At 73.5% G+C, this 56,596-nt stretch carries 52 protein-coding genes and 2 pseudogenes (1 of these 54 cut by a window edge); 37 read left to right on the forward strand and 17 right to left on the reverse strand.

The features are described from left to right. From ABZ386_RS36070 to ABZ386_RS36090, 5 genes are all read left to right on the forward strand, one after another. Positions 1-435 (forward strand): alpha-glucosidase C-terminal domain-containing protein (locus tag ABZ386_RS36070; RefSeq protein ID WP_358967814.1); only part of this gene is annotated, 435 nt, incomplete at its 5' end. Further along, complete coding sequence (gene treS, locus ABZ386_RS36075; RefSeq protein WP_114250040.1) at positions 432-2,150, forward strand: maltose alpha-D-glucosyltransferase; 1,719 nt, start codon at positions 432-434, stop codon at positions 2,148-2,150. The genes ABZ386_RS36070 and treS, both read left to right, overlap by 4 nt. A 28-nt stretch (positions 2,151-2,178) precedes the next feature. Then, positions 2,179-3,549, forward strand: coding sequence for a maltokinase (locus ABZ386_RS36080; protein ID WP_351348355.1), 1,371 nt, complete (start codon positions 2,179-2,181; stop codon positions 3,547-3,549). A gap of 3 nt (positions 3,550-3,552) precedes the next feature. Next, complete coding sequence (gene glgB / locus ABZ386_RS36085; protein WP_358967818.1) at positions 3,553-5,760, forward strand: 1,4-alpha-glucan branching enzyme; 2,208 nt, start codon at positions 3,553-3,555, stop codon at positions 5,758-5,760. Positions 5,761-5,869: 109 nt separating this feature from the next. Then, entirely contained in the window at positions 5,870-6,958 is a 1,089-nt protein-coding gene (locus tag ABZ386_RS36090) for a glutamate--cysteine ligase (RefSeq protein WP_355721449.1), read from the forward strand. A gap of 27 nt (positions 6,959-6,985) precedes the next feature. On the opposite strand, the gene ABZ386_RS36095 is transcribed toward ABZ386_RS36090, so the two are convergent. After that, a complete protein-coding gene (locus tag ABZ386_RS36095) occupies positions 6,986-7,219 on the reverse strand; it encodes a DUF6480 family protein (RefSeq protein WP_351348361.1) in 234 nt (77 codons plus the stop codon). A 153-nt stretch (positions 7,220-7,372) separates the two neighbouring features. Between ABZ386_RS36095 and ABZ386_RS36100 the strand changes: the two genes are divergently transcribed. Beyond that, complete coding sequence (locus ABZ386_RS36100; protein WP_351348363.1) at positions 7,373-9,271, forward strand: AMP-dependent synthetase/ligase; 1,899 nt, start codon at positions 7,373-7,375, stop codon at positions 9,269-9,271. A gap of 116 nt (positions 9,272-9,387) precedes the next feature. Next, positions 9,388-9,822, forward strand: coding sequence for an ATP-binding protein (locus ABZ386_RS36105; protein ID WP_031118746.1), 435 nt, complete (start codon positions 9,388-9,390; stop codon positions 9,820-9,822). 38 nt (positions 9,823-9,860) lie between these two features. Here the strand turns inward: ABZ386_RS36105 and ABZ386_RS36110 are convergent, their stop codons facing one another. Next, on the reverse strand, positions 9,861-10,232 hold the full coding sequence (locus ABZ386_RS36110; protein WP_114250045.1) for a PRC-barrel domain containing protein: 372 nt from the start codon (positions 10,230-10,232) through the stop codon (positions 9,861-9,863). A gap of 345 nt (positions 10,233-10,577) precedes the next feature. Between ABZ386_RS36110 and ABZ386_RS36115 the strand changes: the two genes are divergently transcribed. From ABZ386_RS36115 to ABZ386_RS36155, 9 genes and pseudogenes are all read left to right on the forward strand, one after another. Further along, positions 10,578-10,979, forward strand: coding sequence for an STAS domain-containing protein (locus ABZ386_RS36115; RefSeq protein ID WP_351348366.1), 402 nt, complete (start codon positions 10,578-10,580; stop codon positions 10,977-10,979). Between the two features lie 263 nt (positions 10,980-11,242). Continuing rightward, entirely contained in the window at positions 11,243-12,130 is an 888-nt protein-coding gene (locus tag ABZ386_RS36120) for an STAS domain-containing protein (RefSeq protein WP_351348368.1), read from the forward strand. Next, complete coding sequence (locus tag ABZ386_RS36125; RefSeq protein ID WP_351348370.1) at positions 12,127-12,546, forward strand: STAS domain-containing protein; 420 nt, start codon at positions 12,127-12,129, stop codon at positions 12,544-12,546. The genes ABZ386_RS36120 and ABZ386_RS36125 overlap by 4 nt, the downstream gene beginning before the upstream one ends. Then, positions 12,546-12,986 (forward strand): anti-sigma regulatory factor, encoded by a 441-nt coding sequence (locus ABZ386_RS36130; RefSeq protein ID WP_114250049.1) that lies wholly within the window; start codon positions 12,546-12,548, stop codon positions 12,984-12,986. The genes ABZ386_RS36125 and ABZ386_RS36130 overlap by 1 nt, the downstream gene beginning before the upstream one ends. Then, a pseudogene (locus tag ABZ386_RS36135) lies at positions 12,986-13,399 on the forward strand (anti-sigma regulatory factor); the annotation flags it as partial. The gene ABZ386_RS36130 and the pseudogene ABZ386_RS36135, both read left to right, overlap by 1 nt. 567 nt (positions 13,400-13,966) lie before the next feature. Next, positions 13,967-14,572, forward strand: a pseudogene (locus ABZ386_RS36140) (SpoIIE family protein phosphatase); the annotation flags it as partial. Further along, positions 14,569-16,296, forward strand: coding sequence for a SpoIIE family protein phosphatase (locus ABZ386_RS36145; protein WP_351348374.1), 1,728 nt, complete (start codon positions 14,569-14,571; stop codon positions 16,294-16,296). The pseudogene ABZ386_RS36140 and the gene ABZ386_RS36145, both read left to right, overlap by 4 nt. Before the next feature lie 208 nt (positions 16,297-16,504). Continuing rightward, positions 16,505-17,878, forward strand: coding sequence for an NAD(P)/FAD-dependent oxidoreductase (locus tag ABZ386_RS36150; RefSeq protein ID WP_351348376.1), 1,374 nt, complete (start codon positions 16,505-16,507; stop codon positions 17,876-17,878). Between the two features lie 91 nt (positions 17,879-17,969). Next, positions 17,970-20,213: an FUSC family protein gene (locus tag ABZ386_RS36155; RefSeq protein ID WP_351348378.1), complete on the forward strand. Its 2,244-nt coding sequence runs from the start codon at positions 17,970-17,972 to the stop codon at positions 20,211-20,213. A gap of 19 nt (positions 20,214-20,232) precedes the next feature. Here ABZ386_RS36155 and ABZ386_RS36160 read toward each other — a convergent pair whose 3' ends face one another. From ABZ386_RS36160 to ABZ386_RS36185, 6 genes are all read right to left on the reverse strand, one after another. Beyond that, on the reverse strand, positions 20,233-20,667 hold the full coding sequence (locus ABZ386_RS36160) for a hypothetical protein (protein ID WP_114250052.1): 435 nt from the start codon (positions 20,665-20,667) through the stop codon (positions 20,233-20,235). 28 nt (positions 20,668-20,695) lie between these two features. Next, a complete protein-coding gene (locus tag ABZ386_RS36165; protein ID WP_114257227.1) occupies positions 20,696-21,532 on the reverse strand; it encodes a DUF1206 domain-containing protein in 837 nt (278 codons plus the stop codon). A gap of 121 nt (positions 21,533-21,653) precedes the next feature. Further along, positions 21,654-22,508 carry an ANTAR domain-containing protein gene (locus ABZ386_RS36170; RefSeq protein ID WP_358967821.1) on the reverse strand — a complete coding sequence of 285 codons (855 nt, stop codon included), beginning with the start codon at positions 22,506-22,508 and terminating at the stop codon, positions 21,654-21,656. A 113-nt stretch (positions 22,509-22,621) separates the two neighbouring features. Continuing rightward, the gene (locus ABZ386_RS36175) at positions 22,622-22,885 is read right to left on the reverse strand and encodes a DUF5133 domain-containing protein (protein ID WP_351348383.1); all 264 of its coding nucleotides are present in this window, start codon (positions 22,883-22,885) and stop codon (positions 22,622-22,624) included. Positions 22,886-22,913: 28 nt separating this feature from the next. Next, the gene (locus ABZ386_RS36180) at positions 22,914-23,777 is read right to left on the reverse strand and encodes an RNA polymerase sigma factor SigF (protein ID WP_351348385.1); all 864 of its coding nucleotides are present in this window, start codon (positions 23,775-23,777) and stop codon (positions 22,914-22,916) included. 199 nt (positions 23,778-23,976) lie between these two features. Then, positions 23,977-24,411 (reverse strand): ATP-binding protein, encoded by a 435-nt coding sequence (locus ABZ386_RS36185; protein ID WP_351348387.1) that lies wholly within the window; start codon positions 24,409-24,411, stop codon positions 23,977-23,979. A gap of 267 nt (positions 24,412-24,678) precedes the next feature. Here ABZ386_RS36185 and ABZ386_RS36190 point away from each other — a divergent pair, with 267 nt between their 5' ends. The 3 genes from ABZ386_RS36190 (at position 24,679) to ABZ386_RS36200 (ending at position 27,174) form a co-directional block, all read left to right on the forward strand. Beyond that, the gene (locus ABZ386_RS36190) at positions 24,679-24,900 is read left to right on the forward strand and encodes a hypothetical protein (RefSeq protein WP_114250057.1); all 222 of its coding nucleotides are present in this window, start codon (positions 24,679-24,681) and stop codon (positions 24,898-24,900) included. Between the two features lie 71 nt (positions 24,901-24,971). Continuing rightward, complete coding sequence (locus tag ABZ386_RS36195; RefSeq protein ID WP_358967824.1) at positions 24,972-26,450, forward strand: ornithine decarboxylase; 1,479 nt, start codon at positions 24,972-24,974, stop codon at positions 26,448-26,450. A gap of 268 nt (positions 26,451-26,718) precedes the next feature. Continuing rightward, positions 26,719-27,174 carry a cyclic nucleotide-binding domain-containing protein gene (locus ABZ386_RS36200; protein ID WP_358967827.1) on the forward strand — a complete coding sequence of 152 codons (456 nt, stop codon included), beginning with the start codon at positions 26,719-26,721 and terminating at the stop codon, positions 27,172-27,174. A 12-nt stretch (positions 27,175-27,186) separates the two neighbouring features. Here ABZ386_RS36200 and ABZ386_RS36205 read toward each other — a convergent pair whose 3' ends face one another. Continuing rightward, the gene (locus ABZ386_RS36205; protein ID WP_355717575.1) at positions 27,187-28,479 is read right to left on the reverse strand and encodes an MFS transporter; all 1,293 of its coding nucleotides are present in this window, start codon (positions 28,477-28,479) and stop codon (positions 27,187-27,189) included. Between the two features lie 83 nt (positions 28,480-28,562). Then, positions 28,563-29,180 (reverse strand): LysE/ArgO family amino acid transporter, encoded by a 618-nt coding sequence (locus tag ABZ386_RS36210; RefSeq protein ID WP_114250061.1) that lies wholly within the window; start codon positions 29,178-29,180, stop codon positions 28,563-28,565. 69 nt (positions 29,181-29,249) lie between these two features. Between ABZ386_RS36210 and ABZ386_RS36215 the strand changes: the two genes are divergently transcribed. Beyond that, positions 29,250-30,149 carry a LysR family transcriptional regulator ArgP gene (locus tag ABZ386_RS36215; protein ID WP_355717607.1) on the forward strand — a complete coding sequence of 300 codons (900 nt, stop codon included), beginning with the start codon at positions 29,250-29,252 and terminating at the stop codon, positions 30,147-30,149. Here ABZ386_RS36215 and ABZ386_RS36220 read toward each other — a convergent pair. Then, positions 30,138-30,857, reverse strand: a complete 720-nt coding sequence (locus tag ABZ386_RS36220) for a TetR/AcrR family transcriptional regulator (RefSeq protein ID WP_351348396.1) — start codon at positions 30,855-30,857, stop codon at positions 30,138-30,140. The two genes, ABZ386_RS36215 and ABZ386_RS36220, sit on opposite strands and share 12 nt — an antisense overlap. Before the next feature lie 104 nt (positions 30,858-30,961). On the opposite strand from ABZ386_RS36220, the gene ABZ386_RS36225 reads away from it, so the two are divergent. Together ABZ386_RS36225 and ABZ386_RS36230 are read left to right on the forward strand one after the other, a co-directional pair. After that, a complete protein-coding gene (locus ABZ386_RS36225) occupies positions 30,962-32,179 on the forward strand; it encodes a saccharopine dehydrogenase C-terminal domain-containing protein (protein WP_351348398.1) in 1,218 nt (405 codons plus the stop codon). Positions 32,180-32,280: 101 nt separating this feature from the next. Beyond that, positions 32,281-32,532, forward strand: a complete 252-nt coding sequence (locus tag ABZ386_RS36230) for a WhiB family transcriptional regulator (RefSeq protein WP_114257228.1) — start codon at positions 32,281-32,283, stop codon at positions 32,530-32,532. Positions 32,533-32,622: 90 nt separating this feature from the next. Here the strand turns inward: ABZ386_RS36230 and ABZ386_RS36235 are convergent, their stop codons facing one another. After that, the gene (locus ABZ386_RS36235; protein WP_351348402.1) at positions 32,623-33,066 is read right to left on the reverse strand and encodes a DUF6098 family protein; all 444 of its coding nucleotides are present in this window, start codon (positions 33,064-33,066) and stop codon (positions 32,623-32,625) included. Positions 33,067-33,215: 149 nt separating this feature from the next. On the opposite strand from ABZ386_RS36235, the gene ABZ386_RS36240 reads away from it, so the two are divergent. After that, positions 33,216-33,566: a DUF488 family protein gene (locus ABZ386_RS36240; RefSeq protein ID WP_355717582.1), complete on the forward strand. Its 351-nt coding sequence runs from the start codon at positions 33,216-33,218 to the stop codon at positions 33,564-33,566. A gap of 22 nt (positions 33,567-33,588) precedes the next feature. Here the strand turns inward: ABZ386_RS36240 and ABZ386_RS36245 are convergent, their stop codons facing one another. Beyond that, positions 33,589-35,262, reverse strand: a complete 1,674-nt coding sequence (locus ABZ386_RS36245) for an FAD-binding dehydrogenase (RefSeq protein ID WP_358967830.1) — start codon at positions 35,260-35,262, stop codon at positions 33,589-33,591. A 30-nt stretch (positions 35,263-35,292) separates the two neighbouring features. Continuing rightward, entirely contained in the window at positions 35,293-35,904 is a 612-nt protein-coding gene (locus ABZ386_RS36250; RefSeq protein WP_356619057.1) for a TetR/AcrR family transcriptional regulator, read from the reverse strand. 137 nt (positions 35,905-36,041) lie between these two features. Here ABZ386_RS36250 and ABZ386_RS36255 point away from each other — a divergent pair, with 137 nt between their 5' ends. The 3 genes from ABZ386_RS36255 to ABZ386_RS36265 all read left to right on the forward strand — a co-directional run bounded on the left by ABZ386_RS36255 (position 36,042) and on the right by ABZ386_RS36265 (position 38,817). After that, complete coding sequence (locus tag ABZ386_RS36255) at positions 36,042-36,674, forward strand: alpha-ketoglutarate-dependent dioxygenase AlkB (RefSeq protein ID WP_351348414.1); 633 nt, start codon at positions 36,042-36,044, stop codon at positions 36,672-36,674. A gap of 122 nt (positions 36,675-36,796) precedes the next feature. Continuing rightward, the gene (locus ABZ386_RS36260; protein ID WP_358967833.1) at positions 36,797-37,543 is read left to right on the forward strand and encodes an MBL fold metallo-hydrolase; all 747 of its coding nucleotides are present in this window, start codon (positions 36,797-36,799) and stop codon (positions 37,541-37,543) included. A gap of 41 nt (positions 37,544-37,584) precedes the next feature. Beyond that, positions 37,585-38,817 (forward strand): DUF4032 domain-containing protein, encoded by a 1,233-nt coding sequence (locus ABZ386_RS36265; protein WP_351348420.1) that lies wholly within the window; start codon positions 37,585-37,587, stop codon positions 38,815-38,817. 1 nt (position 38,818) lies between these two features. Here the strand turns inward: ABZ386_RS36265 and ABZ386_RS36270 are convergent, their stop codons facing one another. Continuing rightward, a complete protein-coding gene (locus ABZ386_RS36270) occupies positions 38,819-39,712 on the reverse strand; it encodes a universal stress protein (protein ID WP_358967836.1) in 894 nt (297 codons plus the stop codon). Between the two features lie 60 nt (positions 39,713-39,772). Here ABZ386_RS36270 and ABZ386_RS36275 point away from each other — a divergent pair, with 60 nt between their 5' ends. The 5 genes from ABZ386_RS36275 to ABZ386_RS36295 all read left to right on the forward strand — a co-directional run bounded on the left by ABZ386_RS36275 (position 39,773) and on the right by ABZ386_RS36295 (position 46,728). Next, a complete protein-coding gene (locus tag ABZ386_RS36275; protein WP_351348426.1) occupies positions 39,773-40,126 on the forward strand; it encodes a VOC family protein in 354 nt (117 codons plus the stop codon). A gap of 106 nt (positions 40,127-40,232) precedes the next feature. Continuing rightward, positions 40,233-41,909 carry an FAD-dependent oxidoreductase gene (locus ABZ386_RS36280; RefSeq protein WP_358967839.1) on the forward strand — a complete coding sequence of 559 codons (1,677 nt, stop codon included), beginning with the start codon at positions 40,233-40,235 and terminating at the stop codon, positions 41,907-41,909. Continuing rightward, a complete protein-coding gene (locus tag ABZ386_RS36285) occupies positions 41,906-43,351 on the forward strand; it encodes an ATP-binding protein (RefSeq protein ID WP_358967841.1) in 1,446 nt (481 codons plus the stop codon). The genes ABZ386_RS36280 and ABZ386_RS36285 overlap by 4 nt, the downstream gene beginning before the upstream one ends. Then, positions 43,348-43,701, forward strand: a complete 354-nt coding sequence (locus ABZ386_RS36290; protein ID WP_351348435.1) for a UBP-type zinc finger domain-containing protein — start codon at positions 43,348-43,350, stop codon at positions 43,699-43,701. Before ABZ386_RS36285 ends, ABZ386_RS36290 begins: the two co-directional genes overlap by 4 nt. A 93-nt stretch (positions 43,702-43,794) precedes the next feature. Continuing rightward, a complete protein-coding gene (locus ABZ386_RS36295; protein ID WP_358967844.1) occupies positions 43,795-46,728 on the forward strand; it encodes an AAA family ATPase in 2,934 nt (977 codons plus the stop codon). A gap of 39 nt (positions 46,729-46,767) precedes the next feature. Here the strand turns inward: ABZ386_RS36295 and ABZ386_RS36300 are convergent, their stop codons facing one another. After that, positions 46,768-48,012 (reverse strand): SGNH/GDSL hydrolase family protein, encoded by a 1,245-nt coding sequence (locus tag ABZ386_RS36300; protein WP_358967847.1) that lies wholly within the window; start codon positions 48,010-48,012, stop codon positions 46,768-46,770. Between the two features lie 422 nt (positions 48,013-48,434). Between ABZ386_RS36300 and ABZ386_RS36305 the strand changes: the two genes are divergently transcribed. The 6 genes from ABZ386_RS36305 (at position 48,435) to ABZ386_RS36330 (ending at position 56,416) form a co-directional block, all read left to right on the forward strand. Next, a complete protein-coding gene (locus tag ABZ386_RS36305; protein ID WP_356504595.1) occupies positions 48,435-49,715 on the forward strand; it encodes a CAP domain-containing protein in 1,281 nt (426 codons plus the stop codon). Positions 49,716-49,804: 89 nt separating this feature from the next. Next, complete coding sequence (locus tag ABZ386_RS36310; RefSeq protein ID WP_351348447.1) at positions 49,805-50,482, forward strand: AIM24 family protein; 678 nt, start codon at positions 49,805-49,807, stop codon at positions 50,480-50,482. A gap of 194 nt (positions 50,483-50,676) precedes the next feature. Continuing rightward, positions 50,677-51,732, forward strand: a complete 1,056-nt coding sequence (locus ABZ386_RS36315; protein WP_351348450.1) for a tetratricopeptide repeat protein — start codon at positions 50,677-50,679, stop codon at positions 51,730-51,732. A 503-nt stretch (positions 51,733-52,235) separates the two neighbouring features. Beyond that, a complete protein-coding gene (locus ABZ386_RS36320; protein ID WP_358967850.1) occupies positions 52,236-53,162 on the forward strand; it encodes a polyprenyl synthetase family protein in 927 nt (308 codons plus the stop codon). 294 nt (positions 53,163-53,456) lie between these two features. Further along, positions 53,457-54,416: a threonine/serine dehydratase gene (locus ABZ386_RS36325; protein ID WP_351348456.1), complete on the forward strand. Its 960-nt coding sequence runs from the start codon at positions 53,457-53,459 to the stop codon at positions 54,414-54,416. Positions 54,417-54,760: 344 nt separating this feature from the next. Beyond that, positions 54,761-56,416 carry a serine/threonine-protein kinase gene (locus tag ABZ386_RS36330; RefSeq protein ID WP_358967852.1) on the forward strand — a complete coding sequence of 552 codons (1,656 nt, stop codon included), beginning with the start codon at positions 54,761-54,763 and terminating at the stop codon, positions 56,414-56,416. Here the strand turns inward: ABZ386_RS36330 and ABZ386_RS36335 are convergent. Next, positions 56,408-56,596: the 3' end of a serine hydrolase gene (locus ABZ386_RS36335; protein WP_356504599.1), read on the reverse strand. Its footprint extends 1,251 nt past the window's final position; 189 of the gene's 1,440 nt are visible here — the last part of the coding sequence; its start codon lies off the right edge, out of view; its stop codon occupies positions 56,408-56,410. The genes ABZ386_RS36330 and ABZ386_RS36335 overlap by 9 nt on opposite strands.

Genomic DNA, 56,596 nt, shown 5'->3' on the forward strand with positions numbered 1-56,596 from the left:
GAGAAGTACCAGCTCAGGCCCCGCGACTGGGCGGCCGCCGCACGCGAGGGCCGCACCATCGCCCCGCTGCTGACCCGGCTCAACACCATCCGGCGGGAACACCCCGCGCTGCGCCGGCTCCGGAACCTCCGCTTCCACCACACCGACAACGACGCCCTCATCGCGTACAGCAAGCGCACCGGGTCCGACGTGGTCCTGGTGGTCGCCAACCTCGACCCGCACCACGCCCAGGAGGCCACGGTCTCGCTCGACATGCCACGACTCGGCCTGGACTGGCACGCGTCGGTGCCGGTGCGCGACGAACTCACCGGCGAGACCTACCACTGGGGTCGCCGCAACTACGTGCGCCTGGAGCCGGGGCGGGCTCCGGCGCACGTGTTCCACGTCCAGTCGCCGCCCGCCGCGCAAGGGAACGGAGGGGCAGGAACGTCATGACCGTGAACGAGCCCGTGCTGGACACTTTCGAGGACACTCCCGTCAGGGACCGCGACCCGGAGTGGTTCAAACGCGCCGTCTTCTACGAGGTGCTCGTCCGCTCGTTCCAGGACAGCAACGGCGACGGCGTCGGTGACCTGAAGGGCCTGACCGCCAAGCTCGACTACCTCCAGTGGCTGGGCGTCGACTGCCTGTGGCTGCCGCCCTTCTTCAAGTCGCCCCTGCGCGACGGCGGCTACGACGTCTCCGACTACACCGCCGTACTGCCGGAGTTCGGCGACCTCGCCGACTTCGTGGAGTTCGTCGACGCCGCCCACCAGCGCGGCATGCGCGTGATCATCGACTTCGTCATGAACCACACCAGCGACCAGCACCCGTGGTTCCAGGAATCACGCAAGGACCCCGACGGGCCCTACGGCGACTACTACATGTGGGCCGACGACGACAAGGGCTATCCGGACGCCCGGATCATCTTCGTCGACACCGAGACGTCCAACTGGACCTTCGACCCCGTGCGCGGCCAGTACTTCTTCCACCGCTTCTTCTCGCACCAGCCCGACCTCAACTACGAGAACCCGCGCGTCCAGGAGGAGATCCTGGCCGCGCTGAAGTTCTGGCTGGACCTCGGCATCGACGGCTTCCGGCTGGACGCTGTGCCGTATCTCTACGCCGCCGAGGACACCAACTGCGAGAACCTGCCCGCCACGCACGCCTTCCTCAAGCGGGTCCGCCGCGAGATCGACGCGCAGTACCCGGACACCGTGCTGCTCGCCGAGGCCAACCAGTGGCCCGAGGACGTCGTCGACTACTTCGGCGACTACGCGACCGGCGGCGACGAGTGCCACATGGCGTTCCACTTCCCGGTCATGCCGCGCATCTTCATGGCCGTCCGCCGCGAGTCCCGCTACCCGGTCTCCGAGATCCTGGCCAAGACCCCGGCCATTCCCTCGGGCTGCCAGTGGGGCATGTTCCTGCGCAACCACGACGAGCTGACCCTGGAGATGGTCACCGACGAAGAGCGCGACTACATGTGGGCCGAGTACGCCAAGGACCCGCGGATGCGCGCCAACATCGGCATCCGCAGGCGGCTGGCTCCCCTGCTGGACAACGACCGGCACACCATCGAGCTGTTCACCGCGCTCCTGCTGGCCCTGCCGGGCTCGCCGATCCTGTACTACGGCGACGAGATCGGCATGGGCGACAACATCTGGCTCGGCGACCGCGACGCCGTCCGGACCCCGATGCAGTGGACCCCGGACCGCAACGCCGGGTTCTCCACCTGCGACCCGGGCCGCCTCTTCCTGCCGGCGATCATGGACCCGGTCTACGGCCACCAGGTGACCAACGTCGAGGCGTCGATGTCCTCGCCCTCGTCACTTCTGCACTGGACCCGCCGCATGATCGAGATCCGCAAGCAGAACCCGGCCTTCGGACTCGGCTCGTACACCGAACTGTCCTCCTCCAACCCGGCGGTGCTGGCGTTCCTGCGGGAGTACGAGGACGACCTGGTGCTGTGCGTGAACAACTTCGCGCGGTTCGCCCAGCCGACCGAACTCGACCTGCGCGAGTTCGCCGGGCGCCATCCGGTGGAGCTGTTCGGCGGGGTCCGCTTCCCGGCCATCGGTGAACTTCCGTACCTGCTGACCCTCGGGGGCCACGGCTTCTACTGGTTCCGGCTCACTCGAGTCGCATCGCGCATCGGCCGGCGACTGTGAGCATGCGCCGACGAAAGGAGGCGTGACCATGCCGAAGACCGCATCCCTCCGCCCGGGCCTCACGCGCCTGGCCGAGCCCATGGAGTCGCTCGGCGGGCTGCTGCGCGACTGGCTGCCCAGGCAGCGCTGGTTCGCGGGCAAGGACCGGCCCGTCACGGAGCTCGGCCTGCTGTCGATGACCGAGCTCTTCCCGGGCTGTCTGCACCTGCTGGTCCACGCCGGGCACGCCGGCCACACCGGCGTGCCCTCCCCCGGCGGGGCGCCCCCGGCCGGGGACTGCTACCAGCTGCTGCTCGGCGTACGGGAGCATCCGTCGCCGCGCCTCGGACGGGCGCTGATCGGGCAGGTGCAGGACGGGCCGCTCGCCGGCCTGACGGTCTACGACGCGCTGCACGACCCCCGTTCGGCCCAGCTCCTGCTGGACCGGCTGCGGCACCCCGGCACGGCGGGCCCGCTGCGCTTCGACTGCGACGCGGACCAGCAGGTGCCCGCCGGACTGGTGCCGCGCCTGCTGGACGCCGAGCAGTCCAACTCCTCGCTGGTCTACGGCGACGAGTACATCCTCAAGGTCTTCCGGCGCATCCAGCCGGGCGTCAACCCGGACCTGGAGGTGCCGGGGGCGCTGGCCCGCCAGGGCTGCCACCGTGTCCCGGCGCCCGTGGCCTGGTTCCAGACCAAGCACCCGTTCAAGGCCACCCTCGGCGTGCTGCAGCCGTATCTGCGGGACGCCTCCGACGGCTGGACGCTGGCGCTGCACGCGCTGGCCGCCGGGGACGACTTCACGGCCCACGCCCGGGCGCTGGGCGCGGCCACGGCGGAGGTGCACCTCGCGCTGGCCTCGGCCTTCCCGGTCGGCGAGCCGGGGGAGAACGGGCGGACGGCCGCCGCGATGAACGAGCGCCTGACCGCCGCCGCGCACTGCGTGCCCGCGCTCCAGCCGTTCGTGCCGGGCCTGCGGGCCGCGTTCGCCGCCCTGACCACCTGCGACGTGGGGCCGCCCGCCCAGCGCATCCACGGCGATCTGCACCTGGGGCAGGTGCTACGGGCCGGACGCGAGTGGTTCGTCATCGACTTCGAGGGCGAGCCGTCCCGGCCGCTCTCCGAACGGCGCAGCGCCCACTCCCCCGTGCGGGACATCGCCGGGATGCTGCGCTCCTTCGACTACGCCGCCCGGCAGCGCCGCCCCTGGCGCCCGGAGTGGGCCCGCCGCTGCCGCGAGGCCTACTGCGCGGGCTACGCCGGCCGCGCCGGCTGGGACCCCCGCAAGAAGCACGGACTGCTCCGCGCCTACGAGACGGACCGGGCCGTGTACGAGGTGCTGTACGAGGCACGGCACCGCCCCGACTGGCTGCCTGTACCGATGGCGGCGATCGAGCGCCTCGCCGTGAGAGGAGACTGAGCCGTGGCCCTGAAGGACACCTCAATCCCGGAGCCGTCCGGCCCGGTCCCGGGCACCACCGCGCCCGCCCTGAGCCCCGAGGACCGGGGACGCCTGCTGGCGGGCGCCCACCACGATCCGCACGCCCTGCTGGGCGCCCACCCGGTGCCCGGCGGGATCGTGTTCCGGGCGCTGCGCCCCTTCGCCCGCTCCGTGAGCGTGGTGATCGACGGGCAGCGCACCGCCCTCGCCTCGGAGGGCGACGGCCTCTTCTCTGGCGTGCTGCCCCTGGCGGCGATCCCCGCGTACACGCTGCACGTGGCGTACGACGGCGGTGAGCAGGAGGTGCACGACCCGTACCGCTTCCTGCCCGCGCTCGGCGAGCTCGACCTGCACCTGATCCGCGAGGGCCGGCACGAGCAGCTGTGGCAGGCGCTCGGCGCGCAGCCGATGACCCACGAGGGCGTGCCCGGCACCCGGTTCACCGTGTGGGCGCCGAACGCGCAGGGCGTGCGGGTCGCCACGGACTTCACCTACTGGGACGGGACGCAGTTCCCGATGCGCTCGCTCGGCGCGTCCGGCGTGTGGGAGCTGTTCCTGCCGGGCGTCGGCGAGGGCACCGCGTACAAGTTCGAGATCCACTCCCGGTACGGCCACCGCTTCCTCAAGGCGGACCCGATGGCCCGCCGCTGCGAGGAGCCGCCCAACACGGCGTCGATCGTGACGGCCTCGCACTACGAGTGGGGCGACGCCGAGTGGATGGCGCACCGCGCCGACACGCCCGTGCACGAGGCGCCGTTCTCGGTGTACGAGGTGCACCTGCCGTCCTGGCGCCCGGGGCTGACCTACCGGCAGCTCGCCGAGGAACTCCCCCGCTACGTCAAGGACCTCGGCTTCACGCACGTGGAGCTGATGCCGGTCGCCGAGCACCCCTTCCACGGCTCCTGGGGCTACCAGGTCACCGGGTTCTACGCGCCGACCGCGCGGCTGGGCTCCCCGGACGACTTCCGGTACTTCGTCGACGCCTGCCACCGGGCCGGCCTCGGCGTGATCATGGACTGGGTGCCGGCGCACTTCCCGAAGGACGACTGGGCGCTGGCCCGCTTCGACGGGGACCCGCTGTACGAGCCCGGGAACGAGCGGCGCGCCGAGCACCCGGACTGGGGCACGTACGAGTTCGACTTCGGCCGGACCGAGGTGCGCAACTTCCTGGTGGCCAACGCGGTCTACTGGTGCGAGGAGTTCCACATCGACGGGCTGCGCGTGGACGCGGTGGCCTCGATGCTCTACCTGGACTACAGCCGCGAGGACGGCCAGTGGGAGCCCAACGCCTACGGCGGCCGGGAGGACCTGGCGGCCATGGCGTTCCTGCAGGAGATGAACGCGACCGTGTACCGGCGGGCCCCGGGCGTCGTCACCATCGCCGAGGAGTCCACCGCCTGGGGCGGGGTGACCCGGCCCACCGACACCGGCGGGCTCGGCTTCGGGCTGAAGTGGAACATGGGCTGGATGCACGACTCGCTGGAGTACATCTCCCACGAGCCGGTGCACCGCAAGTACCACCACCACGAGATGACGTTCTCGATGGTGTACGCCCACAGCGAGAACTACGTCCTGCCGATCTCCCACGACGAGGTGGTGCACGGCAAGCAGGCGCTGGTGTCGAAGATGCCGGGCGACTGGTGGCAGCGGCGCGCGAACGTCCGCGCCTACCTCGGCTACATGTGGGGCCACCCCGGCAAGCAGTTGCTGTTCATGGGGCAGGAGTTCGCGCAGGGGGCCGAGTGGTCCGTGGAGCAGGGGCCGGAGTGGTGGCTGCTCGACGAGGGCTACCACTCGGCGGGCGACCACCGGGGCGTGCGCGATCTGGTCCGCGACCTGAACGCGGTCTACCGGGCGACGCCCGCGCTGTGGCAGTGCGACACCCGGCCGGAGGGCTTCCGGTGGGTGGCGGTGGACTCCGCGGACGACAACGTCTTCGCGTTCCTCCGGTACGACGCCGAGGGCAACCCGCTGCTGGCGGTGTCGAACTTCTCCCCCGTCGTCCGGCACGACTACGGCCTCTGGGTGCCGGGTGACGTCGTCGCCTGGCGGGAGACCCTCAACACCGACGACGCGCGCTACGGCGGCAGCGGCGTGACCAACGCGGATCCGGTCAAACCGGAGGACGGCTGTGTCCGGATCACGCTGCCTCCGCTGGCCACCGTGTGGCTGACGCCGTTCGCTGTGTGAAGTCCTGCCGTTCCGCCAGGTGTCCCACCGCCTGTGAGGGGCACTGGTGGTCGTACCACCGGGACAACCCGGTGGTCGACGCGGCAGGCACAGAAGGGCGGGCATCAGGGTGCGCACCGTCGGAGTGGAGGAGGAACTCCTCCTGGTCGATCCGGAGACCGGGGACCCGCGGGCACTGTCCGCTGCGGTGCTCGCCCGGGCGGCGCAGGACGACGCGGATCAGGACATGTTCGAGAAGGAACTCCACGAGCAGATGCTGGAGTTCGCCACCCATCCGCAGTCGTCCATGGAGGCCCTGCGCGCGGAGATCGTCCGCTGCCGCAAGGAGGCCGCACGGCACGCCGGGGAGATCGGCTGCACGGTGGCGGCGCTCGCCACCTCCCCGCTGCCGGTGAGCCCCGCCGTCGGCGTCAACCGGCGGTACCAGTGGATGGCGGAGCAGTACGGCATCGCCACCCGGGAGCAGCTCGTCCTGGGCTGCCATGTGCATGTGGCGGTCGAATCCGACGAGGAGGGCGTCGCGGTCATCGACCGGGTGCGGCCCTGGCTGCAGGTCGTGAAGGCGCTCAGCGCGAACTCGCCGTTCTGGCAGGGCAAGGACTCCGGGTACAGCAGCTACCGCAGCCGGGTGTGGCTGCGCTGGCCGTCGGCCGGCCCGACCGAGATCTTCGGCTCGGCGGAGCGGTACCACCGGCTGATCGCGGACATGGTGGCCACCGGTGCCCTGCTCGACGACGGGATGATCTACTTCGACGCGCGGCTGTCCCAGCGGTACCCGACGGTGGAGATCCGGGTCTCGGACGTCTGCCTGCACTCGGGTACGGCCGTGCTGCTCGCCACCCTGATCCGCGGGCTGGTCGAGACCGCCGCACGCGAGTGGCGGGCCGGCCGGGAGCCGCTCGACCACAGTGTCAGCCTGCTGCGGCTGGCCGACTGGCAGGCGGCCCGGTCCGGTCTCACGGGCGAGCTGCTGCACCCCGCGACCATGCGGCGCATGCCCGCCGAAGCCGTCGTGCGGGCCCTGCTGGAACACGTCGAGGAAGCCCTCGCGGACACCGGTGACCTGGAGCGGGCCCGGACCGGGTGCGAGGAACTGCTGCGGGACGGCAACGGCGCCCAGGTGCAGCGGGAGCTGTACGAGCGCACGGGGAGCCTGCGGGACGTCGTCACCGAGTGCGTCCGCCACACGCAGGCGTGAGACGCCCCGCCCTGCCCGGGCGCGGGTTCACAGGATCAGGACGAGGGCGTAGGCCAGGAAGAACGCCGCGATCAGCACCACGAGCACGATGATCAGCGTCATCGGTCCCTTGGCCCAGCCCTTGGGCGGGTTGTGCGTCTCCCGGGGCCCCGCCTCGGGCAGGCTGCTCTCCGCGGGCGGGGTCTCGCCCGGCGGCACGCCGCCACCCGGCTCCAGGCCGGTGGTGCGCTCTGGTTCGGGATCGGGATTGATGTGACTCATGTCGTCCGGGTCCCCCGATCGCGCCCGGATCATCAGGGGGTCCCACTTCCGTATTTCCCGACTCGGAGGGTCCCGCCTCGACTACATTCGAGCACCGCGCCGATGACGGTACCCGTCGGCAATGTCACACCCCGTACATGTCAGGAGCAGTGCATGCGTGATGTCGGCCTCGCTCCACCGGCCGTCGCCCCGCTGACCGGCGGGCTCGCCGACAGCGTCTTCGAGGCGGCGGACCGCGAACCCACCCGGCCGATGCTCGCCCGCCGTACCGACCCCGCCTCCGCCGTGTGGGAGGAGGTGACGGCGATCGAGCTGCGCGACGAGGTGGTGGACGTGGCCAAGGGCCTGATCGCCTCCGGGATCGCGCCGGGCCACCGCGTGGCGATCATGGCGCGCACCCGGTACGAGTGGACGGTCTTCTGCTACGCGCTGTGGGCGGTGGGCGCCGAGGTCGTCCCGGTGTACCCGACGTCCTCGCGCGACCAGGTGGAGTGGATCCTGCGGGACTCCCGCTGCGTGGCCGTCGTGGTCGAGGACGAGCAGGGCGTGATGACCGTCGGCTCGGTGTGCGCGTCGCTGCCGCTGCTGCGCCACGTCTGGCAGCTGGACACGGGCGCGCCGGCGGAGCTGACGGAGCGCGGGGAGGCCGTCCCGCTGGCCACGGTCGACTCGATGCGCCGCATCGTCCTGCCGGACTCCACGGCCGTCATCGCCTACACCTCCGGCACGAGCGGCCACGCGCGGGGCTGCGCGCTGAGCCACCGCAATCTGGCCGGCCCGTGCGACACGGTGCTGGCCGGCTGGGGGCACACGGCGGCCGCACGCGGGGAGCAGGGCTCGGTCCTCGCGTTCCTGCCCTTCTCCCACGTGTACGGACTGATGATCCAGAACGTGTGCGTGCGCGGCGGTCTGCTGATGGGGCACCAGGCCGACCTGAGCGCCGAGGCGCTGTCGTCGGCGCTGCGTTCCTTCCGGCCCACGTACCTCTACGCGGTCCCCTCGGTCCTGGAGAAGATCTACAAGAACTTCCTGCGCACGGCCCAGCAGGGCGGTCACGGCGGGCTCTTCGAGCGGGCCGCCGAGACGGCGCGGGACTTCGCCGCGGCCCTGGAGCGCCAGCGGCTGGGACGGGGCCGCGGGCCCGCCTTCGACCTGCGGTTGCAGCACGCCCTGTACGAGCGCACGGTGTACCGCCGGCTGCGGTCCGCGCTGGGCGGCCGGGTACGGCGGGCGACCTCCGGCGGCTCGTCCCTCAGCCGCGACCTGTCCCTCTTCTACGAGGGCATCGGCATCTACGTGCACGACGGGTACGGCCTGACGGAGACCGCCGGCGGGGTGACGATGCAGCCGCTGGGCCGGGAGAAGTCCGGGACGGTCGGGCAGGCGCTGCCGGGCACGGAGATCCGGGTGGCCGACGACGGGGAGATCCTGGTGCGCGGCCCGTCGGTGTTCCAGGGGTACGTGGGCGACGAGGCCGCCACCCGGGCCGCGCTGCGCGGGGGCTGGCTGGCGACCGGGGACCTCGGGCAGCTGGACTCGGAGGGCTATCTGACGATCACCGGCCGCAAGAAGGACATCATCATCACCAGCAGCGGCAAGAGCGTCGCTCCGCTCGCCCTGGAGCAGCGGCTGCGGATGCACCCGCTCATCCACCAGGCGGTGGTCGTGGGCGACGACCGGCCGTGTGTGGGTGCCCTGATCACGCTGGATCCGGAGTTCCTGGCGCACTGGCGGGCGGCGCTGGCGCTGCAGGGCGAGATGCGGGAGGCGCGGGAGGAGAACGCGCTGCGGGAGGAGGTCGCGCGGGCCGTGGCTGCGGCCAACAGCGCGGTGTCCCGGTCGGAGTCGATCCGGGTGTTCCGGGTGCTGCCGGAGCCGTTCGACGTGAGCAACGGGCTGCTGACCCCGTCGATGAAGCTGCGCCGGGACGAGATCGTGCGGCACTACGCCTCCGAGATCGACGCGATGTACCAGTCCCGCAGGCGTCCTGGGCGGCGGAGCGCCGTGGACGAACCGTCGTACTGGGACGATTCGGACAGCGTGTTCCGCTGACCACGCACCCGGACGCGTAGGCCTCGCCCCCTCGGGAACACGCAACAGTGGCGACGCAAGAGAAAGGACGACAGCCCTGACGACAGCCCTTGCTGACGCCGGGCCGGAAAGGCGATATGTCAACCGAGCCGCGTGGGGATGACGCACTGACCTCCGAGGAGATCCCGAGCCGCACGAACAGCTTCGTGGGCGAGCCGCACGACGTGACGGGTGCGCGGCTGGCCGCGGAGGAGTTCCTGCGTGATCTGGCACGCTCCTCGCCGCCCTCTGCCCCCGAGTACTGGGACGACATCCTGTTGGTGGTGACGGAACTGGCCGCCAACGCGGTCCAGTACGCCCCGGGGCCGTTCGCGCTGCGGATGCGCCGGACCTTCGACGGGGTGCACGTGGTCCTGCACGACACCAGCACCACCGAGCCCGCCCCGCGCCCCTTCGATCCGCGCAGCGGTGGCGGCGGCATCGGCTGGCACCTGATCCACACCCTGTGCGACCAGGTCAGCGTGGTGACCGACGACCGGGGCAAGGACGTGCACGTGTTCCTGCCCTGGTGAGCCGGGAGCGTCACGGGCGCGAGGCGCCCGTGACCCGCTCAGACCGAGGTCGCCGCGCGCGGCGGCAGGCGGTGGTAGTAGTCGCCCACGGCCGTCAGGTACTCCCGGTCCCTCGTCTCGCTGTCGGTCTGGAAACGGGGCGCCGCCTTGGCGTCTCCCCTGCTGCAGGCCAGGGTGATCTTCCGGGCCTGCGTGTCTATGCCGGTGACGACCCCGGCGGGCACCAGGACGCTGCGGCCGAACACCCAGACGCCGGTGTCGACGACCAGATGCCGCATGCCGTGCGGGGCGGCCTCGCGGTCCACGTGCCCGATCGTGCCGTCGGTCGCGGTGACACTGAACCCGGTCAGGTCCTGCCCCTCGGTGTGACCGCTTGCCGGCGCGTACGACCAGATTCTGTCGATGACCACGCTGTCCCATCCTCCCTGGCGGTGTGCTGATCGCTGAAGCCTGGCGGCCGGATGCCGACCGCCTGCTCCACAGCAGCAATTACCCCCCTGTCGCAAGCGCATTCGGGGCACCCGCCCCGCATCGTGCGACAGGGGGGATCCCGGGCGATCCCCGGCGATGTTCGGATCGGGAGGAATGGAGGGCGGTTCCCGGGGTAATCGCGGGGGCGCGGTGACATTCGGAGCCCCGTGAAGGGAGGCACATGAGAAACGGCACTCGAGTCCGCGACACGACCGGCGTCGCCCCGCACCGCGGTCACCCCCGGAGGTGACCAGCCCAGGCCGTAGCACTTGTTGGAGGTACCCGTGCCCCTCGCCCAGAACCCGCTGTCCGTGGAAGTCGAACTGCCCCGGGAGGACGTGGCCCTGATCACGGTCGACGGCTACCTGGACGTCGACACCGCGACCGAGTTCCAGGCCCATCTGGCCAACCAACTCCACCACGGCCGACGGCACTTCCTGCTCGAAATGTCGTCCGTCCCGTTCATGGACTCGTCGGGGATGAACATCATCCTGCGGGTGTACCAGGAGACCCGCGGGAACGCCGGCAGCGTGCACGTCATCAATCCGACCCCGGCCGTGCGGCGCATCCTCGACCTGACCGGCGTCAGCATCACGGTGCCGATATCGGAGAGCGTGGACGAGGCTCTGGCCCGTGTCGACGAAGGGCCGCAGGCTCCCGAGGAGGCGGAGGGACAGGGCGCCTGACGGACCGGGTGCCCCGGGGCACGGCGCCTGCGGAACCGGCGGCCCGGTGCCCTCGCTCCGCCCTGCCCGGACGCGGCTCGCCCCCCTCGCACGGTGTGACGGCGGTGGCCAACCGCCGTTGCCCTCAACCGGATCGCTTGCGCCGGATCCGGTGTCGTACGAGGTCGGGGCATGGTTAGAGTTGTCGGCCGGCAAGTGTCACAGCGCCGTCTCGTTGCCTGAAGCGGGTTCGGTCGACGCAACGCGGATGAGGAGAGAACCAGGTGCCGGAGCACGAAGCGGACGGACAGCTCGCCACGCCCACGCACGAGGTCAGGGACTTCCTGCACCGACGGCGGGAGCAGATCGCCCAGCGGTGGGCGGACGAGCCCTTGTTCCGCACGGTGTTCACCGTCTCGCGCGACGAGGCGGTGGAGGCGGGCAAGGTCGTCGTGGACGCGCTGGCGCAGGTGGCCGACTCGGACCAGGTGGAGGACCCGGACGCCGCCGGCTTCAGCGGGGTGCGCGAGCAGTTGTCCCGGATGGGCGCGGCGCGCTCCCGGGCCGGGCTGTCCAACACCCAGGTCTCCAGCGAGCTGGCCGCCCTGCGGCCGCCCGTCGAGAACCTGCTGGCCGCGGATCTGGAACAGGCGCCGCCCGAGCACCTGCGGGCGTGTTCGACCGCACTGACGGTGCTGATGGGCACCCTGCGGCTGGTGGCGATGCAGTCGGCGCTGAGCGAGTGGCAGGCGCTCAGCGACCGGCAGCGGATGCAGCTGATGGAGGTGGCCACGCCCGTCATCCGGCTGTGGGACGGCATCGTGGCCGTGCCGCTGATCGGGACGCTCGACAGCGCCCGCAGCCAGATCGTGATGGAGACGCTGCTGAACGCCGTCGTCGACCAGCACGCGCGGTTCGCGATCCTCGACATCACCGGTGTGCCCACCGTCGACTCGCTGGTGGCGCAGCACCTGATGAAGACGGTCGCCGCGGCGCGGCTGATGGGCGCCCAGTGCATCGTCTCGGGCATCCGCCCCGCCATCGCGCAGACCATCGTCCATCTCGGTCTGGACCTGGACGTGATCACCCGGGCGAGTCTCGCCGACGCGCTGGGTTACGCACTGCACCAGCTCGGCGCGGACATCGTGAACCCGGGTGCGGGTCAACGGTGAGCGAGGCGTACTCCCGACCCGTCACAGGCCATGTGCCGGTGCTGCGGCTCGGCGACGTCCTGCTGGTCACGCTCCAGGGGGACCTGCACGACAGCACGGCGCAGCAGCTCCAGCAGGACCTCACGGAGACGATCTCCCGTACCGGGGTGCGCGGTGTCCTCATCGACATCTCCGGCGTGGAGATCGTCGACTCCTTCCTCGGCCGGGTGCTGGCCGAGATCGCGGCGCAGGCCAGGCTGCTGGCCGCGCGCACCGTGGTGGCCGGCATGCGCCCGGCGGTCGCCATCACCCTGGTGGAACTGGGTCTGACGCTGCCGGGGCTGAGCACCGCGCTCAGCACCGAGGCGGGCATGGAGCTCCTCGCGCAGCAGGCCCCGCTGACCCGTCCCGGCGGCCCGCGTCAGGAGAGTCCGTGATGCACACTGCCGCGGGCGTCGAGGCCTGCCTGCCCATCCGGTCGGACATGGACCTTGTGTGGGTGCGACAGCATGTGCGGCAGGCCGCTGCCCGGCTCGGCTTCGGCCTGGTGGAGCAGACCAAGCTCGTCACCGCGGCCAGTGAGCTGGCCCGCAACACCCTCGTGCACGGCGGGGGCGGACAGATGGAGGCGACGCACGTCAGCAGCGGGACCGCCCAGGGGCTGCGGCTGGCCTTCTCGGACGAGGGGCCGGGCATCGCCGACCTGGACCAGGCGCTCAGCGACGGCTACACCTCCGGCGGCGGGCTGGGGATGGGGCTGAGCGGGGCCCGCCGGCTGGTGCACGACTTCGACATCGAGAGCACGCCCGGCGCGGGCACGACCGTCCGGGTGACCTGCTGGGCGGGCCGGCCGCCGCGTCCGCGCGAGGAGGTCTGATGCCACGCGTGTGGGACGTCCCGGTGCGCGACTCGACCCGGGTGCGCGACGCGCGGGTCGCCGCCGAGGGCGCGGCCGCGCTGGCCGGGCTGGACGAGCGGCGCACCGCCGCGGCCGCGCTGGTCGCGACCGAGCTGGCGACGAACCTGCTCAAGCACGCCGAGGGCGGGCAGGTGCTCATCGACGTCGTGGACCCGGCCGAGCCGGTGGACGGCCGGACGCGGGCCCGGGTCGTGCAGATCGCCGCGATCGACCACGGGCCGGGCATTCCCGACGTTCCCGCGGCCGTGCGCGACGGCTTCTCCACGACCCGCTCGCTCGGGGCCGGGCTCGGCACGTGCCTGCGTCTCGCCGACGACTTCGCCCTGCACAGCACGCCGGGCCGCGGCACGGTCGCGGTGGCCCGCGTGGGGTCGACGCCCCGGGGCGGAGCAGGCTCCGCGGGGTCGTCGGTGACGGTGTGGGCGGACGGGCTGTCGCGGGGCCCGGGGCCGGGCACACCGGGCGGATCCCCGCGGGGCACCCGGGGCACCGGTGCCTGGCCCGAGGGCCCGGGTGCCGGTGGCGCGCCGTGGCCGGGCGGGCCCGAGGGCCCAGGTGCCGGCAGCGCGCCATGGCCGGGTGCGCCCGAGGGCCCAGGTGCCGACGGCGCGTCGTGGCCGGGTGTCGGGCCGGGCGGCGATGCGCGGGCGGACGCGCCGGTGGTCGCCGTGGCGTGCGGCGGTCTGGCCGGGCACCCGGCCGGGTCCGGTGCCGCGGGGGGCGCCGGCCTGCCGGTCGGCGGGTCCGCCGGTGGCGGCGCGCCGGCGGACGAGCCGGGCCGCCGTACGCCGGTGGATCGCCCGCTGCCGGGCGCAGGCGCGCCGGAGGGCGAGCCGGGCGGCCGTGCGCCATGGGATCGCCCGCTGCCCGGCGCCGGCGCAGCCGGACATGCGGACCGGGCCGGTGCGGCGCCCGAGCCCTCCACGCCCGTCGGCGACGTGCGGGCCGGGGGCGTGAACATCCCCTACGGCGGAGCCGAGTACTCGGGTGACGCGTGGACGTGGGTGCGGTCCGGGGACCGGGTGACGCTGATGCTGGCGGACGGGCTGGGACACGGCCCGGAGGCGGCCCATGCCTCGTCCGTCGCTGTCGCGGAGCTGCACCGCTGGGCCCGCCTCTCCCCCGCCGAGTCGCTGCGGCGGCTCCACGACGCGCTCAAGGGCACCCGCGGCGCGGCCGTCGCCGTGGCCCAGCTCGACCTGCGGGCCGGGCGGCTGCGGTTCGCCGGCATCGGGAACGTGGGAGCCCGGCTGCGCGCGGACGGCACCTGGCGTCCGCTGCTGTCGCGGCCCGGCATCGTCGGCGTCCACCGGCCCGCCACCCTCCGCGAGGAGGAGGCCGACTGGGCGCCCGACCGGCTGCTGATCCTGCACACCGACGGTCTGCCCAGCCGCTGGACGCCGCCGTCCGACGCCGGTCTGCCGGCGGCCGATCCGGCCGTGACGGCCGCCGTGACGATACGTGACGCGAGCAGTCCCGCCCGCCCGGTGCGGGACGACACCGCCGTGGCCGTGCTGACTCCGACCCCGCCGGACCGCCCATGATGCGCACTTGGCAGATCACCACCGTCACCGACGCGGCACGCGCCCGTATCGCCCTCGCGCGCCTGGCCGCGGCCTACGGTGTGCCCACCCTGGAACGGACCAGGCTGGCCACCGCCCTCAGCGCCCATCTGCGGCAGTGCCTCACCAAGGGCGGCACCTGGGTGCTCACCCTGAACCTCGCGGGGTCTCCCGCCGAGGAGGGCCTGCTGCACGCCGTGGTGACCCCCTCGCCGGAGGCGTGCGCCGCCGGGGAACCGCCCTGGGAGGTCACGGTCCCCTGCCCGGAGGCGGCCCAGGCCGCGGAGGGCGGCGCCGTCGCCGACGACCCGGCCGCCCTCGCGGAGGCGCTGCTCGGCGCCGACGAGGACACGGCCGTGGTGCTGGACAAGCTCACCGAGCAGGAGGACCTGGTCGCCTTCCACCGCGAGGAGCTGCACCAGACCAACCAGGGCGTCCTGGCGCTGCACGCCGAGCTGGACGCGGCGGGCCGGGCCCAGCGCGAGGCCTTCGCCGCCGAGCGCAGCGCCCGCAACGAGGCGGAGAGCGCCCGCCGCAGGCTGACGTTCCTCGCGGACGCGAGCGCCGTGCTGACGGCCTCCCTCAACCACGAGGAGATCGTGCGCCGGCTGCCGGACCTGCTGGTGCCGGAGTACGCGAGCAGCGTCGACGTCTGGCTGTTCGACCAGGAGGACGACAAGCACCGCTCGGCGCCGCATCCGGCCGCCGCCGTGGTCGCGGCCCGCACGGGGCGGCCCCAGTACGCCGCCGACCATCCCGGCAACCTGCCCGGGGTCGACGACCAGCCGCCGTCCGCGCTGGATCCCGCGCGGCCGCTGCTGTGCGTGCCGCTGCCGACGCGGCGGGCGCCGCTGGGCGTGCTGACGCTGTCGCCGCCCGGTGCGCGCTGGGACCCGGACGACGCGGTGATGCTGATCGAGCTGACCCGCCGGGCCAGCATCGCGATCGACAACGCCCGGCGCTTCGAGCACAACCGGGACATCGCCGAGACGCTGCAGCGCGCCCTGCTCACGGACCTGCCGGCCACGCCCGGCCTCAGCCTGGCCGCGCGGTACCTGCCCGCCACGCACGGGCTGAACATCGGCGGCGACTGGTACGACGCGTTCCCGCAGCGGGACGGCGGGCTCATCACCGTCGTCGGCGACGTGACCGGGCACGGTCTGCACGCGGCCGTCATGATGAGCCAGTTGCGCACCGCGCTGCGGGCGTACGCCGTCGACGGCGACAGCCCCGGCCGGCTGCTGACCCGGCTGCACCGGTTCCTGCACCATCTGCAGCCGGATCTGTACGCCACCGCCGTCATCGCCCGGTTCCACCCGGACGAGCCCACGCTGACCTGGGCCGCCGCGGGTCATCCGCCGCCGGTGCTGCGCCAGGCCGACGGCAGCGTACGCGTGCTGGACGCCAAGCCCGGCGCCATGCTCGGCATCCCGCTCACGCAGGAGATCGACGACCACACGGTGCCCGTGGCGCCCGGCTCGACGCTCGCGCTGTACACGGACGGCCTGGTGGAGCGGCGTGCGCAGGGCATAGACCCGGGCATCGGGCGGCTGGCCACGGCGCTCGGCGGGTTCCGTTCCGGGGAGCTGGACGCGGATCTGGGGGGCTCGGCGGACCGGATCCTCCATCCGCTGCTGAGCGACTCCGAGCGCGACGACGACGTGTGCCTGCTGCTGTGTCACCTCCGGGGGGACGCCGCGTCCTGACGGCGAGCCCGGTGTGCACGCGTTCTTCACTCCCGCCTGGTGCTTTTCGGCCACGGTGCGGGCATGGTGGTGATCGACGCGTTCGTCTGCATGCCGCGTCCGACTGGCGTACCGGTCGGGCACGGGGTGGGATCGAAGGGGTGCGAACCGGCGATCCAGGGGCAGTCGAAAGGCGTTCGAGGCAGACCGCCTGGAGCCGCAGAAAGGGATGAACACCGTGACACGACCCAGGATCCTGGTGGTTGGCGCAGGCTTCGCCGGCGTGGAGTGCGTCCGCCGTCTGGAACGGAAACTCTCCCCGGACGAGGCCGACGTCACGCTGGTGACGCCGTTCGCCTACCAGCTCTACCTGCCGCTGCTCCCCCAGGTCGCCTCCGGGGTGCTGACGCCGCAGTCGATCGCCGTCTCCCTGCGCCGCAGCAAGAAGTACCGCACGCGGATCATTCCGGGCGGCGCCATCGGCGTCGATCTGAAGGCGAAGGTGTGCGTCATCCGCACCATCACCGACCGGATCGTCAACGAGCCGTACGACTACATCGTGCTGGCCCCCGGCAGCATCACCCGGACCTTCGACATCCCGGGGCTGACGGAGCACGCGTTCGGGATGAAGACGCTCGCCGAGGCGGCGTACATCCGTGACCACGTCATCTCCCAGCTGGACCTGGCCGACGCGAGCCAGGACCCCGAGGAGCGGGCCTCGCGGCTGCAGTTCGTGGTGGTCGGCGGCGGCTACGCGGGCACCGAGACCGCGGCGTGCCTGCAGCGCCTGACGCACGCCGCCGTCAAGCGCTACCCGCGGCTGGACCCCGGGCTGATCAAGTGGCATCTGATCGACATCGCGCCGAAGCTGATGCCGGAGCTGGGCGACAAGCTCGGCAGCAGCGCGCAGGAGATCCTGCGCCGGCGGGGCATCGAGATCTCCCTGGGCACCTCCATCGCGAAGGCGGGCCCGGAGGAGGTCACCTTCACCGACGGGCGGGTGATCCCGACCCGCACGCTCATCTGGACCGCCGGGGTCGTCGCCAGTCCCCTCATCGCCACGCTCGGCGCGGAGACGGTGAAGGGACGGCTGGCGGTCGCCCCCGAGATGAACCTGCCCGGCAACGACGGGGTGTTCGCGCTCGGCGACTCGGCCGCCGTGCCCGATCTGGCCAAGGGCGACGACAGCGCCATGTGCCCGCCCACCGCGCAGCACGCCCTGCGGCAGGGCCGGCACGTCGCCGACAACGTCATCGCGACGCTGCGGGGCCAGGCGATGAAGCCGTACGTCCACAAGGACCTCGGGCTCGTCGTCGACCTGGGCGGCACCGACGCCGTGTCCAAACCGCTGGGCATCGAACTGCGCGGCCTGCCCGCCCAGGCCGTGGCCCGCGGGTACCACTGGTCGGCGCTGCGCACCAACGTGGCCAAGACGCGGGTGATGACGAACTGGCTGCTCAACGCGGTCGCCGGCGACGACTTCGTCCGCACGGGGTTCCAGGCCCGCAAGGCGGCCCGGCTGAAGGACTTCGAGTACACCGACGCCTATCTGACGCCGGAGCAGGTTCGGGAGCAGGTCGAGGGGACCGGCCGGCCGGAGTAGCGCCCGGCCCGGACGGGAGCTTCCGCTCGTGGCATGACATGCTGAGGTGCGGATCTTGGTGTGAGGACGAGTCGGGAGAGAGTGCGGCGGCGTGAGGGCAGCGGGACGCTCGGTGCGGACACGACTGCGGGACCGGATCGCGGCCTCCGACCCCGGCCTGCTGCGCCTGACGGCCGGGCTGCGGACGGTCGGCGCCATCGCCCTCACCCTGGCCGTGCTCTCCCTGCTCCGGGCCGACGTGCACCATCTGGTGGCGGGGGCGATGGCGGCGATGGTCGCCACCTTCGCCATCCGGGAGAAGCAGCTCGGCGCGCAGGCGGTGACCCTGGCGCTGGGGCTGCCGGTGGCGCTGGCGTCGGTGTCCCTGGGCGCGGTGCTGAACTCGCGTCTCGTCGTCGGTGACGTCTTCTTCGTCGTCCTGATCTTCTGCGCGGTCTACGGCCGCCGGTTCGGCGACCGCGGTACCGCGCTGGGGCTGATCGGCTTCCAGGTCTACTTCCTGTCCCTGTTCGTCGGCGCCAGCGTCTCGGCGCTGCCCGTGCTGTGCGGCGCCATCGCCCTGGCGTTCTGCTCCAGTGCCGTGATGCGGTTCGCGGTCGTGCCCGCCACTCCGGCGGGGGTGCTGCTGCGCCTGCGGCTGGCCTTCCGGGCCCGGCTGGCGCAGCTGGTGTCCGCACAGCTCGATCTGCTCGACGCCGGCGCGGACGAGATGGACAAGGCGCTCGACGCCGTGCGCGAGGGCACGGCGCGGCTGCACGAGACGGCGATGATGATCCAGGCGCGGCTGGAGGAGGGCACGCCCGACGAGTCGGTGGCGCGGCTGGTGCAGCGCCGGATCGCGGACGCCGAGGTGGCCGCCGAGCGGCTGGGTCTGCTGCTGCTGTCGGCCCGCAGCGCCGAACGGGCCGACACACTGACCCTGCACCTGCCGGGCGCGCCCGCGCCGTCGATGGGGCAGCCTGCCGTGCCGGACGAGGCCACCGCCACGCTCCGCCGTGATCTGCTGGCGCTGCGCACGCTGGTGCTGCGGGCGGGCAGCGGTGACGCGGGCACCGCGCTGGCCCATGTGCGCAACCGGCTGCTCGGCTACCGGGACGAGGAGAACCTGCCGCCCGCCCCGAGCGCCGTCCAGGACGTCTTCCGGGGCATCGGCGAGGCCGCGCGGGCGGTGCTGGGGTTGCGGATCGCGCTGGACGGCCCGCAGGACGAGTCGGACGACTCCCCCGCCACGGCCCGCTCCCGCGAGGAGCTGGACGCGGAGGACGCCGCGATCGACGGCGGCGAGGACGCGGCGCAGGAGGAGCAGGAGACGGGGCTGCGGCGGCCCACCACGCGCGCGGCCGTGCAGGTCGCCGTCGGGTCGACGCTGGCCATCGTGGGCGGCGAGCTGCTGTCCACGCAGCGCTGGTACTGGGCCGTGCTGACGTGCTGGATCGTTTTTCTGAACACCGCCTCGACGGGCGAGATCCTGGTCAAGGGCTACCGGCGGCTGCTGGGCACGGTGTTCGGCGTGGTGGCCGGCATCGTGCTGGCCGGTCTGGTCGGGCAGCACACCTGGACGGCGTTCGCGCTGGTCCTGGTGCTGATCTTCGCGATGTTCTACGTGGCGCCGCTGTCGTACACGCTGATGTCGTTCTTCGTCACCGCGATGCTGGGGCTGCTGTACACGCTGCTGCACACCTACAGCCTCGACGTGCTCGTGCTGCGGATCGAGGAGACGGCGCTCGGCGCGGCCTGCGGGGTGGTCGCCGCGGCGCTGGTGCTGCCGGTGCGGACGGACCGCCGGACGAACGAGCTGCTCGGCACCGTGCTGGACCGGCTGGCCGCCGTCACGGAGGGGGCGGTCGGCCAGCTCAGCGGCGGACCCGCGGACGAGCTGCTGGACAAGGCGCGCGACCTGGACCAGGCGCTGGCCGACCTGCGGGCCGCCACCCAGCCGCTGACCCACCCGGTCACGCCGCTGCGGGCCCGGCGCCACACCGCCCGGTACGTGGTGGCGCTGCTGGAGACGTGCGCGTACCACGCGCGGACCCTGGCGGCGACCGCCGAGCTGCTGCCCACGCATCCCTCGATCGCGGCGGACCCGCGGCTGCGCGGGGCCGCCGGGCGCACCGTGCGCAACATCGGGACGATCGCCGCCCGCGTCGCGGACGAGCACGCCGGTGCCGAGATCGAGACCGGGCCGAGCATCGCCTCGCTGCTGGGCTCCGACGCCGGCACACCGCGCTACGGGCGGATCACCGACCGCGTGCTGCGGCATCTGGAGCGGCTGGACGAGGCCGTGGTGGGCCTCGCCCGGCCGCTGGGCGTGCCCGTGGCGGCGCCTCGGCAGTGACGCCGGGGGCCCGCGCCGGTCAGAAGTCGGTGGGCAGCCCGCTCACCTCGGCGATGCCCCGCAGCTCCTCGGTCTGCCGGTGCCGTTCCTTGATGTAGTCGGCTATCTCGCCGAGGCGGACCGGGTCGGACGCGGTGGTCGCGTCGGTGACGATCCTGACCGGGCCGGTCTCGTCGACGTCGAGTTCGACCACTTCGTTGTCCAGGCGGCCGGTGACGGCGGTGGCGATGACGAGGGCCACCTCGTCGCGGACTTCCTGGGGCAGTTCGTCGCCGCCCCCGGAGTCCAGGGCGAAGTCGAGGCTGGACAGGCGTTCCTCGTCGATCGCCTCGAGGACCGGTTCCACCACGCGCATCAGGAGGCGGTAGTCCTCGGTGTCCATCCGGATGCGCAGGAGGTCCAGGTACATGTCCACGGGCCGGTCGTCGCCATGCGGAATCTCGGAATCGCTCATTCGCATCGTGTTCCCCGCGAGACGCGGCTCAGACGCGTCGCCAGCGGGCCATGGCGAAGGAGAACACGCCGAACAGCACGAGCCCGGCCGCGACGCAGACCAGCAGCCAGGGGCCGAGCGGGGTGTCGGCGAAGCTGCGCAGGGTGTCGTCCAGGCCCTTGGCCCGGTCGGGTGCGTAGTCGACGGCGGCGCGGACCGCGAAGACGCCGGCCATGGCGAACACGAGTCCGCGGGCGGCGCCGCCGGCCACGCCGGTGACGTCCACCAGCTGCCGGGTGCGGTGGCTCATCTGGCCCAGCCGGAGCTTGTCGTGGTACTTGCGCAGCACCGCCCGTACGCCGATCCAGCCGCCCGCGGCGATGATCGCGATCCCGGCCGCGCCGACCAGCCACTGGCCGGCGGGGATCTCCAGGACCCTGGCGGTGGCGTCCCGGGACTGCCGGTCGCTGGAGCCGCCGCCGCTCTGGTCGCGGCTCATCGCGAAGGACAGCACGGAGTAGGCGACGAAGACGTAGAAGGCGAAGCGGACCGTCGCCAGCAGCCGCTTGCGGGCGCTGCGGCCGTCCTGCCCGACGGAGCCGAAGAGCGCCTCGGACAGCCGCCACAGGGCCATGCCGACCAGCCCGATGCCCAGCGCCCACAGCAGCACCGCGCCGAACGGCTTCTGCGACAGTTCCGCCAGGGCTCCCCCGCGGTCGGCCTGCTCGCCGGTGTCGCCGAAGGCGATCTGCAGGGCCAGGGCACCGACCAGAAGATAGATCACGCCCCGGGCGGCGAGTCCCGCCCGGGCCGCCCCCTCGGTCACCGAACCCCGCGCCGCTCGCCGGGCCCGGAACCGACCTTGTGCCAACGCACTCGTGTCCATGTCGACCTCCCGGCCCTCCGGATGCCCCGGCTCGGCCGTCACACACCCGGACCGGCCTCCGGACCAGGGGGTTCCGGTCAGTGCCGGGCCCGCCCCTCTCCCGCCGCGTCCGTCGCGGGGCTCAGGATCGCCGCAGTCGTGCGCCCCGGCCGGAGCGGCCCAGGGCGTGCAGGTACTCCAGGGCGTCCAGGACCACCGTGCGGTCGTGCCAGGCGAGCCAGCGGCCCGCTTCGGCGCCCATGGTGCCGAGGGTCTTGGTCTGGGCCGCCGTCAGGCCGCGGAGGGGGCGGTCCAGGTGGGCCGAGACCATGCCGACGCACAGCCCGGACGCGGTCGTCAGCGGGACGCTGTGACAGGCCCTGCTGCCGGCCGCGAGGATGGCCCGCCGGGCGGGCTCGGTGAACACCGGGTCGCTCTCCACCTCCCGCACGGTGACCTGGGCGAGGTCCCGGGCGGCCTTCGCGCAGGCCGTGCCGTCGTCGCCGACGTGGGCGAAGAAGTCGATGAAGTCGGGCGTGAGCCCGGTGTGCTCCTCGATGCGCAGGCCGCCGCGGGCCCGGTCGGGGAGCTGGACGTTGCCCATGTCGGTGCCGGTCACCTCCAGGGTGCGGTTCAGCACGGCCTTCAGCACGGCACCGCGGCTGCCGGAGCAGGAGCGGTGGGCCGTGGTGAAGGTCAGCTCCGGTTCCGGCTGCCGCACGCGGCGCGGGAACCACAGCGGCTCCCCGCCGTCGGGGCGCGGTGCGGTGACCAGGACGCCCGCCAGCGTCCGCAGCTTGACGTTGTACCGCTGGGACGCCCGCTGCATCAGCGCGAAGGCGCTCTCCCCGTCGGGCAGCTCGTACCGCTCCTGGAGCATGCCCTGCGCCTGTGAGATCAGCGGGTACACGCGGGCCCTGGCCCGCAGGTCGCGCACCTGGGCGCGCAGGCGCTCCAGCTCGCCGTCGTCGTCGGTCGTCCGCCCCGCTGTCGACATGTGGCTCCTGGTTCTGCTCGGCGACAGACGGGCCCGGGCCGACGGCTTGCCGCCGTCGGCCCGGGCCCTGGTTCGCCTCTCGCCTTCCCCGTCGCGTCAGGCACACACTCCGGTCAGGCGTTCTCCGTGACCGGGACGTGCTGTCCGGCGGCCAGGGCAGCGGTCTCGGCGGCCGGTGCGGGTGCGGCCGCGAGCCACTGGCGAGCTGCCTCCAGGGCGCGCCGGACGTCCCGGGTGCCGGTGGACACGCACAGCGTGTACGCCAGGTCGCGTGCCCGCGGGTTCTGCTCGACCGGTCCGCGCGCGGCCTCGGCGGCCGTCAGCGCCTCGTACTCGTCGACCAGACGGCGCAGCACGGCTGGATGGGGCCTCAGCATGTCGTTCGCTCCTCGTGGGGTGGGGGGGTCAGGCCGTGGTGGAGGTGCCGCCGGTGCCCCGGTTGCCCGTCCGCTGCCCCAGGACCTCGTCGCGCACGCGGGCGCAGCTGCGGCTGATGAGGCGGGAGACGTGCATCTGGGAGATGCCGAGGCGGTCGGCGATGCGGCTCTGGGTCATGTCCTCGAAGAACCGCATGTAGAGGATGGCCCGCTCGCGTTCCGGCAGGCGGCGCAGGCCCTCCTTGGCGGACTCGCGGTCGACGACGGTGTCGAAGGACGAGTCGGCCGCGCCGAGGGTGTCCGCGAGGCTGTAGCCGTCGTCGTCGGCCGAGAGCTCGGCGTCCAGCGACAGGGTGCTGAAGCTGTCCAGGGCCTCGAGCCCGGCGCTGACCTCTTCCTCGGTGAGGCCGGTGTGGGTGGCGATGTCCGCCACGGAGGGCTCGGGGCTGCCCGGGTTCTGGGTGAGTTCACGGCGGGCCACCCGCACCTTGTTGCGCAGTTCCTGCACCCGGCGGGGGACTCGCAGGGCCCACATGCGGTCCCGGAAGTGCCGCTTGACCTCGCCGGTGATGGTGGGCACGGCGTAGCTCTCGAAGGCACCCCGGCTCGGGTCGAACCGGTCGATGGCCTTGACGAGTCCCAGGGCGGCCACCTGACGGAGGTCCTCGATCGACTCTCCGCGGTCGCGGAAGCGGCCGGCGATGCGGTGGGCCATGGGGAGCCACAGCGTGACGAGCTCGTCGCGGACGGCTTCCCGCTCGGGACCCTCCTCCAGCTCCGCCATACGGGCGAAGAGGGCCGCGGTGTCGGGGGCGTCGTCGTGGCGCCGCCGCGGGGCGGTGGTCGGCGTTTCGGGCGTGCCGGGACGGTTGGTGGGCGTTTCGATGAGCATGCGGATACGCTCCTGAACGGTCGTTTCAGGGACTTACCGCGGGAGGGTCACGCCCGGATCGCCTCGACGGCCTCCGGGGCAGTCATACCGCTCCCGCTGGCGCGCCTCCGGTCCGAAGCACGAAACTGCGTCTGCCCTGCCACCGGTGGAACAAACTCCGCTTTGCTTCGCAATCTGCCGGGGACCTTGTCACGGCTGCTCAGGACAGGGGTACGACGGCGGTGATGCACTTGCCGCCGGCGGGCAGGTCCGACACGCGGACGTCGCGGGAGAGCCGGCAGACGATGGGCCAGCCGTGGCCGCCGTGCCGCATTCGTCCGTGCGGATCTGTTCGGGGCGGGGTCACGGGCAGTTCGTCGCTGCGGTCGCTCACCGAGACGCGCACGCCGGGGCCGTCGATGTCGACCTGGAAGTCGGTGACGCCGCCGCCGTGCAGGATCGCGTTGGTGGTCAGCTCCGAGGCCACGAGCAGCGCGTCGGACAGGGCGTCCGCGTCGCACGGGGTGTGGGTGGCGCGGCACCGTTCGGCCACGGCGCGCTCCACCGCCCGGCGCGCCTCGGCGGGTTTGCGCGGCCGGGCCCGGTTCGCGCCGGGCGGCTCGAATACGGATTCGATCATGTGCTCCTCGCACATCCTGCAGCTCCCTCGGTGAAGACGGAAGCCGGATCCGGAGCGCGTTCCGCGGCCGCCCGCACGGGCACACCTGGGCCCGCGGACCCGCTGCTTCCTCAACCTGCCGCGGCGTTCGGGGCGCGCACCGCGCGAGCGCCGCGGGTCTCTCTCTTCGGCTCACCTCTCCCCGCACCTGCAAACCTCCGGCGGGCGCCGAAGCCGCGAAAACACCTCGAACGGCCGTGAGTCGGGTGCCATCTCCGCGCGCCGTCGGGGTACGCGGAGCGCATGACCGATGTGGTGGATTCCGATGAATTGCTGCGGCGCATCCAGCGCGCGAGGGACTGCGCGGTGCGGGAGGAGCGTGCGTGGCGGAGCAGGAGCGAGGAGCTGGGGGCGACCGACCCGCAGGGCGCCCGGGACGCGACGGTGCGGCGGATGTCCTACGAGGCGGTGCTGACCGTGCTGGACGAGATCGTGACCCCGGGCAAACACACGGCGGAGGGTTGACCGGCCAGGGGCCGGGTCCGGTGCGCGGCCCGGGCTGATTGCCGGGGCCGGTGCCGGGAACCCGGGTGCGCATGACAGTCGACCACACCGAAGCACCGGTTCTGGAAGCCCTGGAGGCGTACCGCCGCAAGGGGCATCTGTCGTTCACGCCGCCGGGGCACAAGCAGGCCCGCGGCGCCGACCCGGAGGTCCGCGAGGTCCTCGGTGACGCGGTGTTCCTGGGGGACGTGCTCGCCTCGGGCGGTCTGGACGACCGGCTCACCCGGGGCCGGGTGCTGCGGCGGGCGCAGGAGCTGATGGCCGACGCGGTGCACGCGGAGCACACGTTCTTCAGCACGTGCGGGAGTTCCCTGTCGGTGAAGGCGGCGATGCTGTCGGTGGCGGGGCCGCACGAGAAGCTGCTGATCGGGCGTGACGCCCACAAGTCGGTGGTGGCGGGGCTGATCATCTCCGGTATCGAGCCGGTCTGGGTCGAGCCCCGCTGGGACGCCGAGCGGCATCTGGCCCATCCGCCGTCCGCCGAGGACTTCGACCGGGCCTTCGAGGCCCATCCGGACGCGCGGGGTGCCCTGATCACGAGCCCCACGCCGTACGGCGGCTGCGCGGATCTGCGGGCGGTCGCCGAGGTGTGCCACCGGCGCTCGCGGCCGCTGATCGTGGACGAGGCCTGGGGCGCGCATCTGCCGTTCCATCCCGATCTGCCGTCCTGGGCGATGGACGCGGGCGCGGACATCTGTGTGACCAGCATCCACAAGATGGGCAGCGGTCTGGAGCAGGGTTCCGTCTTCCACCTCCAGGGCGACCTGGTCCCGCCTGCGCTGCTGGGGATGCGGGCGGACCTGCTGGGCACCACCAGTCCGTCGTCGCTGATCTTCGCGGGCCTGGACGGCTGGCGGCGGCAGATGGCGCTGCACGGCAAGGAACTGATGGGCGGGGCGCTGGACCTCGCGGCCGAGGTGCGGGCCGCCATCGAGGGGATCGACGGGCTGCACGTCAACGGCCGGGACGACTTCTGCGGCCCGGGCCTGGCCGACGACTTCGACCCGCTGCCGGGCGTCATCGACCTCACGGGGCTGGGCATCACGGGCTTCCAGGCGGCGGACTGGCTGCGCGAGCACCGGCACATCGACGCGCATCTGGTGGACCACCGCCGTATCGGCGCGCAGATCACCCATGGCGACGACCGGGAGACGACCGGGGAGCTGCTGGAGGCGCTGCGGGACCTCGCGAGCGTCGCGCGGGACCTGCCCCGGGCGCCGCGGGTGGAGGTGCCGTCACCCGCGGGGCTGCGGATGGAGCAGGCGGTGCTGCCCCGCGACGCGTTCTTCGGCCCGGCCGAGGACGTGCCGGTGGCGCGGGCGGCGGGACGGGTCGCGGCGGAGATGATCACGCCGTATCCCCCGGGCATCCCGGCGGTCCTTCCCGGCGAGCGCCTCACGGAGCCGGTGCTGGCGTATCTGCGCACGGGGCTGGAGGCGGGCATGCACCTCCCCGACCCGACGGACCCGGAGTTGGAGACGGTCCGGGTGGTCGCGGAGCAGACGCGGTGACACCCGAGTGAAACGGGTCACGCAACCGGTTTCCGCCGTGCACACGCCGCGCCGGATGGTTTACCGTTCATTCATACGTGGTGACGGAGTCGACCCCCGTCCTCCGCGCACCACCGCTTACGGCCCTGGCTGGTTTCCCCCGTCCAGCCAGGGCTTTCTCATGCCCCGGGAAAGTCGGGTACGCCGAGGTGCCCGGGGGCCCGCCAGCCGCTGAAATGGGCGTAGGGAAAGCACCGGTAGTCGACCGCCCGGCGAAAGGCTCCGCGTCATGACCAAAGCGATCAAACTCCTGGCCGCCCTGCCTCCGCCCCAGCGCGAGCGCCTGATGGCACTCAGCCGGGAGGTGTCCTTCGCCGAGGACGCCCGGATCTTCGAGGCGGGCGGCACGGCCGACCGCTTCTGGGTCCTCCGCTCCGGCGCCGTCTCCCTGGACCAGCAGGTCAACTCGCTGCAACGGGTCACCGTGGCCAACCTGGGCGCCGGCGACCTGCTCGGCTGGTCCTGGCTGTTCCCGCCCTACACCTGGGACTTCGGGGCGGTGGCGTTCAGCCCGGTGCGGGCGTACGAGTTCGACGCGGGGGCCGTGCTGAAGCTGTGCGAGGAGGATCCGCAGCTGGGTCTGACGCTGGTGCGGAACGTCGCCGAGGTGCTCGCGCACCGGCTGGAGATGACCCGGGGCAAGCTGATGGAGCAGTACACGCTGCACCGGCGCGGGGCGCTGTGAGGCCTCGGACCGTCAGACCCGGTAGCGGCGCAGCGCCGGTACCGCGGCGGCCAGGGCCAGCATCACGAAGACGACCAGCAGGCCGCCGCCCGCGACGGCGGTGCGGGGGCCGAAGGCGGAGCCCGCGGTGCCGTGCAGCACGTCGGCCAGGCGCGGGCCGCCCGCCACGACGACGGTGAAGACGCCCTGCATGCGCCCGCGCATCTCGTCGGTGGCGGCGGACAGCAGGATCACCCCGCGGAAGACCATCGAGACCATGTCGGCCACCCCGGCGACGACGAGGAACACCACCGCGACCCACAGGCTGGAGCTCAGCCCGAAGCCGGTGATGGCCACGCCCCAGACGACGACCGCCCCGATGACCATCAAGCCGTGCCGCCGGGCCCGGGAGAAGGTGCCGGAGAACAGTCCGCCGAGCACCGCGCCGATGGGGATCGCCGCGAACAGCAGGCCCAGCGCGAGCCCCTCGCCGTACGGGGCGTAGGTCTGCGCGGCGAGCTGCGGGAACAGGGCTCGGGGCATGCCGAGGACCATGGCGACGATGTCGGCGAGGAAGGACAGCAGCAGCACGGTGTGCCCGGAGATGTAGCGGAAACCGGCCGCGATCTCCTTCACGCCCGCGCGCCGGAGCGCCGTGCCGGCCAGGGGCGGCAGCGACGGCAGCCGGTACACCGCCCACACCGTGACGCACAGCGCCAGGGCGTCGATGAGGTACAGCTCGGGCAGGCCGACGACGGGGATGAGGGCACCGGCGAGCAGGGGTCCGGCCACCTGGCCGGTCTGCATCACGGTCGAGCCGAGGGCGTTGGCGGCGGGCAGCTCGCCGGCCGGGACCAACCGGGCGATGGAGGCGTTGCGGGCCGGTGCGTTCAGACCCCAGAAGGCCTGCTGCAGCGCGAGCAGCACCATGAGCGCGGCCACCGACTCCAGGCCCGCGAAGGCCTGGAGCCAGAACAGCAGCGAGGTGACCGCGATGCCGCTGTTGGTGATCAGCAGCAGCTTGCGCCGGTCCATGGTGTCGGCGATCGCCCCGCCCCACAGCGCGAACACGACCAGGGGCACGAAGCCCGCCATGCTCGCCGCGCCCACCCACGCCGAGGAGCCCGTGATGTCGTAGATCTGCTTGGGCACGGCGACGGCGGTGAGCTGGCTGCCGACGGCCGTCACGATCGTGGAGACCCACAGCCGCCGGTAGGCGGGGCGGCGCAGCGGGCGCGTGTCCATGGCCCAGCGGCGCCAGCCGCGCCGCTTCGGCGCCTCCGCCTCGGGATCCCGCTGCCCGGTCGTGCTCTCACTCGTGTCCACGCGCCGCCGCTTTCTCGATGCTCGCTACATCTTTTGGGCGGGATCACTATCGCACCAACCGCCGGTCACCGGGCGACCGTTTTTCAGCTTCCGATGATCAGCAGGGCACCCAGCACGATCATGGTGGCGGCGACCAGGCCGTCCAGGACGCGCCAGGCGGCGGGCTTGGCGAGGAACCGGCCGAGCAGCCGCGCGCCGAAGCCGAGGGCGGTGAACCAGCACAGGCTCGCCAGTACGGCGCCGAGGCCGAAGGTCCAGCGCAGCGGGCCGTGGTCGGCGGCGACGGACCCGAGCAGGAACACCGTGTCGAGGTAGACGTGCGGGTTGAGCCAGGTCATCGCCAGGCAGGTCAGCACGGCCCGGCGCGCCGATCCGGCCGCCTCCCCCTCCGTGCGCAGCGCGCCGCCGTCCGGCCGGAACACCCGGCGGGCCGCCAGGGCGCCGTAGCCGAGCAGGAACGCGCCGCCGATCCAGCCGACCGCCGTCAGGGCGCCCGGCCAGGTCACCACCACCGCGCCGACCCCGCCGACCCCGAGCGCGATGAGCAGGGCGTCGGACAGGGCGCAGATGCCGACGACGGCGAGGACGGCCTGGCGGCGGATCCCCTGGCGCAGGACGAAGGCGTTCTGGGCGCCGATGGCGACGATGAGGGACAGGCCGGTGCCGAAACCCGCGGCCCCGGCGGTGAAGGTGCTGGTCATGGCGTCGACGCTACGGAGGGACGCGTCCCGCGTACAGCTAAAGATTCTTACGTATCATTAGCATACGTGATGATGACGGATCTCCCGCTGGACCAGGTGCGGACCCTGCTCGCCGTCGTGGACGAGGGGACGTTCGACGCGGCGGCGGCCGCGCTGCACGTGACGCCGTCGGCGGTCAGCCAGCGCGTGAAGGCCCTGGAGCAGCGCACCGGACGGGTCCTGCTGCTGCGGACCAAGCCGGTGCGGCCGACGGAGTCGGGCGAGGTGCTGGTGCGGCTGGCCCGCCAGGTGGCGCGGCTGGAGCGCGACGCGTACGCGGAACTCGGCCTGAGCGGCGCCGGGGAGCCGACGCGGGTGTCGGTGGCGGTGAACGCGGACTCGCTGGCCACCTGGTTCCTCCCCGTGCTCAGCCGCGTGCCGGAGGAGCTGCGGCTCTGTTTCGAGCTGCGCCGGGAGGACGAGGACCACACGGCGGCGCTGCTGCGGGAGGGGGTGGTGATGGCGGCGGTGACCTCGTCCCCGGATCCCGTGCCGGGCTGTTCGGTACGGGCCCTGGGGCGGATGCGCTACCTGCCGGTGGCCGCGCCCGGCTTCGCCGCCCGGCGGCTCGGCGGCCCTCTGGAGGAGGTGCTGCCCGGCGCGCCCGTGGTGGCCTTCGACCGGCGGGACGACTTCCAGGACGACTTTGTCCGCCGGCTCACCCGGGGGCGGAGCAACGCGAGCGCGCTGCGGCACTACGTGCCGACCTCGGAGGGTTTCGCCGAGGCCGTCACGGCCGGACTGGGCTGGGGCCTGCTGCCCGAGGCCCAGGCGGGGCCCCTGCTGCGCGGCGGCCGGCTCGTCCCGCTCGCCGAGGGCCGGGCCACCGACGTGCCGCTGTACTGGCAGCAGTGGAAGCTCGACTCGCCCGCGCTCCAGCAGGTGGCCCAGGCGGTGACGGCGACCGCCGCGGAGGCGCTACGGCCTTGACGCGCCGGGGCTGTCGTCCAGCCGGGCCGCCGCGCTGTCCAGCAGCATCTCCAGGGCCGTGGGACAGGCGCTGGTGAGCATGCGGGTGGCGAGCAGCGGGGCCGCTTCGGCGATGCGGGGGTGGGTGGCGGCGGGCAGGCGGGCGTAGGTCGAGCGCCACATCTCCTCGTCGGCCCGGAGCGAGGCGCTCGGCAGGGCCAGCGAGGCGGCGTCGAGCGCGGCGAGGGCCAGGGTCGTGTCGATGAAGGCGTGGTAGACGCGCACCGCCTCCGGCAGCGGGAAGCCCGCGGTGCGCAGCACGTCCAGGACCGCCTCGTCGGCGGCGAGTTCGTTGGCCCGGCCCGAGACCCGGCTCGCGGTGAGCACCGCGGCCTGCGGGTGCGCCACGTACGCGGCGTGGATCCGCAGCCCGAGGGCCAGCAGGTCCGCCCGCCACTCCCCCGTGCGCCCCCAGCCGTCGAGGGCCTGGCCGATGAGGGCGTCGCCGATGGCGAGCGTCAGGTCGTCCATGCCCCGGAAGTACCGGTAGAGCGTGCTCGGGTCGGCGTCCAGGGCCAGGCCGAGCCTGCGGGCGGTCAGTCCGGCGCTGCCGTGCTCGCGCAGCACGCGCAGCGCCGTGTCGACGATCAGCCGTTCGGACAGCACGGTGCCGCTCCTGGTGGGCCTGCGCCGGCGGCGTTTCTCCTCGGGCACCACGCGCTTGGGCACGACGACCCCCTCCTTATGCCAACGCCATTGACCTTATGACAGGGGGCCGCGTTGTATCTCCCCCGAGGGCGCGCCACGTTCTTCGCGAAAAGGGAGTTTCTGTCATGCGTGTACTGCTCGTGGGCGCCGGTGGCGTGGGGGGCGCGATCACCCGGATCGCGGCGCGGCGGCCGTTCTTCGAGGCGATGGTGGTGGCCGATCACGACCCGGCACGGGCCGGGGCGGCGGTCGCGGCGCTCGGCGGCGACGCCCGCTTCACCGCGGAGGAGGTGGACGCGCGCGACGAGGCGGCGGTGGCCCGGCTGCTCGCACGGCACCGCTGCGACGTCCTTCTCAACGCCACCGACCCCCGCTTCGTGATGCCGCTGTTCCGAGCGGCCCGCGCCGCCGGTGCCACCTACCTGGACATGGCGATGTCGCTGTCCCGCCCGCATGCCGAGCGGCCGTACGCGGAGTGCGGGGTCAAGCTCGGCGACGAGCAGTTCGCGCAGGCGGCGCGGTGGGCGGAGGAGGGCGTCCTGGCCCTGGTCGGCATGGGCGTGGAGCCGGGCCTGTCGGACGTGTTCGCGCGCTACGCCGCCGACGAACTCTTCGACGAGATCGAGGAGATCGGCATCCGTGACGGCGCGAACCTGACCGTCGACGGGCACGCCTTCGCCCCCTCGTTCAGCATCTGGACCACGATCGAGGAGTGCCTCAACCCACCGGTCGTCTACGAGGCCGGCCGGGGCTGGTTCACCACCGAACCCTTCAGCGAGCCCGAGGTGTTCGACTTCCCCGAGGGCATCGGCCCGGTCGAGTGCGTGAACGTGGAGCACGAGGAGGTGCTGCTCGTGCCGCGCTGGGTCGACGCCCGCCGGGTCACCTTCAAGTACGGCCTGGGCCGGGAGTTCGTCGAGACGCTGAAGACGCTGCACCTGCTGGGTCTGGACCGCACCGAGCCGGTCACCGTGCCGGGGCCGGACGGCCCGGTGCCGGTCTCGCCCCGGGACGTGGTCGCCGCGTGCCTGCCCGACCCGGCGGCCCTGGGCGAGCGGATGCGCGGCAGGACCTGCGCCGGCACCTGGGTGCGGGGCGTGAAGGACGGGCGGCCGCGCGAGGTGTACCTGTACCACGTGGTCGACAACCAGTGGTCCATGGCCGAGTACGGCTCCCAGGCCGTGGTCTGGCAGACCGCCGTCAACCCCGTGGTCGCGCTCGAACTCCTCGCCACCGGCGCCTGGTCGGGAGCGGGCGTGCTCGGCCCGGAGGCGTTCCCGGCCCGCCCGTTCCTGGACCTGCTGACGGCGTACGGCTCGCCCTGGGGCATGCGCGAGCAGTGAGCGTGTCCGGGAAGGCGCTGTTTCACCAGGCGTCGACAGGTGACCCGAAAAGGAGTAAGCATCCGAACAAGCACGTTTCTACTGCGATGCAGGTGACTTCGATGGACAACTGGCGAGACCACTCTGCCTGCCGGCACGAGGACCCCGAGCTCTTCTTCCCGATCGGCACCTCCGGCCCGGCCCTGCTCCAGACGGAACAGGCCAAGGCGGTGTGCCGGCGCTGCCCCGTCCAGGAGGAGTGCCTGCAGTGGGCGCTGGACACGGGGCAGTCCATCGGCGTGTGGGGCGGCACCAGCGAGACGGAACGGCGTGCCCTGAAGCGGCGCGCGGCCGCCCGGCGCCGCTCAGGCTGACGCCCGCCGGACCCACCGGAACCGGCGGACGATCCGCCCGCCGGACCCACCGGACCCAGCGGGCGATCCGCCCGCCGAACCCCTGGGGCGTCAGCTGCGACGCAGCGTCCCCCAGGGGTTCTCCTGCCGGTCCACCTCCGCCTTCGCCTCGTCGATCACCTGCTGGTCGAGCCGGCACATCGGCCGGACGTCGGCGACCAGCGGTTCGTTGTCGGGCCCGCGTGCGGTCTCCTTGCCCGCCAGCACCCACGGGTGGACACCGGGCCCCTTGTCGTGCGGCAGGTGGGCGTAGTCGTGCAGGCGGCGCGCCACCCACACCCGGACGGGCCGGTCCGCCCACCACTCCTCGACATCGAGCGGGTTGGCGGACAGGCCCGGCATGGACACGCCCGTCAGGTCGTCGGTGCTGGACGCGTCGCGGAGATCGGTCCCCGGGCCGCGCGACCAGCGGACGTACAGGCCCTGGTGCCGCTCGACCAGCTCGGTGAGTTCGGCGAGCGTGCGCACGACCGGCAGGTCGTCCGATCCACTCATGTCGTGACCTCCTCCCTCGACGCCGTCAGGCGGACGGAGTACCCGCCCGGCGCGAGCGGAATCGGAATCGGCCGTTCGGCGCGGCGGGTGCCGGCACCCGGTCGGGGTTACGCTCGCGGCACAGCCGTCCGTCGCAGAAGGGGCCGAGCATGAGCGTTCGCGTACGCCGCGTCTACGATCCGCCCGAGCCGGAGGACGGTGTGCGTGTCCTGGTCGACCGGCTGTGGCCGCGGGGCCTGGCGAAGGACGCGGCCCGGGTGGACGAGTGGCCCAAGGAGATCACCCCGTCGACGGAGCTGCGCCGCTGGTACCACGCGGGCGACGGCTCGTACGAGGAGTTCGCCGGGCGGTACGAGGCGGAGCTGGCCGGCGACGAGGCGGCCGAGGCCCTCGACCGGGTGCGGGAGCTGGCCCGCGAGGGCGAGGTGACCCTGCTGACCGCGTCGAAGACGCCGGAGCGGAGTCACGCCACTGTGCTGGCCCGCCTCCTCGAAACGTGAGGGGACGGGCCGTCCCGCACGGTCAGGCGGTCTGCTTCGCCGCCGCCCGGCCGGCCGCCCGCCCGGAGAAGAGGCAACCGCCGAGGAAGGTGCCCTCCAGGGCGTTGTAGCCGTGGACCCCGCCGCCGCCGAAACCGGCGACCTCCCCGGCCGCGTACAGGCTGTCGATCGGGGTGCCGTCGGTGCCGAGGGCGCGGGAGTCGAGGTCGGTCTGGATGCCGCCGAGCGTCTTGCGGGTGAGGATGTGCAGCTTGACGCCGATCAGGGGGCCGGCCGCCGGGTCGAGGATGCGGTGCGGGGTGGCGACCCGGCCCAGGCGGTCGCCGATGTAGCGGCGGGCGTTGCGGATGCCCTGGATCTGGGCGTCCTTGGCGTAGGGGTTGGCGATCTGCAGGTCGCGGGCCTCGATCTGGCGGCGGATCCCGGCCGCGTCGAGCAGCGGCTTGTCGGTCAGCTCGTTCATCTTCTCCACGAGCTGCTCCAGGGAGGGCGCGGTCACGAAGTCGGCGCCCTTGCGCAGGAACGCGTCGACCGGTCCGGGCGCGCCCTTGCCGAGGATGCGTTCCTTGAGGAACCCGGCGCGGTCCTTGGCGGTGATGTCGGGGTTCTGCTCGGAGCCCGACAGCGCGAACTCCTTCTCGATGATCTTCTGGGTGAGGATGAACCAGGAGTGGTCGTACCCGGCGATGTCCTCGGTGGTGCGCAGGTGCTTCAGGGTGCCGAGGGTGTCGTAGCCGGGGAGGTAGGGCCCGGGCAGGCGGCGGCCGAGGGCGTCGAACCACATCGACGACGGTCCGGGCAGGATGCGGATGCCGTGGCCGGGCCAGATCGGGTCCCAGTTCCGCAGGCCCTCGGTGTAGTGCCACATGCGGTCCCGGTTGACCAGCCGGACACCCGCCTCGGCGCTGATGTCGAGCATCCGGCCGTCGACGTAGGCCGGAACGCCCGTCACCATCTCGTTCGGCGGCGTGCCGAGGCGTTCGGGCCAGTAGCGGCGGACGATGTCGTGGTTGGCGCCGATGCCGCCGCTGGTGACGATGACGGCCTGGGCGGTGAGTTCGAACTCGCCGATCGCCTCGCGGTTGGAGGCGACGCCTCGGGGTGAGCGGTCCTCGGCCAGGACCGTGCCGCGCACGCCGCGGGCGCTGCCGTCCTCGACGACCAGTTCGTCGACGCGGTGCCGGTGGTGGAAGGTGAGCAGTCCGTCGCGGGCGGCCTGCCTGGCGTACCGGACGAACGGTTCGACGACGCCGGTGCCGGTGCCCCAGGCGATGTGGAAGCGGGGCACGGTGTTGCCGTGCCCGTGCGCGGTGAGGTCGCCGCGCTCGGCCCAGCCGACGGTGGGCAGGAACGTGATGCCGTGGCCGTCGAGCCAGGACCGCTTCTCCCCCGCGGCGAACTCGACGTAGGCGCGCGCCCAGCGCACGGCCCAGGAGTCCTCGTCGTCGAGGCGGTCGAAGCCGGCGCTGCCCCGCCAGTCGCTCCAGGCGAGGTCGAAGGAGTCCTTGATGCCGAGGCGCCGCTGCTCCGGCGAGCCGACGAGGAACAGCCCGCCGAAGGACCAGAAGGCCTGTCCGCCGAGGTTGGCGGCGTTCTCCTGGTCGACGAGTGCGACCCTCCTGCCCCTGCTGGTCAGTTCGTGTGCCGCGACCAGGCCCGCGAGGCCCGCTCCGACGACGATGGCATCGGCATCCATGGCGACCGTTCCCTTCTTCAGTTCTTCTCTTCAGTTCTTCGCGTGATCGGGGGTGCCGCTGCCGTCGGTCAGCAGGGCCGTGAGCAGTTGCTTCAGCCAGGCACGGGCGTGCTCCGCGTCCCGGTCAAGCAGCAGTTGCGTGGTGACGCCGTCGTACGCCGCGACCACGGCGTGGGCGGCGCCGTCGGTGTCGCCGAGGACGGGGGGCAGCGCGGTGTGACCGCGGGCGCGGGCGAGCCGGTCGGCGATGGCCTGCCGCAGCCGGGCCCGGTGTTCCAGCAGGCTCCGCGCCACGTCGGGGTCGCGGGCGGCGTGCACGAGGAAGTCGGTCTTCACCAGGAGCCAGTCCCGGTCGAGGAGCAGCACCTCGGTGACGCGGTCCACGGCGGCCGGCACGTCGAGGTCGGGCCCGTCGAGGGCGAGGGCCCCGGAGACCTGCTCCGCGATCAGCTCGGCCCGCTCCTGGTAGAGGGCGAAGAACAGCTCGTCGAGGCTGGAGAAGTTGGAGTAGAAGGCGCCCCGGCTGTAGCCGGCGGCCTCGCACACCTCCTCGATGGAGACGTGCCCGAAGCCCTTGGCCGCGAACACGGCGAACGCCGCCCGCAGCAGGTTGGCGCGGGTGCGGACACGGCGCCTGGTCACGCGCCCGGTGGTTCCGGTGGTTCCCTGCACGGCCGTCCCCCTCCTTTTCGATACAGCACTGTATTCGATACACCGATGTATCGACAGCATCCGAAGTCGGATAGAACATCTTTTCGATTAAGAGGTACGCTGGGCGCATGGCCGGGCATCACCTCCAGGGCTCCCTCTTCGACCAGGCCGACGAGCTGCGCCTCGGCCCGCTCGACGGGATCCGCCGCACCGACCTCGGCTTCGGCGCCTGGCTCGACGTGCTGCCCGGGTGGCTCAGCGGCTCCGACGAGCTGTTCGAACACCTGGCCGCCGAGGTGCCGTGGCGGGCGGAGCGCCGCCAGATGTACGACCACGTCGTCGACGTGCCGCGGCTGCTCGCGTTCTATGGCGCCGGCGATCCGCTGCCGCACCCGGTGCTGGCCCGGGCGCGGGACGCGCTGAGTGCCCACTACGCCGGGGAGCTGGGCGAGCCGTTCACCACGGCCGGGCTGTGCTACTACCGCGACGGCCGGGACAGCGTGGCCTGGCACGGCGACCGGATCGGGCGGGGCGCGCGCGAGGACACCATGGTCGCCATCCTGTCCGTGGGAGCGCCCCGGGACCTGCTGCTGCGCCCCATGCGGGGCGGTCGGGCCACCGTGCGCCGGCCCCTGGGCCACGGCGACCTGATCGTGATGGGCGGTTCCTGCCAGCGCACCTGGGAGCACTCGATCCCCAAGAGCACCCGCGCGACGGAGCCCCGCATCAGCATCCAGTTCCGCCCGCACGGCGTGCACTGAACCCCGTCCAACGGCCAAGCCGCGCCCGCGCGTTGTGCCGCACCCGGCGATCTCGCCCCGCGCGGGGTCTGCTTTTCTTGTCCGGTCGGGCTGGGAGCGGGACCACACCACGCGGGGCGATCATGCGGGCAGACATACACCACGTCGCGGACGGCACCTACCTGGTGCACGGATCCAACACCAACTGGGTGATCCTCACGGAGGGGGACTCCGTCACGCTGGTCGACACCGGGTATCCCGGCGACCGGGAGCAGCTCCTCGCCTCGCTCGCGGAGGTGGGGAGCGCCCCGGAGGCCGTCACGGCGGTGCTGATCACGCACGCGCACAACGACCACCTGGGCTCCGCCGAGTACCTGCGCGCCACCTACGGCACGCCCGTGTACCTGCACCAGGCCGAAGTGCCGCACGCGCGGCGGGAGTTCCTGCACCAGGTGTCCGTCGGCACGGTGCTGGCGAACGGCTGGCGGCCGGGAGTGCTGCCGTGGGCGGTGCACGCGCTGCGCTCGGGCGGCACGGCCCACATCCCCGTCACCGCTCCCGAGGCGTTCCCCGGCGAGGGCGCCCTGGACCTGCCCGGGCGGCCGGTGCCGGTGCACACCCCGGGCCACACCGACGGGCACTGCGCCTACCACGTGCCCGGCACCGGCGTGCTGATCTCCGGCGACGCCCTGGTCAGCGGCCACCCCACCTCCCGGGTCCAGGGGCCGCAGCTGCTGCCGGACATGTTCCACCGCGAGCGGTCCCGTGCCGTGGCCTCCCTGGACGTGCTCGTCGGGCTGGAGGGCGAGCTGCTGCTGCCCGGCCACGGGCCGGTCCACCGCGGCCCGGTCGGGGACGCCGCGCGCCGGGCGCGGGAACGCGCCCTCTAAAGTGAGGCGACGATCGGCGGCGAGACAAGGACACCCGGCGCATGGCACTGCAGATCAGCGCGACGAACCCGGAGCACCCCGCGCTCCTGCTGGAACTGCCGTGGGACGTGCCCCTGGAGGAGTGGCCGGAGGAGTACCTGGTGCCGCTGCCGCGCGGCATCTCCCGGCACGTGGTGCGCTACTCCCGCGCGGGCGAGGAGGTGATCGCCGTCAAGGAGCTGGCCGAGCGGCCCGCGCTGCGCGAGTACGAGCTGCTGCGGGACCTGGACCGGCTCGGCATCCCGGCGGTGGACCCGCTGGCCGTGGTCACCGGCCGCACGGACGCGGACGGCGCCCCGCTGGAGAGCGTGCTGGTCACCCGGCACCTGGGCGGGTCGATGCCGTACCGCTCGATGTTCGAGACGACCATGCGCCCGGCCACCATGCACCGCCTGATGGACGCCCTCGCCGTGCTCCTGGTGCGGCTGCACCTGGCGGGTTTCGCGTGGGGCGACTGCTCGCTGTCCAACACCCTGTTCCGGCGGGACGCGGGCGCGTACGCGGCCTACCTCGTGGACGCGGAGACCGGTGACCTGCACCCGCAGCTCAGCCAGGGGCAGCGCGAGTACGACCTCGATCTCGCCCGGGTGAACATCAGCGGGGAGCTGCTGGACCTGGAGGCGTCCGGGGCGCTGCACCCGTCGGTGGACCCGATCGAGTTCGGCATGGAGATCTGCGCGCGCTACCGCGGCCTGTGGGACGAGCTGACGCGCACGTCCGTCTACCCGGCGGGCAAGTACCACTACATCGAACGCCGGATCCGGCGTCTGAACGACCTCGGCTTCGACGTGGCGGAGATGCAGATCGAGCACGCGTCGAACGGCGACACGGTCAGTTTCGTACCGAAGGTCGTCGACGCGGGCCACCACCAGCGGCAGTTGCTGCGCCTGACCGGGCTGGACACGGAGGAGAACCAGGCCCGGCGGCTGCTGAACGACCTGGAGAGCTGGATGGCGACCCAGGAGGACTACGCCCCGGGCGACCCCCTGGGGGCCCGCCCGGAGGTGCTCGCCCACCGCTGGGTGCGCGAGGTGTTCCGTCCGACCGTGCGGGCCGTCCCGCCCGAACTGCGCGGCGCCATGGACCCGGCGGAGATCTACCACCAGCTCCTCGAACACCGCTGGTACCTGTCCGAGCGCGCCCAGCACGACATAGGCCTCGACACGGCGGTCGAGGACTACATCAAGAACATCCTGCCGAAGGCCAGCGAGACGCTGCAGCCGACCGCGGAGTGAGCTACCGCTCCCGCGCGGCGTGCGGCACCACCGCCACGGGGCAGTCCGCGTGGTGCAGGACGCCGTGGGCCACCGAGCCGATGCGGGCGCCGACGGCCGTGCGGTGGGCGCGGCGGCCGACGACCATCAGCTGGGCCGTGCCGGCCACCGACAGCAGGACCTGGCCGGCGCTGCCCATCTCCACGTGCTCCTCCACCGGCACGTCGGGGAACCGCTCCCGCCAGGGCCGGACCGCGGCGGCCAGGGCCTTCTTCTCGTAGGGCTCCAGTCCCCCGGCCTCGTCGAGGAGCTTCAGCGAGCCCGGGCTGTAGGCGAAGACGGGCGGCAGTGTCCAGGCCCGTACGACCCGTACCGTCGCCCCGCGCGCGGCGGCCGTCTCGAAGGCGAACCGGAGCGCGTCGGCGCTGTCCTCCGGGTCGCCCTGCTGGCCCACGACGATCTCGCGCCCGGCGGCCTCGCCCGAGGGCCGGTCGCCGGCCCGGACGAGCACCACGGGCCGGGTGGTTCCGGCGATGACCTGCTGGCCGACCGAGCCGAGCAGGAAGCCGACGATGGGGCCGTGCCCGCGCGAGCCGAGCACCAGCAGCTCGGCGTCGGCCGCGGCGGCGACCAGGGTGTCGACGACCGCGCCCTCGACGACGTCGGTGGTCACGTCGAGGTCCGGGTGCCGTTCGGTGACGGTCGCGACGGCCTCGGTCACCGCGCTGTGCACCCACTCGGCCTGGCTGTCCGCGTCGCCCTCGATCCCCGCTTCGAGCGCCTCCTGCGGCTGGAACCGCCAGGCCTGCACCACGCGCAGCGGCCGTTCGCGCCGCACCGCCTCGCGGGCCGCCCAGCCGAGGGCCGCGAGGCTCTCCTGCGATCCGTCGACCCCTGCGGTGATCGGGCGTGTCATCCGGCTGCCTCCTTGTGGAAAATCAGTGCGACGATGATCAGTCTTCCCTACCCTGCCCCCATGAGCTTGGAGTGGGAACAGGTGATGGTGGACTCGGCCGACCCCGAGGCGCTGGGCCGCTGGTGGGCCGAGGCGCTGGGCTGGACGGTGGTGAACGACGAGCCCGACGAGTTCGAGATCCGGCCCGCCCCGGACCGGCTTCCGGGGCTGCTCTTCACGTCGGTGCCGGAGCGCAAGACGGTCAAGAACCGCCTGCACCTCGATTTCCGGCCCGACGACCAGGAGGCCGAGGTGGCCCGGCTGCTGGCGCTCGGCGCGCGGCGCGCAGACATCGGGCAGGGCGAGCAGTCGTGGGTGACGATGACCGACCCGGAGGGCAACGAGTTCTGCGTGCTGGGGGCCCGTAGGAGCTGATCTCCGTATCGGAGCGGGCCGCGGCGATCGAACATACGATGGGCGGAGGTCGGCGCGGCGCCCCGGGGCGCCGTGCCGTGAGTCGACCGCCCGGTGTGGGGGACGTATGGCACAGGCCGCCGACACGGCGCGGACCGTCATCATGACCGTGGACGACGATCCGGGGGTCTCCCGGGCCGTGGCCCGGGACCTGAGGCGGCGGTACGGCGCGGCGTACCGGATCGTGCGGGCGGAGTCCGGCGAGTCGGCGCTGGAGGCGCTGCGGGAGCTGAAGCTGCGCGGCGATCTCGTGGCGGTGATCCTGGCCGACTACCGGATGCCGCAGATGAACGGGATCGAGTTCCTGGAACAGGCGCTGGACGTCTACCCGGGCGCGCGGCGCGTGCTGCTGACGGCGTACGCGGACACGAACGCGGCGATCGACGCGATCAACGTCGTCGACCTCGACCACTACCTCCTCAAACCGTGGGACCCGCCGGAGGAGAAGCTGTACCCGGTCCTGGACGACCTGCTGCAGGCGTGGCGGTCCAGCGACTTCCGGCCGGTGCCCGCCACGAAGGTGGTCGGGCACCGCTGGTCGTCCCGCTCCTCCGAGGTGCGGGAGTTCCTCGCCCGCAACCAGGTGCCCTACCGCTGGTACTCCTCCGACGAGCCGGAGGGTCGGCGGCTGCTGGCCGCGGCCGGTGAGGACGGGCTGCGGCTGCCGGTCGTGATCACCCCGGACGGGACGCCGCTGGTCGAGCCGGAGGCCGTCGACCTCGCCGCCCGGGTCGGCCTGGCGACCACCCCGGCCGCGGAGTTCTACGACCTGGTCGTGATCGGCGGCGGCCCGGCCGGGCTCGGCGCGGCCGTCTACGGCGCCTCCGAGGGGCTGCGGACCGTGCTGGTGGAGCGGTCGGCGACCGGCGGGCAGGCCGGGCAGAGCTCCCGCATCGAGAACTACCTGGGCTTCCCCGACGGCGTGTCCGGGGCGCAGCTCACCGACCGCGCCCGGCGGCAGGCCGCCAAGTTCGGCGCGGAGATCCTCACCGCGCGCGAGGTGACGGCCCTGGAGGTCAACGGCGCCGCCCGCGTCGTGCGGTTCTCGGACGGTTCGGCGGTCGCCGCGCACAGCGTGATCCTGGCGACGGGCGTGAGCTACCGGCAGCTCGACGCACCCGGCTGCGACGACCTGACCGGCTGCGGGGTCTACTACGGGTCCGCCATGACGGAGGCGCCCGCCTGCCAGGGGCAGGACGTGTACATCGTCGGCGGCGCCAACTCCGCCGGACAGGCGGCGATGTACCTGTCCCGGGGTGCCAAGTCGGTGACGCTGCTGGTGCGCGGCGAGTCGCTGACGGCGTCGATGTCGCACTACCTGATCCAGCAGGTCGAGGAGTCCCCCAACATCCGGGTGCGGGCCCGCACGGTCGTCGAGGAGGCGCACGGCGACGGCCGTCTGGAGCGGCTGACCCTGCGGGACGTGGACACCGGCGAGACCGAACAGGTCGACGCGCAGTGGATGTTCGTGTTCATCGGCGCGGCCCCGCTGACCGGCTGGCTGGACGGCACGGTGCTGCGGGACGAGCGCGGCTTCATCCTCGCCGGGCCCGACCTGAGCGCCGACGGCCGTCCGCCCGAGGGCTGGGAGCTGGACCGGCCGCCGTACCACCTGGAGACCAGTGTGCCGGGCGTGTTCGTGGCGGGCGACGCCCGCTCGGAGTCCGCCAAGCGGGTCGCGTCCGCCGTCGGAGAGGGAGCCATGGCCGTGATGCTCGTCCACCGGTATCTGGAGCAGTCGTGAGCGCGCAGGCCGTGCCCTGCAGCCCGCAGGAGATCGGCTCCCTGTTCCTGTTCGACAAGCTGACGCCCGAGCAGCTCGGGCGGCTGTGCGCCGAGGGGCGCGTGGAGCGGTTCGAGCCCGGGCCGGTGTACACCGAGGGCGAGCCCGCCACCTGCTTCTACGTGATGCTGGAGGGCACGGTCGTGCTGTACCGCCGGGTCGGCGGGGACGACGTGGAGGTGACCCGGACCTCGCAGCGCGGGGTGTACGCGGGGTCCATGCAGGCGTACCTGGGCGACCGGGTGCGGCAGGTCTACAACAACTCCATGCGCGTCACCGAGCCGACGCGGTTCTTCGTGCTCCCCGCCGACACGTTCGCGGAGATCATGCAGGAGTGGTTCCCGATGGCGGTGCATCTGCTGGAGGGCCTCTTCTTCGGTTCCAAGAACGCCCAGCGGGCCATCGGGCAGCGCGAACGGCTGCTGGCGCTGGGCTCGTTGTCCGCCGGGCTCACGCACGAGCTCAACAACCCGGCAGCGGCGGCCGTGCGGGCGACCGCGACGCTGCGGGAACGCGTCGGCAAGATGCGTCACAAGCTGGCGATCATCGCGCAGGGCGCCTACTCCCCCGAGGTGATGGCGAAGCTCATCGACATCCAGGAACGCACCGCCGAACGCGTCGCCAAGGCCCCCGTGCTGAGTCCGCTGGAGGCCTCCGACCGGGAGGACGCGCTCGCCGACTGGCTCGACGACCAGGGCATCCCGGACGGCTGGCGGATCGCGCCCACGTTCGTCCAGGCCGGTCTCGACGTGGACTGGCTCGGCCAGGTCGCGGCGGCGGTGGACGAGGAGATGCTGCCGAGCGCGATCGGATGGCTGAACTACACCGTCGAGACCGAGCTGCTGATGGACGAGATCAACGACTCGACCACGCGCATCTCGCGCCTCGTCGACGCGGCGAAGCAGTACTCGCAGCTCGACCGGGCGCCGTTCCACAACGCCGATGTGCACGAACTCCTCGACTCCACCCTGCTGATGCTGTCGGGCAAGTTCGGCCCGCGGATCAAGGTCGTCAAGGAGTACGACCGTACGCTGCCGAAGATCCCGGCGTACCCGGCGGAGCTCAACCAGGTGTGGACGAACCTGATCGACAACGCGGTCTCGGCGATGAACAGCGCGCACGGTGAAGGGACGTTGACCGTGCGGACGGCACGGGACCACGACCGGCTGCTGGTGGAGTTCCGGGACACGGGCGTCGGGATCCCGGCGGAGGACCGGGGGCGGATCTTCGACCCGTTCTTCACGACGAAGCCCGTGGGCGAGGGGACCGGGCTCGGGCTCGACATCTCCTGGCGGATCGTGGTCAACAAGCACCACGGGAGCATCCAGGTGGAGTCGGAGCCCGGGGACACGCGGTTCCAGGTGCTGCTGCCGCTGACGGCGGCCGAGGAGGAGTCGGCATGAGTGGTGGGAACGGGATCGATCCGAGTGTGCCGCCGAGCGGCACGGGATGCGCGGAGTGCGACGCGGCCGGCGGGTGGTGGTTCCACCTGCGGCGGTGCGCGCAGTGCGGGCACGTGGGGTGTTGCGACAGTTCGCCCGCGCGGCACGCGACGGCTCATTTCCGGGAGACGGGGCATCCCCTCGTGCAGAGCTTCGAACCGGGTGAGAGCTGGTTCTGGAGCTATGAGACGAACGAGTTGTACGAGGGCGGGCCCGAGCTGGCCGCGCCGGTGAACCATCCGGAGGACCAGCCGGTGCCCGGGCCCGCCGGGCGGGTGCCGGCGGATTGGGCCAAGGTGTTGCGGGCCTAGCGGCTCGGGACTGTCCGGTCATACGGCGGGGCCGCGGGTAGTTCGTGGTGATTCACACAGTTGCCCGCGCCCCCAGGAAAGAAAGTGGGTTTCGTGCCCCAGGCTTCATCAGTCACGCCTGTCGTCGGGCGGGATGCCGAACTCGAGCGCCTGTCCGGGGTGCTGGAAGGTGCGCGCCGGGGTGAGGCGCGCGCGGTGCTCCTCGCCGGGGACGCCGGCGTGGGCAAGACGCGGGTGCTGGACGAAGTCGGGAAGCGGGCCGCCGCCGCGGGCATGACCGTGGTCGCCGGGCACTGCGTGGATCTCGGGGACGTCGGACTGCCCTATCTGCCGTTCACCGAGATCCTGGGGGTGCTCGCCGCCGACGAGCGGTTCTCCGCCGCCCTGGCCGCCCATCCCGTGGTCGAGCGGCTGCTGGGCGCCGGGACCGACGCCGTGCGCGATGTGGACGCGCGGCTGCGGCTGTTCGAGGGGATCGCCGGGCTGCTCGCCGACGTGGCGGAGGCCGCCCCGCTGCTGCTCGTGCTGGAGGACCTGCACTGGGCCGACCAGTCGTCGCGGGACCTGCTGCGGTTCCTGCTGGGCCGGGGCGTCCTGCGGCACCGGCTGGCGGTGTTCGCCTCGTACCGGGCGGACGATCTGCACCGCCGGCATCCGCTGCGGCCGCTGCTGGCGGAGCTGGTGCGGCTGCCCGCCGTGGAGCGGCTGGAGCTGCGGCCGCTGGCCGATTCCGACGTGGACCGGCTGGTGCGGGCCCTCGAACAACGTCCGCTGCCGGACGCCACCGTACGGCGGATCGTCGAGCGGGCCGAGGGCAACGCCTTCTACGCGGAGGAACTGCTCGCGGCCACCGACACCGAGGCGGGCGGGGTGCCCAGCGGACTCGCCGATGTGCTGCTCATCCGTTTCGAGCAGCTCTCCGACACGGCCCAGCAGGTGCTGCGGACCGCGGCCGTCGCCGGGCGCCGGGTGGAGCACGACCTGCTGCGGGAGGCGGTCGGGCTGCCCGAGGAGGCACTGGAGTCGGCGCTGCGCGAGGCGGTGGGGCGGCAGTTGCTCGTCGCCGGGGACGACGACACGTACTCCTTCCGGCACGCCCTCGCCCGGGAGGCCGTCTACGCCGATCTGCTCCCCGGGGAGCGGTCGAGGCTGCACGGCGCGTTCGCGCGGCTGCTCGCCGGGCGCGGGCGCCGTGCCGAGAGCGCCGCCGAACGCGCCCATCACTACCGGGAGAGCCATGACCTCGCCGAGGCGCTGGCCGCTTCGCTGGAGGCGGCCGACCACGCCCAGCGGGTCGGCGCACCGGCCGAGGAGCAGCGGCACCTCGAGGCGGCCCTGGACCTGTGGCCGGCCGTCGGCGCCGAGGCCCGGCCCTCCGGCCGGGGCGCCGACCGCGTGACGCTGACGCTGCGCGCCTCGGCGGCGGCCGCGCACGCCGGCGAGTTGCACCGGGCGGTCTCCCTCGCCCGGTCCGCGCTGGCGGAACTCGGGCAGGACGCCGACTCCGAACTGGCCGCCCGGGTCCGCTACACACTCGCCGGGAACCTGCTGAGCGTGGACAGCCTGACGGCCGCGTTCGCCTACAGCAGCGAGGCGCTGGCGATGATCCCCGAGGAGCCCGCGTCGGTCACGTGGGTGTGGGCGGCGGCCACGCACGCCATGGCCGCGCGGCACATCGGGAAGAACGAGACCGCGCTGCGGGTCGCCCGGCGGGCCCTGAGCGTGGCCGAGGAGCTGGGGGTGACCGACGCCCAGGCGGACCTGCTGATCTCCCTGGCCGTCTTCGACGGAGGCGGCCGGCGCAGTCCCGAGGGCCGCGACCGGCTGCTGCGGGCCCGGGAGCTGGCCCGGAGTTCCGGCAACGCGGCCGTGGAGCTGCGGGCCCTGTTCAACCTGGCCATGGGCTGCTACGAGAACGGTGAGCCGGCGGAGTGCCTGCCCTGGCTGACGGAGGGCCTGGACCGGGCCCGCCGTGCCGGGCTGCTGTCCTCGCCGTACCCGCTGGAGATGCGGTACCTGCGGCTGCTGGTGCTGTATGCGCTGGGCCGCTGGGACGAGTGCGTGCGCGCGGCGCGGGCCGATGCCGAGGTGCTGCCGGCCGCCGGCGGGTATACGGCCGGTCCCGCGCTGTACGTGGCGCTGGCCCGCGGCGACCTCGCGGCGGCGGACCGGGCACGCGCCCTGCTGGAGGGGCCCTTCGACTGGATGGCCACCCTGGTGGCGGGCATCGTGCTCACCGACGCCGCGGCGCTGCGCCGTGATCCGGAGGAGGCGGTGCGCCGGATGCGCTCCACGGTCGCGGCCCTCACCGACGAGGCGGGCACCCGCCCGGACGTGACGGTCCGGCTCGCCGCCCTGGCGTTGTCGGCCGTCGCCGACGCGGCCGTCGGACTGCGGCTGACCGGCGACGAGTCCGGGGCGCGCCGCTGGGCGGACACGGCGACGGAGTTGGTGGAGTCGGCGCGGGCCGTCGCCGGCCGCGGTCAGAACGACACGCCGCTGGGCCCCGAGGGGCAGGCGTGGCTGGCCCGGGCCGAGGCGGAGTGGATCCGGGCCGTGTCGGGGGCGGACGCGGCGGCCTGGTCGGCGGCGGTGGCGGCGTTCACCTACGGCGACGTCCACGAGCGGGCGCGGTGCCGGCTGCGGTACGCCGAGGCCCTGGTGGCGGCCGGGCGTCGCGAGGAGGCGGCGGCGGAGGCCCGGGCGGTCCGGGAGACCGCGGACCGGCTCGGTGCCGTGCCGCTGCGGGAGCAGGTGGACGCCCTGGTCCGCCGCGCCCGGCTGTCGGACGCCCCGCCCGCCGGAGACCGGGCCGGTGTGCTCACCGCGCGCGAGCAGGACGTGCTGCGGCTGCTCGCGCTCGGCCGCAGCAACCGGCAGATCGGCGAGGAGCTGTTCATCAGCGGCAAGACGGCGAGCGTCCATGTCTCCAACATCCTCGCCAAGCTGGGCGCTTCGAGCCGTGGCGAGGCGGTGGCGGTGGCGTATCGGGAGGGCCTGATCGCCCCGGAGCCGTCGGCGTCCTGAGGACCGCCTGACCTCTGCACCGGTCATCCCTGACCCGGGCTAGCCGGTCCGGCAGTCGAGGCTGCGGAGATCGACGGCGTCGGCCATCGCCCGCATGCCCTTGTCGTTGGGGTGCAGATGGTCGCCGCCGTCGAAGGCGGGCAGGATCCGCTCGGGGTCGTAGGGGCTGCGCAGGACGCGGTCGAAGTCGGTGACGGCGTCGAACGCGCCGCTGTCGCGGGCGAAGGCGTTGACCTTCCGCCGTACCGCCTCCCCGGCCGGGTCCCACTCCTGCCAGCCCTTGTAGGGGGCGATCGTGGCGCCGACGACGCACTTGCCGGCCGCGTGCGCCCGGTCGATCAGCGTGCGGTACCCGGCGATCAGCTCGTCGGCCGTGGCGCCCGGTTCGGCCTTGATGTCGTTGACGCCCTGGAAGAGGAACACCGTCCGCACGCCGGGCAGCGAGAGCGCGTCCCGGCGCAGGCGGTTCAGGGCGCTCTGGCCCGGGACGTCGGTGAGGACCCGGTTGCCGGCGATGCCTCCGTTGGCCACGCCTTCGACCTTGCCGGTGGCGGACCGGGCCAGCCGGCGGGCGAGGTGGTCGGGCCAGCGGCGGTTGCGGTCGGTCGTGGACTGCCAGCCGTCGGTGATGGAGTCACCGAGCGCGGCGACGGCGCCCGTCCCCTTGCGGGGCCGTACGGTGACGGCGTCGAGGTAGAACCAGGATCCGGTCCGCTGCTTCCAGTTCGCCGCGCTCTCCTCGGCGGTGTGGTCGCCCTCGGTGGTGTACGACGTCTGCATCGCCAGCCAGTGCCCGGTGAGCGTGCCGCCCGCCCGGGCGACGTACAGGCTGACGGCGAGGGTGCTCGCGGCGGGGACGCGGCCGGGCAGCGGGTCGCTGTAGACGATGCCGCCGGCCGGGACGGTGACGGTGCGCGCGCCGCCGAAGGTCAGGCGCCGGTTGCTGCCGGGGACGAGCGCGGCCCCGTCCTGTTGCCGTCCGGCGTGGACGTTGCCGAACGTCACGGGCTGGTCGCCGAAGGCGTTGGACAGCCGCACCCGCAGGCCGCTGCCGCCGACGCTGGTGTGCACCAGCAGCCGGTAGCCGCGGCCGTCGGCCGCCTCGCCGATGCGGTCGGCGGACGAGGCCCAGGTGACCACGCCGTACTCCGCTCCCGTCGGGGCTCCGGGCGGCGGGGACGGCTCGTCCCCCTGGGGTGTCGCGCCGGTCCCGCAGCCCAGTGCGACGCACGAGGAGAGGGCGGCCAGGGCGGCGCGGCAGCGGGGGCGTGCGGGGCGGTGCATCGTCGGCGCTCCTTCGGCCGGTCGGGCGCGGGCGGGCGGGTGGTGTCATGGCGCGAGGTTCCGCAGGGTCACGGAGCCGCCGGGCGCGAGACGGATCCCGCGGGCCGCCCCGGCGTAGGACACGGTAGTGGTGCGGCCGCCGACGCTGCGCGGGGTGGCCTCGGTGGGCGTCGGCGGGGGCCTGCCACCACAGCCGGTGGCGTGCCTCGCCGGTGGGGGCGGGCGCCCGTGGGGCGGGAGCCGTGGGCGGGCAGGGCCTGGGTGATGCGGTCCTTGCAGGTGCCGGGACAAGGCCTGGGGGCCGCCCCCGGCGGCAGTCGCATTGCCCTGGTTCGGGCGGGAACTCCCGTACACCCGTCGGCCGTTGTCCGGGCATCCGCCGCCATACCGGCGCGGACAGGGCGGAACGACAGGGCGGCGCGATGGGCGAGTTGGTTCCCGGGGGCAATCTGCCGTTGCCGGGCGGTGCGGTGAGCGTCCGGGTGCCCGGGCCGTTCGACGTGTCGGCGCTCGTCACGGACGACGGCGGAAAGGTCCGGGGCGACGAGGACTTCGTCTTCTACAACCAGCCGGCCGCGCCGGGCGCCCGGCTGCGGGGCGACACGCTCACCGTGGACCCGCCGAGGCTGCGTCCGGGCGCCACCCGGGTCACCGTCGCCGTCAGCCCCGCCGACCCCGGGACCGTCCTCGGCCGCCTGCCCTCCCCCACGCTCCATGTCACCGACGCGGACGGCCGGCCGCTCGCCCGGTTCACTCCGCCGCGGCCCCAGCGGGAGACGGTGCTGCTGCTCGCCGAGTTCTACCGGCGCGGCGACCGCTGGAAGCTGCGGGCTCTGGGCCAGGGGTACGCCGACGGACTGGCGGGACTCGCGCGGGATTTCGGCGTCGAGGTCGTGGACGACCCGCCGGCGCCCGCGCAGGCGCCCCCGGACGACGGCTTCCTCGGCCTGGTCAACTCCGCGCGGGCGGCGGCCGGTTCGCCGCCGGTCTCCCTCGACGCCCGCCTGGTGTCTGCGGCGCGGGAGCACGCCGCCGCCATGGCCGCCGCCGGGCGGCTCGGTGTCGAGAGCAGCGACGGCGTCTCCGTGTACCAGCGTGTCACCGGCGCCGGGTACGCGTACCTCACGGTCGGCGAGCACCTGGTGTCCGGCCCGCGCAGCACCGCCGAGTTCGTCGCGTACTGCCTGCGCGCGGACTCCCCCCGCCGCACCGTGCACGACCCGGCGTTCACCCACGCGGGGCTGGCCGGCCTCCACGACGGCCCCTCCGGCGACACGTACTGGACGGCACTGTGGGCCCGGCCCCTCACGCCCGACGGGCTGGCCGACACGGCGGCCGCCGTCACCGGCCTCACCAACCGGGAGCGCGCCCGGGCCGGACTGCCGCCCTTGGCCGCCGACCCGCTGCTCACCGCGGCGGCGCAGGCGCACAGTGCGGACATGGTGGCCCGCGCCTTCTACTCGCACACCGCGCCCGACGGCAGCCGGCCCTGGGACCGGGCCGCCGCCGCGGGGTCCACCCGGCGTTCCATCGGCGAGAACATAGCCTGCGGCCAGCGCTCCCCCGCCGATGTGGTGGAGGGCTGGATGAACAGCCCCGGCCACCGGGCCAACATCCTGAAACCCGGCTTCACGCACATCGGGATCGGCTTCGCGGGCGGCGGCCGGGCGGGCACCTACTGGACGCAGCTCTTCGGCGGTTGAGGCCGCGTCACCGGGCCGTGCGGTCCGTCCACTCCCCGGCGATCACCGCGATCTTGGCGGAGGGAGAGGCTCCGGGCGAGGATGCCGGTATGAAGGGTGACCTCTTTTCCAGCGAGCACATGGTGCAGCCCGCCGTCGCACCGGGCATGGCCGTCGAGAACGCCAAGTGCATCCGTTACACGGTGAACGGCGAGATGCTCGCGCGCCAGGGCGCGATGATCGCCTACCGCGGCAGCCTCCAGTTCGAACGCAAGGGCCAGGGCGTGGGCGGCATGCTCAAGCGCGCGGTCACCGGGGAGGGACTGCCCCTGATGGCGGTGCGCGGGCAGGGCGAGGCCTGGTTCGCCCACGAGGCGCAGAACTGCTTCATCGTCGATGTCGAACCCGGTGACGAGTTCACCGTCAACGGCCGCAACGTCCTGTGCTTCGACGCCACGCTGGCGTACCGCATCGCGACCGTGAAGGGCGCCGGCATCACCGGCGGCGGCCTGTTCAACAGCGTCTTCACCGGGCACGGCAGGCTGGGCCTGGTGTGCGAGGGAAATCCGCTGGTCATCCCGGTCTCCCCGCAGTACCCGGTGTACGTCGACACCGACGCGATCGTCGGCTGGACCGCGGGCCTGCAGACCTCCCTGCACCGCTCCCAGTCCCTCGGCTCCATGCTGCGCGGCGGCTCCGGCGAGGCCGTGCAGCTGATGCTCCAGGGCGAGGGGTACGCCGTCGTACGACCCAGCGAGGCGACCCCGCAGAAGCCCGGCCAGCACTGAGACGCCCGTGCGGCGCCGCTGAGCCCCCGTCAGGTGATCTGCGCCTCACAGGCAACCCGGTCCGTTCCGCCGACGTCTTGATCGGCAACAGGTGAGGCCCTGGCCCTCGTGGCCAGGGCCGGTTCCCACCCTTCTATACACACCATGTATACGCACTGTGTAGAGATGATGTGTATACGGACCGAAAGGCATCGATGTACGGGAAGGCATTCGCCCCGGAGTACCAGGGCGCGCTCACCACTCTGTCCGTCAACTCCTCCCTGACCGACGTCCTGGCCGCCGGCACCGAGCAGTTGGAGGCGGCCGAGCGTGCCGGACGGCCCGCGGAGGCGGCGCGTTCCGGACTCGCGGTGGCCGAGGCGCACCGCCGGCTGGGCCGGGTCGAGGAGGCGGACCGGGCCTGGAAGGCGAGTTACCGCGCCGCCCGCCGGGCCGGGGACGTCGCGGCGATGGCCTGGGCGCTGTGGAGCGGCGGCACGCTGGCCCGGCAGCGCGGCGCGTTCCGGCTGGCCCGCCGGCTGCTGCAGCTCGCGGCGGACCTGGGCGAGCGCGGCGGGGACGTCGTCGTACGCGGCTACTCGCTGGCGGGGCTGGCCGAGACCGGCCGCATCCAGGGCGACTACGAGGCGGTCGGCCGGCTGCACGAGCAGTTGCTCGCCGAGGCCCGGCGGCGCGGGGAGGCGCGGCACACGGTGTGGGCGCTGGAGGGCATCGCGCAGATGCATCGGAACACCGGGAAGTACGACACCGCCTACGCCTTATTCGAGGAGGCCGCCGAGATCGCCGCGGGCGCCGACGACCGGCGGGGTCACGCCTGGGCGTTGCGCGGTCTGGCCGATGTGGTGTCGGTGCGCGACGGGGACACCGAGCGGGCCCTGGAGCTGCTGAGCGAGGCGGAGGCGACGTGCCGCGCGATGCGGCTGTCCAGCGCGCTGGCCTACAACCACAAGATGCGCGGCAACGTGCTGTACCGGGCCGGGCGTTACGCCGAGGCCCGGGCCTGGTACGAGCAGGCGCTCGCGGAGTTCCGCGAGATGAGCGAGCCGCGCGGGGAGGCGCTGTCCCGGCTGGGCCTGGCCAAGGCCCGGGCCCGGCTGGGCCGCGACCGGGCCGAGACGGCGGCCGAACTGGCCGACCTCACCGGCGTACTGGAACGCATCGGCCTCCAGCACGCCCGCGAGATGGCGGCCCGGGCCCACGAGGAACTCGGCATACCGGCCATCGCGAGGGCGACGGAGGCGGCACGGTGACGGCGCTGCCGAAAACGGCAGGGCCGGTGCGGCGGGACACGGCGGCGGCCGGTGCGGGAGTGCGGGCGGCAGGGCAGGACACGGCACAGGCGGCCCCCGCAGCCGCACGGCCGGCACGGCCGGGCACCACCGGCACACCCGCCACCGCGGAACGACCACGCTTCGGCACACCCAACGCACCCGCCACAGCGCAACGGCCACGCCCCGGCACACCCAACGCACCCGCCACAGCGCAACGACCACGCACCGGCACACCCAACGCACCCGCCACCGCGGAACGACCACGCACCAACGCGCCCGGCGGGCCGACGCCCGCGCGCAGCGCACGCCAAGGCGCGGCGACGGCGGCGCGCTCAACCCCGCCCGCCGCGCCGCACTCCGCCCCGCCCGCCGCGCCGCACGGCGACCGGCCCGGTCCCGCCGCCGACTCCGCAGACGCCTCTCAGGTCCTCGACCGCTGCCGCGCGCTCGTCCGCCCCGCTCTCGTCGAAGCCGTCGGGCAATTGCACCCCTGGGTCGCCGAGATGGCCGCCTACTCCTTCGGCTGGTGCGAGGTCGGTGGGGCCCCGGCCGTCGCCCCGGGCGGCAAGGGCGTGCGGCAGGCGCTCGCCGTGCTGGGTGCCGAGGCGGCCGGGGCGCCCGAGCGGGACGGAGTGGCCGCGGCCGTCGCGGTGGAGCTGGTGCACACCTTCTCCCTGCTGCACGACGACATCATGGACGGCGACGCGGCCCGGCGTCGCCGCCCCACCGTGTGGAAGGCCTACGGCACCGGCCCCGCCGTCCTCGCCGGTGACGCCCTGTTCGCCCTGGCCGTCGGGACGCTCGCCGCGCAGCCGGGCGGTGCCGCCGCCGTGCGGACGCTGTCCGGGGCGCTGGGCGACCTGGTGCGCGGCCAGGCGGACGACCTGCTGTTCGCCGACCGCCCCTGGACGGGACCGCGGCGGGTGCGGCCGGAGGAGTACCGGGTGATGGCCGAGCACAAGACGGGCGCGCTGCTGGGCTGCGCGGCCGCGCTGGGTGCCGTGCTCGGCAGTGCCGCGCCCGGGACGGCCACCGCACTCGACCGGGCGGGCCGGCATCTCGGCGTCGCCTTCCAGATCGTCGACGACGTGCTGGGCATCTGGGGCGACCCGGAGGTCACCGGCAAGCCGGTCCACGGCGATCTGCGGGAGCGGAAGAAGACGTTCCCGGTGCTGGTGGCGCTCGGCTCCCCGCAGGGCGACCGGATCGCCGCGCTCCTGGAGGCCGGTGACGATCCGGGCGAGGCGGCCGCACTGATCGAGGAGGCGGGCGGCCGGGCGGCGGCCCTGACGGAGGCCCGGCGGCACCTCGCCGCCGTCGAGACGGCGCTCGGCGGCGTACCGCTGGCGGCGGGGGCAGCCGGCGACCTGCGGTGCCTGCTGGCCTACCTCGCGCTGCGCGACGCCTGAGGCGGAGACGCCGGGCCTGCCGCCGCCCGGGACCGGGTGCCCGGCGACCTGCGGCCCCTGCCGGCCCACCTCGCCCTGCGCGACGCCTGAGGCGGAGGCGCCGGGCCCGCCACCGCCCGGGGCCGGGTGCCCGGCGACCTGGCGGTCCCTGCCGGCCCATCTCGCGCTGCGCGACGCCTGAGGCCGGGGCGCGGGCCCGCCGCCGCCCGGACCGGGTGCGTTGACCCGGGGCCCCTCCGCGGGTGAGGGTGCGTCACGGCGCGTTCCGCGACCCGCGCCGGAAGGACTGCTGCCGTGATCGGCATCTCGGAGATCGAAGCCGCGGCGGAGCGGATCGCCGCGCACGTCGTGCGCACCCCGACCGTGGACAGCCCGGGGCTGTCGGCGCTGCTCGGTGTCCCGGCCACCGCGAAGCTGGAAGTGCTGCAGCGCACCGGCTCGTTCAAGGCGCGCGGGGCGGCGGCGAAGCTGCTGTCGCTGGGCGAGGCCGAGCGGGCCGCCGGCGTCGTGGCGGTCAGCGGCGGCAACCACGGGATCGCCCTCGCGGTCATGGCCGCCGCCCTCGGCGTGCGGGCGACGGTGGTGATGCCCCGGTCGGCGCCCGCCCGGGCCGTGGAGATCGCGGAGTCGTCCGGGGCCTCGGTGCGGCTGACCGACGACATGGCCGGGGCCTTCGCGCTGATGACGCGGCTGCAGCGGGAAGGGCTGACCCTGGTCCATCCCTTCGACGACCCGGTGGTGATCGCCGGGCAGGGCACGGTCGGGCTGGAGTTCGCCGAGGACGCCGGGGACCTCACCGACGTGCTCGTCAGCATCGGGGGCGGCGCCCTGATCTCCGGTGTCGCCACCGCGCTGCGGGCGCGCCGGCCGGGGGTGCGGGTGTGGGGCGTGGAGACCGAGGGCGCGCAGGCCATGTCCGAGGCGCTGGCGGCGGGCGGCCCGCGGCCGGTCGCCCTGTCGTCGATCGTCTCCACGCTCAGCGCCCCGGAGGTGTCGCACCTGACGTACGACCATGTCTCCGCCCTGGTCACCGAGGTGCTCGTGGTCCCGGACCGGGAGGCCGTGCAGGGGTCGCTGGATCTGGCCGACCACGCCAAGGTGTGGGCCGAACCGGCCGCCGGGTGTCTGCTGCCCGCCGCCCGGCGGGTCCTGGAGCGGGTCGGTGACGGGGCCCGGCTCGGGCTGGTGGTGTGCGGGGGCAACGTCACCACCGGCGACATGATCGCCTGGTCGCACCGGTTCGGTCTGCGCTGAGGATCCGGCCGCCCTCCGGAAACCGTCGCCGGAAATTCTCCGGAGGGCTGGCGAGTTCAGCGGTCGGACACCTTCACATTTACCGCCGGTTACCACCTGGCCGGCCGCGGATTTAAGATTCCAGGGGCTCGCGGCGGCCGAATTCTCCTCGCCCCTGACGGCCCGGGTGGCCGAGGTGAGCCGCCCCCGAACCCGCGAAAGACCGTTTTTCCTCGCACACTTGCTCCCATCGTTTGAATAAAAGACAAGATTGACCGCTGAGTTGCGATCCGATTGAACGCGGGCGGCCCCGCCCCCCGTACCTCTGGAAAAGGTGAGAGCCAGGTTTCCAGCGAGGGATGGCCATGGGCAGGGCGCACGTCTCCACACACCAGTTGGTCGCCGGGCGGTACCGGCTGCTCGAGATCATCCAGCGCGAGACCAACCGCATCTGCTGGTACGCCGAGGACATCGGCGCCGGCGACATCTCGCGCCCGTGTCTCGTCACCCAGATCGGGCTCCCGAACGACCCGGTCGAGACCGAGCGCCGGACCGCCGCCCGCCTGCTGCGCACGTCCGAGTCCATGGCGCTGCTGTGCCCCGGCCGCATCGCCACCGTCGTGGACGCCGTCGAGGAGGCGGGCACCCTGTGGACCGTCAACGAGTGGATCGACGGCACGCCGCTCGGCGAACTCCTCTCGGAGCAGGGCACGTTCAACTACGTGCGGGCCGCGCGCGTCGGGCTGGAGCTGCTCGACGTGCTGGACGCGGCGCACGCCGAGGGCATCACGCACGGCGAGCTCAGTCCCGGCCAGGTGTTCGTGCGCGAGGACCACTCCATCGTCGTCACCGGCTTCGGCCTGGCCGGCGCGACCCTCGCACCACGCCTGACGGCCCCCGCGTACGCCTCCCCGGAACAGGCCCGCGACCAGCGCATCGGACCCGCGGCCGACCTGTGGGCGCTGGGCGCGATCCTCTACACGACGGTCGAAGGGCGCCCGCCCTTCCGTGACCGGGGGCGCCCGGAGAACACCCTGAAGGGCGTGGACCGGCTGCCGCTGCGCACGCCGATGCGCGCCGGGCCGCTGGCGCAGGTCGTGCAGGGGCTGCTCCGCAAGGACTCGCGGGAGCGGCTCACCCGCCCGGTGGTCCGGGAGGCGCTGACCCGCGCGCTCAGCGAGGAACCCGAAGCGGGCCTGGGCTCGGTGCCCGCCCCGCGGCTGCGCGGCGCGTACGCCGCCGGGCGGCCGGGAAGCCCGGCCTGGAGCAGACGGACCATGGTGGCCGGGACCGCCCTGGCCGTCGTCACCGTCGCGGTCGCCGTGCTCGCCGCGACCCAGGGGCTGCCCGGCGGCGACTCGGGCAGCGACGCGGCCGAGTCCCCGGCCCGGCCGCCGGCCTCCGCCGCGTCGCCGGGCGAGAGCACCGGTGGCGACGGCGACAGCCCCGAGCCGTCGGCGTCCCCCAGCCCGACAGGGCCCCCCTCCCCCTCCCCTTCCGTCACGAGCACCACTCCGTCCCCCACCGCGACGCCGTCCGCCCCGGCCACGGCCCTGCCGCCCGGCTTCCAGCGCTATCACGCGCCGGAGGGCTTCTCCGTGGCGCTCCCCGAGGGCTGGAAGCGGCTGGACACCGACCGCCAGGGCGACCTGGCGTACCGGATCGTCTTCGGTGCCGACGGCGACCACCGCACCCTGGCCGTCACCTACAGCGAACGGGTGGGCCCGGACCCCGTCGCCGTGTGGCGGGACGACGTCGAACCGCACCTGAAGCGGTCCGGCGGCTACGAGCGGATCGGCGAGATCCGCGCGACGACGTACCAGGGCCGCGAGGCCGCCGACATGGAGTGGACGGCGCGGGCCGACGGCACCCGCGTGCACACCTTCGGCCGGGGCTTCCTGCTGGGCGGGGGCCGGAGCTTCTCGCTGCGCTGGACCACCCCGGACGCCGACTGGGAGGACGCGGTGAACCAGGCGGCGCTGGGCACGTTCCTGAAGACGTTCCGGCCGGGCTCAGACTGAGCCGCGCGGCACTCGCTGGTCGGTGAACCCGCGGCCGTGGAGCGGCTGGGTGCGCCAGTGCGCCGTGAGCGTCCGGTCCGCGAGCGAGCAGGTCAGCGCCAGCCGGTGCGGGGTCTCCAGGAACGCCACCTCCACGGCGAGCGTGCCGGCGTCGGTCCAGCCGCCGCTGACGGCGGTCGG

Source organism: Streptomyces sp. NPDC006140 (genome assembly GCF_040628815.1).
Taxonomy (GTDB): Bacteria; Actinomycetota; Actinomycetes; order Streptomycetales; family Streptomycetaceae; genus Streptomyces.

Coding starts and splice junctions, on each gene's coding strand:
- treS (WP_114250040.1), top strand. CDS start 432: ATGACCGTGAACGAGCCCGTGCTGGACACTTTCGAGGACACTCCCGTC.
- ABZ386_RS36105 (WP_031118746.1), top strand. CDS start 9,388: ATGTCAACCGAGCCGCGTGGGGATGACGCACTGACCTCCGAGGAGATC.
- ABZ386_RS36240 (WP_355717582.1), top strand. CDS start 33,216: ATGAGCGTTCGCGTACGCCGCGTCTACGATCCGCCCGAGCCGGAGGAC.
- ABZ386_RS36245 (WP_358967830.1), bottom strand. CDS start 35,262: ATGGATGCCGATGCCATCGTCGTCGGAGCGGGCCTCGCGGGCCTGGTC.
- ABZ386_RS36190 (WP_114250057.1), top strand. CDS start 24,679: ATGACCGATGTGGTGGATTCCGATGAATTGCTGCGGCGCATCCAGCGC.
- ABZ386_RS36150 (WP_351348376.1), top strand. CDS start 16,505: ATGAACACCGTGACACGACCCAGGATCCTGGTGGTTGGCGCAGGCTTC.
- ABZ386_RS36185 (WP_351348387.1), bottom strand. CDS start 24,411: ATGTGCGAGGAGCACATGATCGAATCCGTATTCGAGCCGCCCGGCGCG.
- ABZ386_RS36275 (WP_351348426.1), top strand. CDS start 39,773: ATGAGCTTGGAGTGGGAACAGGTGATGGTGGACTCGGCCGACCCCGAG.
- ABZ386_RS36200 (WP_358967827.1), top strand. CDS start 26,719: ATGACCAAAGCGATCAAACTCCTGGCCGCCCTGCCTCCGCCCCAGCGC.
- ABZ386_RS36180 (WP_351348385.1), bottom strand. CDS start 23,777: ATGCTCATCGAAACGCCCACCAACCGTCCCGGCACGCCCGAAACGCCG.
- ABZ386_RS36145 (WP_351348374.1), top strand. CDS start 14,569: ATGATGCGCACTTGGCAGATCACCACCGTCACCGACGCGGCACGCGCC.
- ABZ386_RS36315 (WP_351348450.1), top strand. CDS start 50,677: ATGTACGGGAAGGCATTCGCCCCGGAGTACCAGGGCGCGCTCACCACT.
- ABZ386_RS36310 (WP_351348447.1), top strand. CDS start 49,805: ATGAAGGGTGACCTCTTTTCCAGCGAGCACATGGTGCAGCCCGCCGTC.
- ABZ386_RS36225 (WP_351348398.1), top strand. CDS start 30,962: ATGCGTGTACTGCTCGTGGGCGCCGGTGGCGTGGGGGGCGCGATCACC.
- ABZ386_RS36330 (WP_358967852.1), top strand. CDS start 54,761: ATGGGCAGGGCGCACGTCTCCACACACCAGTTGGTCGCCGGGCGGTAC.
- ABZ386_RS36290 (WP_351348435.1), top strand. CDS start 43,348: ATGAGTGGTGGGAACGGGATCGATCCGAGTGTGCCGCCGAGCGGCACG.
- ABZ386_RS36270 (WP_358967836.1), bottom strand. CDS start 39,712: ATGACACGCCCGATCACCGCAGGGGTCGACGGATCGCAGGAGAGCCTC.
- ABZ386_RS36235 (WP_351348402.1), bottom strand. CDS start 33,066: ATGAGTGGATCGGACGACCTGCCGGTCGTGCGCACGCTCGCCGAACTC.
- ABZ386_RS36215 (WP_355717607.1), top strand. CDS start 29,250: ATGATGACGGATCTCCCGCTGGACCAGGTGCGGACCCTGCTCGCCGTC.
- ABZ386_RS36165 (WP_114257227.1), bottom strand. CDS start 21,532: ATGGACACGAGTGCGTTGGCACAAGGTCGGTTCCGGGCCCGGCGAGCG.
- ABZ386_RS36130 (WP_114250049.1), top strand. CDS start 12,546: ATGCACACTGCCGCGGGCGTCGAGGCCTGCCTGCCCATCCGGTCGGAC.
- ABZ386_RS36210 (WP_114250061.1), bottom strand. CDS start 29,180: ATGACCAGCACCTTCACCGCCGGGGCCGCGGGTTTCGGCACCGGCCTG.
- ABZ386_RS36095 (WP_351348361.1), bottom strand. CDS start 7,219: ATGAGTCACATCAATCCCGATCCCGAACCAGAGCGCACCACCGGCCTG.
- ABZ386_RS36305 (WP_356504595.1), top strand. CDS start 48,435: ATGGGCGAGTTGGTTCCCGGGGGCAATCTGCCGTTGCCGGGCGGTGCG.
- ABZ386_RS36195 (WP_358967824.1), top strand. CDS start 24,972: ATGACAGTCGACCACACCGAAGCACCGGTTCTGGAAGCCCTGGAGGCG.
- ABZ386_RS36300 (WP_358967847.1), bottom strand. CDS start 48,012: ATGCACCGCCCCGCACGCCCCCGCTGCCGCGCCGCCCTGGCCGCCCTC.
- ABZ386_RS36170 (WP_358967821.1), bottom strand. CDS start 22,508: ATGTCGACAGCGGGGCGGACGACCGACGACGACGGCGAGCTGGAGCGC.
- ABZ386_RS36230 (WP_114257228.1), top strand. CDS start 32,281: ATGGACAACTGGCGAGACCACTCTGCCTGCCGGCACGAGGACCCCGAG.
- ABZ386_RS36100 (WP_351348363.1), top strand. CDS start 7,373: ATGCGTGATGTCGGCCTCGCTCCACCGGCCGTCGCCCCGCTGACCGGC.
- ABZ386_RS36160 (WP_114250052.1), bottom strand. CDS start 20,667: ATGAGCGATTCCGAGATTCCGCATGGCGACGACCGGCCCGTGGACATG.
- ABZ386_RS36265 (WP_351348420.1), top strand. CDS start 37,585: ATGGCACTGCAGATCAGCGCGACGAACCCGGAGCACCCCGCGCTCCTG.
- ABZ386_RS36280 (WP_358967839.1), top strand. CDS start 40,233: ATGGCACAGGCCGCCGACACGGCGCGGACCGTCATCATGACCGTGGAC.
- ABZ386_RS36080 (WP_351348355.1), top strand. CDS start 2,179: ATGCCGAAGACCGCATCCCTCCGCCCGGGCCTCACGCGCCTGGCCGAG.
- ABZ386_RS36260 (WP_358967833.1), top strand. CDS start 36,797: ATGCGGGCAGACATACACCACGTCGCGGACGGCACCTACCTGGTGCAC.
- ABZ386_RS36255 (WP_351348414.1), top strand. CDS start 36,042: ATGGCCGGGCATCACCTCCAGGGCTCCCTCTTCGACCAGGCCGACGAG.
- ABZ386_RS36175 (WP_351348383.1), bottom strand. CDS start 22,885: ATGCTGAGGCCCCATCCAGCCGTGCTGCGCCGTCTGGTCGACGAGTAC.